At 64.0% G+C, this 56174-nt stretch carries 51 protein-coding genes, 4 tRNA genes, 1 pseudogene and 1 riboswitch (1 of these 57 only partly in view); of the genes and pseudogenes, 35 read left to right on the forward strand and 21 right to left on the reverse strand.

The window, feature by feature from the left end; translation table 11 throughout:
• Window positions 1-540: a DUF2058 domain-containing protein gene (locus APH27_RS00250; protein ID WP_027918082.1), complete on the forward strand. Its 540-nt coding sequence runs from the start codon at window positions 1-3 to the stop codon at window positions 538-540.
• A 58-nt stretch (window positions 541-598) separates the two neighbouring features.
• On the opposite strand, the gene APH27_RS00255 is transcribed toward APH27_RS00250, so the two are convergent.
• The 4 genes from APH27_RS00255 to purM all read right to left on the reverse strand — a co-directional run bounded on the left by APH27_RS00255 (window position 599) and on the right by purM (window position 3416).
• Window positions 599-781 carry a hypothetical protein gene (locus tag APH27_RS00255; protein WP_060483692.1) on the reverse strand — a complete coding sequence of 61 codons (183 nt, stop codon included), beginning with the start codon at window positions 779-781 and terminating at the stop codon, window positions 599-601.
• Between the two features lie 204 nt (window positions 782-985).
• Window positions 986-1696: a DUF3108 domain-containing protein gene (locus APH27_RS00260; protein ID WP_027918084.1), complete on the reverse strand. Its 711-nt coding sequence runs from the start codon at window positions 1694-1696 to the stop codon at window positions 986-988.
• A gap of 8 nt (window positions 1697-1704) precedes the next feature.
• A complete protein-coding gene (gene purN / locus APH27_RS00265) occupies window positions 1705-2358 on the reverse strand; it encodes a phosphoribosylglycinamide formyltransferase (RefSeq protein WP_060483693.1) in 654 nt (217 codons plus the stop codon).
• On the reverse strand, window positions 2358-3416 hold the full coding sequence (gene purM, locus APH27_RS00270) for a phosphoribosylformylglycinamidine cyclo-ligase (RefSeq protein ID WP_027918086.1): 1059 nt from the start codon (window positions 3414-3416) through the stop codon (window positions 2358-2360). The genes purN and purM overlap by 1 nt, the downstream gene beginning before the upstream one ends.
• Before the next feature lie 253 nt (window positions 3417-3669).
• Here purM and APH27_RS00275 point away from each other — a divergent pair, with 253 nt between their 5' ends.
• From APH27_RS00275 to APH27_RS00295, 5 genes are all read left to right on the forward strand, one after another.
• A complete protein-coding gene (locus APH27_RS00275; protein WP_060483694.1) occupies window positions 3670-4737 on the forward strand; it encodes a DUF2066 domain-containing protein in 1068 nt (355 codons plus the stop codon).
• Between the two features lie 12 nt (window positions 4738-4749).
• A complete protein-coding gene (locus APH27_RS00280; RefSeq protein WP_027918088.1) occupies window positions 4750-5823 on the forward strand; it encodes an AI-2E family transporter in 1074 nt (357 codons plus the stop codon).
• Between the two features lie 152 nt (window positions 5824-5975).
• Window positions 5976-6683 carry a DnaA regulatory inactivator Hda gene (gene hda, locus APH27_RS00285; protein WP_008092169.1) on the forward strand — a complete coding sequence of 236 codons (708 nt, stop codon included), beginning with the start codon at window positions 5976-5978 and terminating at the stop codon, window positions 6681-6683.
• A gap of 127 nt (window positions 6684-6810) precedes the next feature.
• On the forward strand, window positions 6811-7449 hold the full coding sequence (locus APH27_RS00290) for a C40 family peptidase (RefSeq protein WP_060483695.1): 639 nt from the start codon (window positions 6811-6813) through the stop codon (window positions 7447-7449).
• A gap of 138 nt (window positions 7450-7587) precedes the next feature.
• Complete coding sequence (locus tag APH27_RS00295; protein ID WP_027918090.1) at window positions 7588-8121, forward strand: C40 family peptidase; 534 nt, start codon at window positions 7588-7590, stop codon at window positions 8119-8121.
• Between the two features lie 3 nt (window positions 8122-8124).
• On the opposite strand, the gene APH27_RS00300 is transcribed toward APH27_RS00295, so the two are convergent.
• Complete coding sequence (locus APH27_RS00300; RefSeq protein ID WP_060483696.1) at window positions 8125-9441, reverse strand: sorbosone dehydrogenase family protein; 1317 nt, start codon at window positions 9439-9441, stop codon at window positions 8125-8127.
• 87 nt (window positions 9442-9528) lie between these two features.
• Entirely contained in the window at window positions 9529-10446 is a 918-nt protein-coding gene (locus tag APH27_RS00305; RefSeq protein ID WP_060483783.1) for a LysR family transcriptional regulator, read from the reverse strand.
• A 124-nt stretch (window positions 10447-10570) separates the two neighbouring features.
• Between APH27_RS00305 and APH27_RS00310 the strand changes: the two genes are divergently transcribed.
• Complete coding sequence (locus APH27_RS00310) at window positions 10571-11629, forward strand: tartrate dehydrogenase (RefSeq protein WP_060483697.1); 1059 nt, start codon at window positions 10571-10573, stop codon at window positions 11627-11629.
• 2 nt (window positions 11630-11631) lie between these two features.
• Here the strand turns inward: APH27_RS00310 and APH27_RS00315 are convergent, their stop codons facing one another.
• Window positions 11632-12210 carry a hypothetical protein gene (locus APH27_RS00315; protein WP_027918094.1) on the reverse strand — a complete coding sequence of 193 codons (579 nt, stop codon included), beginning with the start codon at window positions 12208-12210 and terminating at the stop codon, window positions 11632-11634.
• 166 nt (window positions 12211-12376) lie between these two features.
• A riboswitch (cobalamin riboswitch) is annotated at window positions 12377-12599 on the forward strand.
• Between the two features lie 118 nt (window positions 12600-12717).
• Here APH27_RS00315 and cobO point away from each other — a divergent pair.
• The 14 genes from cobO to APH27_RS00380 all read left to right on the forward strand — a co-directional run bounded on the left by cobO (window position 12718) and on the right by APH27_RS00380 (window position 23923).
• Complete coding sequence (gene cobO / locus APH27_RS00320) at window positions 12718-13329, forward strand: cob(I)yrinic acid a,c-diamide adenosyltransferase (RefSeq protein WP_060483698.1); 612 nt, start codon at window positions 12718-12720, stop codon at window positions 13327-13329.
• Entirely contained in the window at window positions 13326-14621 is a 1296-nt protein-coding gene (locus APH27_RS00325; protein ID WP_060483699.1) for a cobyrinate a,c-diamide synthase, read from the forward strand. The genes cobO and APH27_RS00325 overlap by 4 nt, the downstream gene beginning before the upstream one ends.
• Window positions 14618-15268, forward strand: coding sequence for a 5,6-dimethylbenzimidazole synthase (bluB, locus tag APH27_RS00330; RefSeq protein ID WP_027918097.1), 651 nt, complete (start codon window positions 14618-14620; stop codon window positions 15266-15268). The genes APH27_RS00325 and bluB overlap by 4 nt, the downstream gene beginning before the upstream one ends.
• The gene (gene cbiB / locus APH27_RS00335; protein WP_027918098.1) at window positions 15265-16173 is read left to right on the forward strand and encodes an adenosylcobinamide-phosphate synthase CbiB; all 909 of its coding nucleotides are present in this window, start codon (window positions 15265-15267) and stop codon (window positions 16171-16173) included. Before bluB ends, cbiB begins: the two co-directional genes overlap by 4 nt.
• A complete protein-coding gene (gene cobD, locus APH27_RS00340) occupies window positions 16166-17158 on the forward strand; it encodes a threonine-phosphate decarboxylase CobD (RefSeq protein ID WP_060483700.1) in 993 nt (330 codons plus the stop codon). Before cbiB ends, cobD begins: the two co-directional genes overlap by 8 nt.
• On the forward strand, window positions 17155-18609 hold the full coding sequence (locus tag APH27_RS00345; protein WP_060483701.1) for a cobyric acid synthase: 1455 nt from the start codon (window positions 17155-17157) through the stop codon (window positions 18607-18609). Before cobD ends, APH27_RS00345 begins: the two co-directional genes overlap by 4 nt.
• Window position 18610: 1 nt before the next feature.
• Window positions 18611-19132, forward strand: coding sequence for a bifunctional adenosylcobinamide kinase/adenosylcobinamide-phosphate guanylyltransferase (gene cobU / locus APH27_RS00350; protein ID WP_027918101.1), 522 nt, complete (start codon window positions 18611-18613; stop codon window positions 19130-19132).
• Window positions 19129-20184, forward strand: a complete 1056-nt coding sequence (gene cobT, locus APH27_RS00355; protein ID WP_027918102.1) for a nicotinate-nucleotide--dimethylbenzimidazole phosphoribosyltransferase — start codon at window positions 19129-19131, stop codon at window positions 20182-20184. Before cobU ends, cobT begins: the two co-directional genes overlap by 4 nt.
• Window positions 20181-20738, forward strand: a complete 558-nt coding sequence (gene cobC / locus APH27_RS00360; RefSeq protein ID WP_027918103.1) for an alpha-ribazole phosphatase family protein — start codon at window positions 20181-20183, stop codon at window positions 20736-20738. The genes cobT and cobC overlap by 4 nt, the downstream gene beginning before the upstream one ends.
• A 1-nt stretch (window position 20739) precedes the next feature.
• Complete coding sequence (locus APH27_RS00365) at window positions 20740-21474, forward strand: adenosylcobinamide-GDP ribazoletransferase (protein ID WP_027918104.1); 735 nt, start codon at window positions 20740-20742, stop codon at window positions 21472-21474.
• Window positions 21475-21535: 61 nt separating this feature from the next.
• Window positions 21536-21940 (forward strand): MarR family winged helix-turn-helix transcriptional regulator, encoded by a 405-nt coding sequence (locus APH27_RS00370; RefSeq protein WP_060483702.1) that lies wholly within the window; start codon window positions 21536-21538, stop codon window positions 21938-21940.
• 63 nt (window positions 21941-22003) lie between these two features.
• The gene (locus tag APH27_RS00375) at window positions 22004-23206 is read left to right on the forward strand and encodes an MFS transporter (protein ID WP_060483703.1); all 1203 of its coding nucleotides are present in this window, start codon (window positions 22004-22006) and stop codon (window positions 23204-23206) included.
• Window positions 23203-23325: a hypothetical protein gene (locus tag APH27_RS26725; RefSeq protein ID WP_256208044.1), complete on the forward strand. Its 123-nt coding sequence runs from the start codon at window positions 23203-23205 to the stop codon at window positions 23323-23325. Before APH27_RS00375 ends, APH27_RS26725 begins: the two co-directional genes overlap by 4 nt.
• 46 nt (window positions 23326-23371) lie before the next feature.
• A complete protein-coding gene (locus tag APH27_RS00380; RefSeq protein ID WP_027918107.1) occupies window positions 23372-23923 on the forward strand; it encodes a glutathione peroxidase in 552 nt (183 codons plus the stop codon).
• Between the two features lie 323 nt (window positions 23924-24246).
• Here APH27_RS00380 and APH27_RS00385 read toward each other — a convergent pair whose 3' ends face one another.
• Window positions 24247-24507, reverse strand: a complete 261-nt coding sequence (locus APH27_RS00385; RefSeq protein ID WP_060483704.1) for a DUF2798 domain-containing protein — start codon at window positions 24505-24507, stop codon at window positions 24247-24249.
• A 114-nt stretch (window positions 24508-24621) separates the two neighbouring features.
• Here APH27_RS00385 and APH27_RS00390 point away from each other — a divergent pair, with 114 nt between their 5' ends.
• Complete coding sequence (locus tag APH27_RS00390; RefSeq protein ID WP_027918109.1) at window positions 24622-25551, forward strand: LysR family transcriptional regulator; 930 nt, start codon at window positions 24622-24624, stop codon at window positions 25549-25551.
• Window positions 25552-25593: 42 nt separating this feature from the next.
• On the opposite strand, the gene APH27_RS00395 is transcribed toward APH27_RS00390, so the two are convergent.
• From APH27_RS00395 to APH27_RS00405, 3 genes are all read right to left on the reverse strand, one after another.
• On the reverse strand, window positions 25594-26859 hold the full coding sequence (locus tag APH27_RS00395) for an OmpP1/FadL family transporter (protein ID WP_027918110.1): 1266 nt from the start codon (window positions 26857-26859) through the stop codon (window positions 25594-25596).
• 146 nt (window positions 26860-27005) lie between these two features.
• Window positions 27006-27488, reverse strand: coding sequence for a hypothetical protein (locus tag APH27_RS00400; RefSeq protein ID WP_027918111.1), 483 nt, complete (start codon window positions 27486-27488; stop codon window positions 27006-27008).
• A 248-nt stretch (window positions 27489-27736) separates the two neighbouring features.
• Window positions 27737-27961: a hypothetical protein gene (locus APH27_RS00405; protein ID WP_027918112.1), complete on the reverse strand. Its 225-nt coding sequence runs from the start codon at window positions 27959-27961 to the stop codon at window positions 27737-27739.
• Window positions 27962-28913: 952 nt separating this feature from the next.
• Between APH27_RS00405 and APH27_RS00410 the strand changes: the two genes are divergently transcribed.
• The gene (locus APH27_RS00410; RefSeq protein WP_060483784.1) at window positions 28914-29273 is read left to right on the forward strand and encodes a sel1 repeat family protein; all 360 of its coding nucleotides are present in this window, start codon (window positions 28914-28916) and stop codon (window positions 29271-29273) included.
• A 154-nt stretch (window positions 29274-29427) separates the two neighbouring features.
• Window positions 29428-30801 carry a DNA recombination protein RmuC gene (rmuC, locus tag APH27_RS00415; RefSeq protein ID WP_177326692.1) on the forward strand — a complete coding sequence of 458 codons (1374 nt, stop codon included), beginning with the start codon at window positions 29428-29430 and terminating at the stop codon, window positions 30799-30801.
• Here rmuC and APH27_RS00420 read toward each other — a convergent pair.
• Both APH27_RS00420 and APH27_RS00425 read right to left on the reverse strand, forming a co-directional pair.
• Window positions 30773-34249, reverse strand: a complete 3477-nt coding sequence (locus APH27_RS00420; protein ID WP_060483705.1) for a hybrid sensor histidine kinase/response regulator — start codon at window positions 34247-34249, stop codon at window positions 30773-30775. The two genes, rmuC and APH27_RS00420, sit on opposite strands and share 29 nt — an antisense overlap.
• A 126-nt stretch (window positions 34250-34375) precedes the next feature.
• Window positions 34376-35554 (reverse strand): MFS transporter, encoded by a 1179-nt coding sequence (locus tag APH27_RS00425; protein ID WP_060483706.1) that lies wholly within the window; start codon window positions 35552-35554, stop codon window positions 34376-34378.
• 150 nt (window positions 35555-35704) lie between these two features.
• On the opposite strand from APH27_RS00425, the gene APH27_RS00430 reads away from it, so the two are divergent.
• The 3 genes from APH27_RS00430 (at window position 35705) to APH27_RS00440 (ending at window position 38705) form a co-directional block, all read left to right on the forward strand.
• Window positions 35705-36436, forward strand: a complete 732-nt coding sequence (locus APH27_RS00430; RefSeq protein WP_027918116.1) for a GntR family transcriptional regulator — start codon at window positions 35705-35707, stop codon at window positions 36434-36436.
• 139 nt (window positions 36437-36575) lie between these two features.
• Window positions 36576-37850 (forward strand): MFS transporter, encoded by a 1275-nt coding sequence (locus APH27_RS00435; RefSeq protein WP_060483707.1) that lies wholly within the window; start codon window positions 36576-36578, stop codon window positions 37848-37850.
• Window positions 37851-37871: 21 nt separating this feature from the next.
• Window positions 37872-38705: an amidohydrolase gene (locus tag APH27_RS00440; protein ID WP_060483708.1), complete on the forward strand. Its 834-nt coding sequence runs from the start codon at window positions 37872-37874 to the stop codon at window positions 38703-38705.
• 174 nt (window positions 38706-38879) lie between these two features.
• Here the strand turns inward: APH27_RS00440 and APH27_RS27025 are convergent, their stop codons facing one another.
• Window positions 38880-39743: a methyl-accepting chemotaxis protein gene (locus APH27_RS27025; protein WP_371260240.1), complete on the reverse strand. Its 864-nt coding sequence runs from the start codon at window positions 39741-39743 to the stop codon at window positions 38880-38882.
• A pseudogene (locus APH27_RS27030) lies at window positions 39735-40799 on the reverse strand (methyl-accepting chemotaxis protein); the annotation flags it as partial. The pseudogene APH27_RS27030 and the gene APH27_RS27025, both read right to left, overlap by 9 nt.
• A gap of 267 nt (window positions 40800-41066) precedes the next feature.
• On the opposite strand from APH27_RS27030, the gene APH27_RS00450 reads away from it, so the two are divergent.
• Window positions 41067-42944 (forward strand): MFS transporter, encoded by a 1878-nt coding sequence (locus APH27_RS00450; RefSeq protein ID WP_027918120.1) that lies wholly within the window; start codon window positions 41067-41069, stop codon window positions 42942-42944.
• 10 nt (window positions 42945-42954) lie between these two features.
• On the opposite strand, the gene sugE is transcribed toward APH27_RS00450, so the two are convergent.
• The 3 genes from sugE to rdgC form a co-directional block, all read right to left on the reverse strand.
• Window positions 42955-43272: a quaternary ammonium compound efflux SMR transporter SugE gene (sugE, locus tag APH27_RS00455; protein WP_027918121.1), complete on the reverse strand. Its 318-nt coding sequence runs from the start codon at window positions 43270-43272 to the stop codon at window positions 42955-42957.
• Window positions 43273-43367: 95 nt separating this feature from the next.
• Window positions 43368-44333 (reverse strand): bile acid:sodium symporter family protein, encoded by a 966-nt coding sequence (locus APH27_RS00460; protein ID WP_060483710.1) that lies wholly within the window; start codon window positions 44331-44333, stop codon window positions 43368-43370.
• 186 nt (window positions 44334-44519) lie between these two features.
• Window positions 44520-45440 (reverse strand): recombination-associated protein RdgC, encoded by a 921-nt coding sequence (rdgC, locus tag APH27_RS00465; protein ID WP_027918123.1) that lies wholly within the window; start codon window positions 45438-45440, stop codon window positions 44520-44522.
• Between the two features lie 216 nt (window positions 45441-45656).
• Between rdgC and APH27_RS00470 the strand changes: the two genes are divergently transcribed.
• The 4 genes from APH27_RS00470 (at window position 45657) to APH27_RS00485 (ending at window position 46158) form a co-directional block, all read left to right on the forward strand.
• Window positions 45657-45732, forward strand: a tRNA-Val gene (locus APH27_RS00470).
• 13 nt (window positions 45733-45745) lie between these two features.
• Window positions 45746-45822, forward strand: a tRNA-Asp gene (locus APH27_RS00475).
• 170 nt (window positions 45823-45992) lie between these two features.
• Window positions 45993-46068: transfer RNA gene (locus APH27_RS00480), tRNA-Val, on the forward strand.
• A 13-nt stretch (window positions 46069-46081) separates the two neighbouring features.
• Window positions 46082-46158: transfer RNA gene (locus tag APH27_RS00485), tRNA-Asp, on the forward strand.
• Between the two features lie 156 nt (window positions 46159-46314).
• Here the strand turns inward: APH27_RS00485 and map are convergent.
• On the reverse strand, window positions 46315-47091 hold the full coding sequence (map, locus tag APH27_RS00490; RefSeq protein WP_027918124.1) for a type I methionyl aminopeptidase: 777 nt from the start codon (window positions 47089-47091) through the stop codon (window positions 46315-46317).
• A 339-nt stretch (window positions 47092-47430) separates the two neighbouring features.
• Here map and APH27_RS00495 point away from each other — a divergent pair, with 339 nt between their 5' ends.
• The 3 genes from APH27_RS00495 (at window position 47431) to nirD (ending at window position 54645) form a co-directional block, all read left to right on the forward strand.
• Entirely contained in the window at window positions 47431-51441 is a 4011-nt protein-coding gene (locus APH27_RS00495; protein WP_060483711.1) for a bifunctional nitrate reductase/sulfite reductase flavoprotein subunit alpha, read from the forward strand.
• 292 nt (window positions 51442-51733) lie between these two features.
• Window positions 51734-54283, forward strand: coding sequence for a nitrite reductase large subunit NirB (nirB, locus tag APH27_RS00500; protein ID WP_060483712.1), 2550 nt, complete (start codon window positions 51734-51736; stop codon window positions 54281-54283).
• Complete coding sequence (gene nirD / locus APH27_RS00505; RefSeq protein ID WP_027918127.1) at window positions 54283-54645, forward strand: nitrite reductase small subunit NirD; 363 nt, start codon at window positions 54283-54285, stop codon at window positions 54643-54645. The genes nirB and nirD overlap by 1 nt, the downstream gene beginning before the upstream one ends.
• A gap of 159 nt (window positions 54646-54804) precedes the next feature.
• Here the strand turns inward: nirD and APH27_RS00510 are convergent, their stop codons facing one another.
• Window positions 54805-55755 (reverse strand): 2-hydroxyacid dehydrogenase, encoded by a 951-nt coding sequence (locus tag APH27_RS00510; protein WP_060483713.1) that lies wholly within the window; start codon window positions 55753-55755, stop codon window positions 54805-54807.
• 24 nt (window positions 55756-55779) lie between these two features.
• On the reverse strand, window positions 55780-56174 hold the 3' portion of the coding sequence (locus tag APH27_RS00515) for an SDR family oxidoreductase (protein WP_027918129.1). Its footprint extends 364 nt past the window's final position; 395 of the gene's 759 nt are visible here — the last part of the coding sequence; its start codon lies off the right edge, out of view; it ends in the stop codon at window positions 55780-55782.

Below are 56174 nucleotides of genomic sequence, written 5' to 3' on the forward strand. Positions count from 1 at the left end.
ATGAGCCTTTCCCTTCGCGACCAATTGCTCAAAGCCGGTCTGGTCAACCAGAAACAGGTCTCGCAGACCAACAAAGCCGAGAAGAAACAAAAACGCCTGGAGCACAAGGGCCAGGTCGAAGTCGACGACAGCCAGCAGCGCATCGCCAAGGAAGCCATGGCCGAGAAGGCCAAGCGTGACCAGGAGCTGAATCGCCAGCAGCAGGAAAAGGCCGAGCAGAAGGCCCGTGTGGCGCAGATCAAGCAGTTGATCGAAGCCACCCGCCTGCCCAAGCTGACCACCGAGGACTACTACAACTTCGTCGACGACAAGAAGGTCAAGCGCATTGCCGTCAACGCCTTGATGCGCACCCGCCTGAGCAATGGCGCGCTGGCCATCGTGTCGCATGCCGGTGGCTACGAAGTGATCCCGCGCGAGGCGGCGGTGAAGATTCAGGAACGTGACCCGAACCGCATCCTGCTGCTCAATACCCATGTCGAGGAGGCGGACGAGGACGATCCGTACGCGGCCTACAAGATCCCGGACGATCTGATGTGGTAAACACGAAAAACCCCGCCTTGGCGGGGTTTTTTATTGGAAGACTGTGTGAGTGCAGGGATCATTGCGTGGTGCGCTGGTTTTCCAGGTTTTCGAGCTCCACCCGGTACTGGTGAGCTTCATGTTCATTGTGGAACATACCTACCAGCTGGCCTTGTTGGTGCACATCCCAGATCCGCACGCCAGCGGCCAGGCCTTCGTGGGACATTTTCGATTCGTCGCGTTCGGTTACTTGGACTGTCATCGTTAAACTCCACTGCTTGAGTTGGCTGCGACACTGTGTCGCACAACCCCTTTATAGAGTTTGTTAGCAGGCTAAGTAAATAAAACGGGCATGAAACAAGTTTCATGAAGGCCCGGAAGTGGTCAGCTTTGTAGGAGCGCCCACCATCCGGGCACAAAAAAGCCCCGCACTGGCGGGGCTCCGGAGATTGAGGGCTGTAGCGGATCAGTTACCCTTCACCGACTTGCCATCGACTGTGCCATCCTGCAGCACGATGACGTATTCCTTGCCATCGGTTTCGACCTGGCGCAATTGCACCAGCAAGTAGTCCCAATCCTTGGCGAACCACAGTTCGGTGATGCGCTTGCTCTGGCTCGGATCGCGTACGCGTTCAACCTTCACCGCTTCGACCTGCCCGGTCTTGGTGGTGACTTTCTCGGTGCCCAATACACGGAAGTCGTAGGCGTCGATCTCGTCACCGTCGACCACCTGGTAGGTCATGCTCTTCTTGCCGGCGGCCACATCGTGTTGCAGGGCCAGCTGGTAGGACGATTTGTCCAGCACACCGCGGTTGAGCGGCAGGCTGATCGCATCGCCGCGATCGCTACCGGTGATTTTCTTGCCACTCCAGTCGAAGGTCAGGTCGACTTTCTTGGCCTTGCCCAGGCCGCCACGTTCGAAGTGGTACTTCTGCGGCAGCAGGGTATCGTTGTCCAGGCGCAGGGTGCTTTGCTCGGTCAGGCTGGCGATCATCATGGAAGCCTTGAAATTAAGGTCCCAGGTACCGTTGGCATTCTTGACCAGGCTGCGTTCGGCAGTGCCGCTCATGGGCAGCTGCTTCCAGTCAGCGGTGTAGCTGGCCGAGAACGGCTTCAGGTCAGCTGCCTGGAGAGGCAGGGCGAGCACAGCGAGAGCCAATAGCAGGGCGCGACGCATAAATTCTCCTAGGGTCGGATCAAGTGACCACTGGCCGGCAGCGGTTGGTCATCCAGTAAGGCACCCTGTTCACCCAGGCGCAAACGCCCTTGGGCAAACCAGTGCACCGCCAGCGGGTAGATCTGGTGTTCCTGATGGTGGACCCTTTGGGCCAGGCTTTCCACCGTGTCGTCAGACAGCACCGGTACCACAGCCTGTACGACCAGAGGCCCGCCATCGAGTTCCTCGGTGACGAAGTGGACGCTGCAGCCATGCTCGGCGTCGCCTGCCTCCAGTGCCCGGCGATGGGTATGCAGGCCCTTGTAGCGGGGCAGCAACGACGGGTGGATGTTGAGCAGGCGGCCCTGGTAGTGGCGCACGAAGTCGCCACTGAGGATGCGCATGAAACCGGCCAGCACCACCAGGTCCGGGGCAAAGCCGTCGATGCGCGCCATAAGCGCGGCATCGAAGGCTTCACGACCGTCGAACTGGGTGTGGTCGAGCACCACGGTGTCGATACCGACCGCCTGGGCCCGTTGCAGGCCATAGGCATCGGCGCGGTTGGAAACCACCGCGGCGATGCGCACCTGGCTGTCCTGCGTGCGGCAACGGTCGATCAAGGCTTGCAGGTTGCTGCCGGAACCCGACAGCAGTACCACAACATTGCAGGGCTTGCTCGGCATCAGTGTGCCTTGAGGTTCTGCAGTTCGACCTGGGCGGCGCCTTCGGCGGCTTCGGCGATGTGGCCGATGACCCAAGGCTGCTCGCCGGCGGCGCGCAGTTCGTTCAGGGCAGCTTCAACCTGGTCCTGGGCAACGCAGATGACCATGCCGACGCCGCAGTTCAGGACGCGGTGCATTTCGTGCTCGTCGACGTTGCCTTTTTCCTGCAGGAAGTCGAATACCGCCGGGCGCTGCCAGCTGGCCACGTCAACCACGGCCTGTGCGTTCTTCGGCAGTACGCGCGGGATGTTGTCCAGCAGGCCGCCGCCGGTGATGTGGGCCATGGCCTTGACTGCGCCGGTGTTCTTGATCAGCTGCAGCAGCGGCTTGACGTAGATGCGGGTCGGCGCCATCAGCAGGTCGGTCAGCGGCTTGCCGTCGAGCTGGGTGTTTTCGATGTCGGTGCCGGACACTTCGAGGATCTTGCGGATCAGCGAGTAGCCATTGGAGTGCGGGCCGGAGGAAGGCAGGGCGATCAGCGCGTCACCGGTGGCAACCTTGGAGCCGTCGATGATCTCGGCCTTTTCCACCACGCCGACGCAGAAGCCGGCCAGGTCGTAGTCTTCGCCTTCGTACATGCCCGGCATTTCGGCGGTTTCGCCGCCAACCAGGGAGCAGCCAGCCAGTTCACAGCCGGCGCCGATGCCGGTTACCACGGTGGCGGCGACGTCGACGTTCAGCTTGCCGGTAGCGTAGTAGTCGAGGAAGAACAGCGGCTCGGCGCCGCAGACCACCAGGTCGTTGACGCACATGGCGACCAGGTCCTGGCCGATGCTGTCGTGCTTGTTCAGGTTCAGCGCCAGGCGCAGCTTGGTGCCGACGCCGTCGGTGCCGGAGACCAGCACCGGCTGCTTGTAGCCGGCCGGGATCTCGCAGAGGGCGCCGAAGCCACCCAGGCCACCCATGACTTCAGGGCGTGCGGTGCGTTTTGCCACGCCCTTGATGCGTTCGACCAGTGCTTCGCCGGCGTCGATGTCTACACCGGCGTCCTTGTAGCTCAGGGAGGGTTGCTTGCTCATTGATCCAGGCCTTTAAGAGGGAGGGATTCGTAAAAACGACCATGACGGCCAAGGCCGGCTGGGAAGCGGCGGCTGCCTGAAACGTCAGTGGTCTGTGAAGGCGCGCGATTTTATCAGGGTTGCCGTGCAGCGGCCATCCTCAGGCCGACGGGCAGGGCGGTTAATTGCTGAAAAAGGTGTGCGGGTGGTTGATACGCCGCCTTCTGTATAAGCTGCAGGCACATGCTTCATGCGCAACCGGACAGGAATCCCCATGCGACTTCTCAATTTTCTGGCGGCAGGCTGTCTCGCGCTGGCCAGTGTCACCGCGCAGGCCGAAACCGTCTCCGGGCTCTATCAAGTGCGCGAGCCGGTCGAGGGGCAGGGCGCCGAAGCCCGTTCTGCGGCCACTGCCAAAGCCCTCGATACCTTGGTGCTGCGCCTGACCGGCGACCCCAAGGCGGTGCAGAACCCGGCGCTGGCCGGGCTGCGCAAGGACCCGCAACAGATCATCAACCAGGTTGGGACTGAAGCCGGGCCGCCGGAATCGGTGCTGGTCGAATTCGACCCCGGCAGTACCGAACGCGCCTTGCGCAAGGCAGGCCTGGCGCTGTGGGGCAGCAACCGGCCATCCATCCTCGGCTGGTGGCTCAACGACAGCGCCGAAGGCAGCAACCTGGTCGGTGACGGCCAGGCCAGCGCCCAGCCGCTGCGCCGTGCTGCCCAGCACCGAGGCTTGCCGCTGCGCCTGCCGCTGGCTGACCTGCAGGAGCAACTGGTGGCCAACGCCAAGCAGCTCGAAGGCAATGACCCGGCGCCACTGCGCAATGCCGCGGAGCGCTACGGCGCCGATGCCCTGCTGGCGGTACACGCCCAGGAAGCCGATGGCAAATGGCAAGGTAAATGGCAGCTGTGGCTAGGCGACCAGCGTGAGCAGGGTAACGCCGAAGGCGCTGACCAGGCTGCCTTGGCGGACGCTGTCATGCTGGCGGTCAGCAGCCGCCTGGCGCCGCGCTACGTGATCAAGGCCGGTGCCAGCAGCCAATTGCAGCTGCAGGTGCAAGGCATGAACCTGCAGCGCTATGCCGAGCTGAGCCGTGTGCTGGAACCCTATGGCCCCCGCCTGCAGATGGCCGAGGGTGGCACCTTGACTTACGCGGTCACTGGCAATCGCGAGCAACTGCGTGCCCAACTGGGCTTGGCCAAGCTGCAGGAGGTGCCAGCCGAGCAGGTGCCGTCTGCCCCGGCCACACCCGCGCCCGGCGCAGGGGCTGCGCCGGGCCAGCCAGCGCCTGCACCTGCCGCAACCAAGCCGTTCGACGGCCTGCGATTCCGTTGGTAAAGGGGCCTATAGATGACTGACATGCGTCGCTGGATCGGCTGGGGTGCTGCACTGCTGATCGCCGTGCTTCTCTATAGCCTGCACAACATTCTCACGCCTTTCCTGGTAGGCATCCTGCTGGCCTACCTGGCCGACCCGCTGGTCGACCGCCTGGAGCGCCTGGGCCTGTCGCGCACCTGGGGTGTGGTGGTGGTGTTCGGCCTTTTCACCTTGCTGCTGATGGCCTTGCTGCTGGTGCTGGTGCCGTTGCTGGCCAAGCAGTTGCTGCGCTTGTACGAACTGGCGCCGCAGATGCTCGACTGGCTCGAGCATGTGGCGCTGCCCTGGGTGCAGGGGCGTCTGGGCCTGGCCGACGGGTTCTGGAAATTCGACAAGATCAAGGCCGCCATTGGCGCGCACATGAGCCAGACCACCGACATCGTCGGCATGTTGCTGTCCCATGCCACCGCCTCGAGCCTGGCGCTGATGGCCTGGCTTGCCAACATGGTGCTGATCCCGGTAGTGGGCTTCTACCTGCTGCGTGACTGGGACCTGATGATGGCCAAGCTGCGTGGCCTGCTGCCGCGGCAGCGTGAGCCTCAGGTCGTGGGGCTGGCTGGCGAATGCCATGAGGTACTGGGGGCGTTCGTTCGGGGCCAGCTGATGGTTATGGTCGCCCTTGGCATCATCTATTCCGCCGGCCTGATGCTGGTCGGCCTTGAGCTGGGCCTGCTGATCGGCATGCTCGCAGGGCTGGCAGCCATTGTGCCGTACATGGGCTTCATCATCGGTATTGGTGCAGCGCTGGTGGCCGGGTTGTTCCAGTTCGGCGGTGACCTGTACCCGATGCTCGGCATCGTCGCGGTATTCATGGTGGGGCAGGCGCTGGAAGGCATGGTGCTGACCCCATTGCTGGTGGGTGACCGCATCGGCTTGCATCCGGTAGCGGTGATCTTCGCCATTCTCGCCGGGGGCGAGCTGTTCGGTTTCACGGGGGTGTTGCTGGCGTTGCCGGTGGCGGCGGTGATCATGGTGCTGCTGCGACATGTGCACGACCTGTACAAAGAATCGGACATGTATGCCGGGGATGTCGACCCGGACCTGTGAATGAGGGGCTGCCATGCAGCCCCAGCAACAGCGCAACTTGTTGATTTTGCTTATGCTATCCGCCTGCATGATTGTGCGCCCTGCTTTGCGGGTATAGACTTTGCACATTGTTCACCAAAGGCCCCCTGCGGTCCTGCTGACCGCCCGCAAGCATGAAACCACCGATCCAGTTGCCCCTGGGTGTGCGCCTGCGCGATGACGCCACCTTCATCAACTACTATCCGGGCGCCAATGCCGCGGCGTTGGGCTATGTCGAGCGGCTGTGCGAAGCCGATGCCGGCTGGACCGAGAGCCTCATCTATCTGTGGGGCAAGCAGGGCGTTGGTCGCAGCCACCTGCTGCAGGCGGCCACCCATCGCTTCCAGCAGCGCGGCGAACCCGCCGTGTACCTGCCGCTGGCGCAGTTGCTTGATCGTGGCGTGGAGCTGCTCGATTACCTGGCTCAGTACGAACTGGTTTGCATCGACGACCTGCATGTGATCGCCGGCAAGGCAGACTGGGAAGAGGCAATGTTCCACCTGTTCAACCGCCTGCGTGACAGCGGCCGCCGTCTGCTGCTGGCTGCCTCGGCTTCGCCCCGTGAACTGCCGATCAAGTTGCCCGACCTCAAGTCACGCCTGACCCTGGCCCTGGTGTTCCAGATGCGCGGCCTGTCCGACGAAGACAAGCTGCGTGCCCTGCAATTGCGGGCCTCGCGCCGCGGCTTGCACCTGACCGACGAGGTCGGCCATTTCATCCTGACCCGCGGCACGCGCAGCATGAGCGCGCTGTTCGACCTGCTCGAACGCCTCGACCAGGCCTCCCTGCAGGCCCAGCGCAAGCTCACGATCCCTTTCCTGAAGGAAACCCTCGGCTGGTAAGCCCCGTAAACACAGGGCTTTGAGCTGCAAAACGAAAAAGTCACATCTTTTTCGATAAAATTTGCAAATGGCCATGATAGAGGGCATAGTTTCACCCTTCTAAAGGATTACAGACACGGTCGTGCCCATGCTGAAGCGCTTCGCACCCCTCGTGCCACTCGCACTCGTGACCCTGCTTTTTGGCTGCGCGGCTCAAGGCCCGGTTTCCCAGCCCCAGGATCACACCCCGGTTGCCTCGCAATCGGTCAACAAGGCCAAAGCTTCGCCTTCGTCGGTTTTCGGCGAAGAAGAGCAGGCCACTGAAGATGACCTGGAGGCCTTCTCCAGCAGCAAGCCTTATCAGCTTCCGGTGCTGGCTGACAGCATCCTCGAGCGTGGCATGTCGCTGATCGGTACCCGCTACCGCTTTGGCGGTACCTCGGAAGCCTCAGGTTTCGACTGCAGCGGTTTCATCGGCTACCTGTTCCGCGAAGAGGCTGGCATGAACCTGCCACGCTCGACCCGCGAAATGATCAACGTCGATGCGCCGAAGGTGGCGCGCAACAAGCTCAAGCCAGGCGATCTGCTGTTCTTCAGCACCAATGGCCGTGGCCGTGTCAGCCATGCCGGCATCTACCTGGGTGACAATCAGTTCATCCACTCCAGCAGCCGCCGCAGCGGCGGTGTGCGCATCGACAGCCTCGGTGACCGCTACTGGAGCAAGACCTTCATCGAAGCCAAGCGTGCCTTGGCCATGGCGCCGACCACCAATATCGCGCGCAACTGATATCAAAATGATATATCCTGCCACGGCGGCGTAGCTTGAAAAAAGCTCGCCGCCGTGCGCATTTACAGAAAGCGTCTAATCTAAATTCTCAACTCTTTTCGGCTGCTGCCGTTCGGTCTCAGACAGGAAGTTCTGGCCATGGTGATGATGGCGCGCTTCGCATTCCTTTCCCTGGTGGCATTGCTTGCCGCCTGCTCCAGCCGTGCTCCAGCACCGGCCCCTGTGGTGCAACCACCAATCACCTACAGCCAGCCCGAGGGCTCGCCACTGGCTGACGACGTGCTGATCCGTGCGATCGGCCTGGTCGGCACGCCTTACCGCTGGGGGGGTAACACGCCGGACTCCGGGTTCGATTGCAGCGGCCTGATCGGCTATGTATACCGCGACGCTGCTGGCATTAGCCTGCCGCGCTCGACCCGCGAGATGATCGTCATGCGTGCGCCGACCGTGGACATCAACGCGCTGCAGTCGGGAGACCTGGTGTTTTTCGCCACCGGTGGCGGCTCGCAGGTCAGTCACGCGGGTATCTACGTGGGCGAAGGGCGTTTCGTGCATGCACCCTCTACCGGCGGCACCGTGCGCCTGGACTACCTGTCCAACAGCTACTGGTCCAAGGCCTACCTGCAGGCCAAACGCGTGATTCCCCAAGGGAATCTCGCGCAGAACCGTTGAGCGCTAGCGTGCCTTGGTCACTCGCCACACCACGTTGCCCACGTCATCGGCGACCAGCACGCCACCGCGCTGGTCGTTGATGACGCCCACCGGTCTCCCTTTGGTCTTGCCATCTTCGTCGAGAAAGCCGGTCAGCAGGTCTATAGGCTTGCCTGCGGGGTTTCCGGCGCTGTCGAACGGTATGAAAATTACCTTGTAGCCACTGTGCGGCTTACGGTTCCACGAGCCATGCTGGCCCACGAACGCTCCGCGATCGAATGGCGAGGGCAGTACGCCGGGCTCGGCGAAGGCCAGCCCCAGTGATGCCGTATGTGGGCCTACGGCATAGTCCGGCACGAGCGCCGTGGCGGCTTTCTGCGGGTTCTGGGGCGAAACCCGTGCATCCACATGCTGCCCGTAATAGCTGTACGGCCAGCCATAGAAGCCGCCGTCCTTGACCGAGGTGATGTAGTCCGGCACCAGGTCGCTGCCGATCTCGTCACGCTCATTGACCGCTGTCCACAGTGCTCCGCTGGCTGGCTGCCAGGCCAAGCCGTTCGGGTTGCGCAGGCCTGATGCGAACAGGCGATGCTGGCCGCTGGCCGGGTCCACCTCCCAGATCGCTGCGCGCCCCTGCTCCTTGTCCAGGCCGTTCTCGCCGACATTGCTGTTGGAGCCTACGGTCACGTAGAGCTTGCTGCCGTCGGGGCTGGCGATCACGTTCTTGGTCCAGTGATGGTTGAGCGGGCCGCCTGGCAGGTCGGTGACCTTGTGGCCTTCCCCGGTAATCTGCATCGCTCCCGGTTCATAGTGGAAGCGCAGCAGCTGGTCAGTATCGGCGACGTAGAAGTCCTTGCCCACCAACACCATGCCGAAGGGGGAATTGAGGCCTTCGATGAACGGTGTGCGAATTTCTGCGACGCCGTCGTGGTCGGCGTCGCGCAGCAAGGTGATGCGGTTGGCGCTGGCTACGCCGGCACCGGCCCGTTTCATCGCCTTGCCCATGAACCAGCCTCGCAGCCCCTTGCCGTCGTCAGGCTTGGGCGGGGCGTTGGTCTCGGCAACCAGTACGTCACCATTGGGGAGCACGTAGAGCCAGCGCGGGTGTTCGAGGTTGTCGGCAAATGCCTGTACCTGGGTGCCCGGGGCTGCCTTGGGTTTAGCCCCGTGCGGCCAACCTGTGGCAGGGGCGATGTTGACGGTCGGGATCAGGCTCTGGCGGGGTGGCGGAAGTTGCGGCAAGGGGCCGCTGCCATCGCTCACCTTCAGGTGGGCAGTGTCGCCGCAGCCTCCAAGGCAGGCGAGCAATGTCCACGGCAACAGCATGATGGTGCGTTTCATGTTCGCAGCCCTTTGTGCCGGTGTATGAACATGTGAGCACGCGCTGTTGCTCAAGGTTCACCGAGCACCGCTCCCGATTGACGAGGCTTAACCGGCCTCTTCCAGGTCCAGGTGATCGATGCGTTCGAAACGCTCGGTGAGAAAATCGATCAGGCGTCGTACCCGTGCCGACAAATGCAATTGCTGCGGATATACCGCGTAGACATCGGCCCGTGTCGGGGTCTGGTCCTCCAGCAACAGCCGCAGGCGCCCGCTGCGCACATAGCGGGCGATGTCCCATTCTGCGCGTAGCAAGATACCGTGCCCCTGCAAGGCCCAGTTCAGTGCCACTTCCCCGTCATTGCAACTGAGCGCGCCCTGTACCTTGATGTTCTGCGTGCGGCCGCCACTGGTGAAGCGCCATACGCCATACGGCGATTCGTTCTGGCGCAGGAAAATGCAGTTGTGCTGGGCCAGTTCCGAAAGCTTCTGTGGGGTGCCGTGCTTTTCCAGGTACAGGGGCGAGGCGCACAGCAGGCGGCGGTTGGAGGCGATCTTGCGGGCGTGGAAGGAGGCGTCCGGCAGGGTGCCGAAACGTATGCCCAGGTCAAAGCCGTGCGACGCCAGGTCCAGTGGGTGGTCACTGATCTCCAGTTGCACTTCGATATCTGGATGGCGCGCATAGAAGTCCGCCAGGGCCGGGCCGATATAGCGCCGGCCAAAACCCAGTGAAGCATTCACCCGGATCAGCCCTTTGGGCTCGGCGCGGTGCTGGCCGAGCAACTGCTCCACTTCGTCGACCTGGGCGAGAATTCGCGCGGCATGGGCGAAGTACAGCTCGCCCTCTGCAGTCAGGCTCATGGAACGGGTGGTGCGGTTGACCAGGCGAATGCCCAGGCGTGCTTCCAGCGCGGCCAGGCGTTTGCTCACTGCCGGTGGTGTCACGCCCAGTTCGCGAGCTGTGGCGGCCAGGCTGCCTTGCTTGGCCAGCAGGTGGAAGAAGCCCAGGTCCTGTGTCGGATTCATCATTAACCCATGGTTACTTAAGATGTGATCCAGGGTTAACTGCTGCCCTGACTTCACTACATATACTCGCCCCATCCCCGCTGGCACAAGCCTGGTGGGCCACAACAAGCATGGGAGTCGAGACATGAACCACTACAAGATCGCCGCCATCCCGGGTGACGGCATCGGCGTCGAAGTGATTGCGGCAGGCGTGGAGGTGCTGCAGGCCCTGGCTGCCAGGCGTGGTACCTTCACCATGGATTTCGAACACTTCGACTGGGGCTCGGAACGCTACCTGCGTGAGGGCCAGTACATTCCCGAGGGTGGCCTGGAATCGCTCAAGGCCTTCGACGCCATCTTCTTTGGTGCCGTGGGCAGCCAGGAGGTGCCCGACCATGTGTCTCTGTGGGGGCTGCGCCTGCCGATCTGCCAGGGCTTCGACCAGTACGCCAACGTGCGCCCGGCGCGTGTGCTGCCCGGGGTTAGCAGCCCGCTGGCCAAGGGCAAGGCGATCGACTGGGTGATCGTGCGCGAGAACTCCGAAGGCGAATACTCCGGCAGCGGTGGCCGGGTACACCAAGGCCTGCCCATCGAGGTGGCTACCGAGGTCTCGACGTTTACCCGCGTGGGCGTGGAGCGCATCCACCGCTTCGCCTTCGAACTGGCCCGCACCCGCCCGGCGAAGCACCTGACGCTGGTGACCAAGTCCAACGCCCAGCGCCACGGCATGGTGCTGTGGGATGAGGTGTTCGCCGAGGTGGCCAAGGATTACCCGGATGTGCGCACCACCCGTGAACTGGTGGACGCCGTGACCACCACCATGGTGCTCAAGCCCGAGCAGCTGGATGTGGTGGTGGCGACCAACCTGCATGCCGACATCCTTTCGGACCTTGCCGCCGCGTTGTCCGGCAGCCTGGGCATCGCGCCCACCGCCAACCTCAACCCGAGCCGCGAATGCCCGTCGATGTTCGAACCGATCCACGGCTCGGCCTTCGACATCACCGGCAAGGGCGTGGCCAACCCGATCGCCACCTTCTGGACCGCAGTAATGATGCTTGAACACCTGGGTGAAGCCGCTGCTGCGCGTGAGCTGATGGCGGCCATCGAAGCGGTGACCGAGAGTGGCCTGCACACGCCGGACCTGGGCGGCAACGCCACTACCCGAGCAGTGACCGATGCCGTGCTGGCGCTGCTGCACCGCTGAATTCAGGCCTGCTTCAGCAGCAGCGCCACCCCCGGGAAATACTGCCCCAGCTCGTTGTGCAGCTTGCGATAGGCATAAGGGAAGTACCAGGCGATGGCGCAGGCTGTGTGTTTCTGCAGGTCATCGACCAGGTCTTGCAGTTCTTCCGGGCTGGCATGCTGGCCTGCCTTCCAGGGGGTGATGAACAGCGCCCCCGCTTTCAGCTGGCTGGGGTAGGCCACGTGGCGGGCGAGGGATGTGGTTTCCTGCAGGGCTGCAGCCATGTCCAGCCGGGCGATTTTTGGCCAGCGCTGGCTCACGCTCAGGTAGAGCGCCTCGTCGGCGCTGCAGATCGAAAGGTCGCAGCGCCCCTCCTGTTCGCCCTCGTCACGCTGCTTCTTGCTGGCAAACTGCGGCAGGGCTGAGCGTTCGGCTTGCCAGGCAGCTGCGGCGAGCATGCCGATGTTGGCGGCGCTGCCATGCCAGTACGGGGCTTCGGCATCGCCATTGAACTGGTTGAAGCGGTCGATGCAGTCGACCCAGCGCTCCAGTACCGGCTGCAGAAACTCCAGGCGAGGGTTATTGATGATCTGGCCTTGCATGCTGAGCTCTCCTGTTATCGTTATGATCGCGTCCAGCGAAAAATGATGGCCATGTGACATCATTTTATTCAGTGTGGCACAAGCCGGCGGATCGGCCACTGACCCGGGCCAGTCCGGCCGAAGTAAAAGGCCCCGTTCGATTGACGCTCCCGGTGCAACCCTCTAACCTTCGCGGCGTGTTTCAGGTGCCCTGCCAGCCCCGACTGGGCAGGGTGAAACTGGGAAGCCGGTGGTCGCCAGCATGGCGCGATTCCGGCGCTGCCCCCGCAACGGTAGGTGAGTAGCGGCCGCGCAGGGCCACTGGGTACAGCTACCCGGGAAGGCGCGCAGGCCTGGGCCGAATGGCCCGCTCACAAGCCCGGAGACCGGCCTGAAACTGCCAACGGCATCACGGAGGGTGATGCGCGGTGCACCGTGGCTCCGGCCATGGCTCCTGCGCGTTCTCCGTCTGCCCGCCTATTACCTGTCGCCGCAGTTCACGTGGCGTCAGCCTGCGGAGAACCCTTCATGAGCGAATCCACCGACCGCGACGAACGCCACCTGGCGCGCATGCAGCGCAAGAAGGCGGTCATCGACGAGCGCATCGCCAATTCCCCCAATGAATGCGGCCTGCTGCTGGTGCTCACCGGCAACGGCAAGGGCAAGAGCAGCTCGGCCTTCGGCATGCTCGCTCGTGCCCTGGGTCATGGTATGCAGTGCGGCGTGGTGCAGTTCATCAAGGGCCGCAACAGCACCGGCGAGGAGCTGTTCTTCCGCCGTTTCCCCGAGCAGGTGCGCTACCACGTGATGGGCGAGGGCTTCACCTGGGAGACCCAGGACCGTCAGCGTGACATCGCTGCCGCCGAAGCTGCCTGGGCGGTATCGCGCCAGCTGCTGCAAGACCCGAGCGTGCAGTTCGTGGTGCTCGACGAGCTGAACATCGCCCTCAAGCACGGCTACCTCGATCTGGACAAAGTGCTGAGTGACATTCAGGCCCGGCCACCGATGCAGCACGTGATCGTCACCGGTCGCGCAGCCAAGCCTGAAATGATCGAACTGGCCGACACCGTCACCGAGATGGGGATGCTCAAGCACGCCTTCCAGGCCGGTATCCGCGCGCAGAAGGGCGTCGAACTGTGAGTGAAACGCGCAGCTGCCCGGCGGTGCTGATCGCAGCACCCGCCTCTGGCCAGGGCAAGACGACTGTGACTGCAGCCCTGGCCCGCCTGCACCGCAACTTGGGGCGTAAAGTCCGGGTGTTCAAATGCGGCCCTGACTTCCTCGACCCGATGATCCTTGAGCGGGCCAGTGGCGCACCGGTGTACCAGCTCGATCTGTGGATGATTGGTGCCGAAGAAAGCCGTCGGCTGCTGTGGCAAGCTGCACAAGAGGCCGACCTGATTCTGATCGAGGGTGTGATGGGCCTGTTCGACGGCACCCCGTCCAGCGCTGATCTGGCCCGCCACTTCGGTGTGCCGGTGCTGGCGGTGATCGATGGCACCGCCATGGCCCAGACCTTCGGCGCCCTGGCCTTGGGCCTGGCGCGTTATCAGGCCGACCTGCCGTTCGCTGGCGTGCTGGCCAACCGGGTCGGCAGCCTGCGCCATGCGCAACTGCTCGAAGGCAGCCTGACCGAGGGCCTGCGCTGGTATGGGGGCTTGTCACGCGAGCGCGGCATCGAGCTGCCCAGCCGCCATCTGGGATTGGTCCAGGCCAGCGAGCTGAACGACCTGGATGCCCGCCTTGACGCTGCCGCCGAAGCCCTCGGCGCCAGCTGCGACGCTACCTTGCCGCCGCCGGTGGCCTTCGTCGCGCCCGCGCTACAACCGTGCGCCGCGTCGCTCAGCGGTGTGCGTATCGGCGTGGCACGTGACGAAGCGTTCGCCTTTACCTATCGCGCCAATCTCGACCTGCTGCGTGATCTGGGCGCACAGCTGGCATTCTTTTCGCCATTGCATGATCGTGAGTTGCCAGCAGTGGACAGCCTGTACCTGCCAGGCGGGTATCCGGAACTGCATCATCACGCACTGGCTGCCAATGCACCGATGTGCGAAGCGATCCGTGCCCATCACGCCGAAGGCAAGCCGTTGCTGGCCGAGTGCGGCGGCATGCTGTATCTGCTCGAGGCGCTGACGGATGTTGCTGGCGAGCGAGCCGAACTGCTGGGCCTGCTGCCAGGCGAGGCGACCATGCAGAAGCGCCTGGCGGCCCTGGCGCTGCAGGCCGTGGAGCTGCCCGAAGGCACCCTGCGCGGGCACACCTATCATCACTCGCTGACCAGCACCGAGCTGGAACCGATCGCCCGGGGCCTGAGCCCCAACGGCGGGCGCGGCAACGAAGCGGTGTATCGGCTGGGCAGGCTGACGGCGTCCTACGTGCACTTCTACTTCCCGTCCAACCCTGACGCGGCGGCGGCGCTGTTGCGGCCATGAGCGATCACGCCTACAGCGCCGCCGAGCGCGCCGCGATCTACCGCGCCATCGGTGAGCGCCGGGACATGCGCCACTTTGCCGGTGGCACGGTCGCTCCCGAGCTGCTCGCTCGCCTGCTGGCCGCCGCGCACCAGGCGCCGAGTGTCGGCCTGATGCAGCCTTGGCGCTTCATCCGCATCAGCGAGCCTGAACTGCGCGGGCAGATTCAGGCCTTGGTCGAAGAAGAGCGGGTGCGTACCGCCGAAGCGCTGGGCGAACGCTCTGACGCGTTCATGAAGCTCAAGGTGGAGGGCATCAGCGACTGCGCTGAAGTGCTGGTGGCAGCGTTGATGGACAACCGCGAGTCGCACATCTTCGGCCGCCGCACCTTGCCGGAGATGGACCTGGCTTCGCTGGCCTGCGCGATCCAGAACCTGTGGCTGGCCGCCCGTGCCGAGGGCCTGGGGCTGGGGTGGGTCTCGCTGTTCGAGCCGCAGGCCCTGGCCGCCTTGCTGGGCATGCCCGCCGGGGCCAAACCGGTGGCGGTGCTGTGCCTGGGGCCGGTCACCGCGTTCTACGCGCAGCCCATGCTGGTACAGGAAAACTGGGCCGAGGAACGCCCCTTGAGTGACATGCTGTTCGAGAACCAATGGGGAGAACGCCCATGAGCGTCGCTTTGCTGACCGTGGCCGGTGTGGCCCTGGATGCGCTGCTGGGCGAGCCGCAGCGCCGGCATCCGCTGGTGGGCTTCGGTAACCTGGCGTCGAGCCTGGAGCGTCGCCTGAATGCCAGCGGGCGCGGCTGGCGCAGCCATGGCGTGAGCGCCTGGTTCCTGGCCGTGGTACCACTGACCCTGGTGGCGTTGATAGTGTCCTGGTTGCCCTATGTCGGCTGGTTGGTGGACGTGCTGGCGCTGTATTGCGCCCTCGGATTGCGCAGCCTCGGCGAGCATGTGCTGCCGGTGGCCAACGCCTTGCGCCAAGGGGATCTGGAAGAGGCGCGGCGCCGCGTCGGCTACCTGGTCAGCCGGGAAACCCGCGAACTGGACGAACCAGCAGTCGCTCGCGCAGCCACCGAATCGGTACTGGAGAACGGCAGCGATGCGGTGTTCGCCGCGCTGTTCTGGTTCGTCGTGGCCGGGGCGCCGGGGGTGGTGCTGTACCGCCTTAGCAACACCCTGGACGCCATGTGGGGTTACCGCAACGAACGCTTCGAGCGCTTCGGTTGGTGCGCGGCACGCATCGACGATGTGCTGAACTATATTCCCGCCAGGCTGGTGGCGTTGACTTACGCGCTACTTGGCAAGACGCGCCTGGCCCTGGCCTGCTGGCGTAAACAGGCTCCACTGTGGGACAGCCCCAATGCCGGGCCAGTGATGGCCTCGGGGGCCGGGGCGCTGGGTGTCGAACTGGGCGGCCCGGCGGTGTACCACGGTGAACTGCACGAGCGCCCACGCCTGGGTGACGGGCCGATGGCCGACGCCGATGCCATCGAGCGCGGCTGGAGCCTGGTGCAGCGTGGTGTGTGGTTGTGGGTACTGCTGATCTGCGTGGGAGCCTATCTGAATGCTTGAACACGGTGGCCGCCTGTTGCGGGCGGTGCGGCAATACGCGATCGCGCGGGAAGACTGGCTCGACCTGTCCAGCGGCATCGCGCCGTGGTCTTATCCGATTCCGCCGATTCCACTGGACGCGTGGGCCCGGCTGCCAGAGACCGACGACGGCCTCGAAGACGCGGCGCGGCGCTACTACCGCGCCACCCAGCTACTGCCGGTGGCCGGTTCGCAGGCGGCGATCCAGGCGCTGCCGACATTGCGCCCGGCCGGGCGAGTCGGTGTGCTGTCACCCTGTTATGCCGAACACCCTCAGGCCTGGCGTCGCGCCGGGCATGAGGTGGTCGAACTGGATGAAACCCAGGCCGAAGCTGAGCTCGACAGCCTTGATGTGCTGGTGCTGGTCAACCCGAACAACCCCACCGGTCGCCGGGTATCGCGCGAGCGTCTGCTGGCCTGGCACGCGCGGTTGGCCGAGCGCGGCGGCTGGCTGCTGGTCGACGAAGCGTTCATGGACAACACCCCCGAGTACAGCGTGACCGACTGCGCCGAACGCCCAGGCCTGATCGTGCTGCGTTCGTTTGGCAAGTTCTTTGGCCTGGCCGGCGTACGGTTGGGCTGCGTAGTGGCCGAACCTTCGTTGCTGCAGCGCCTTGCCGAGTTGCTCGGGCCTTGGACTGTCAGTGGTCCGACCCGGGTGCTGGCGCAAGCCTGCTTTGCCGACCACGCGGCGCATCAAGCGCAGATCGAACGCTGTGCGCTGGCCAGTGAACGCCTGGCAGCACTGTTGCAGGGCTGTGGTCTGGCGCCCAGCGGCGGCTGCGACCTGTTCCAGTACGTGCGCAGCCCGCAGGCAGCCCACCTGCATGACTTTCTCGCCCGCCGCGGCATTCTTGTGCGCCTGTTCGAGCAGCCTGCCGCCGTGCGCCTTGGCTTGCCGGCGAATGCCGCAGACGAGCAGCGCCTGGCCCGGGCCCTGGCCGATTATCAGAAGGAAACGGCATGACCACCCTCATGGTGCAAGGCACCACCTCCGATGCCGGCAAGAGCACACTGGTTACCGCCCTGTGCCGCTGGCTGTTGCGTCAGGGCGTCGGCGTGGTGCCGTTCAAGCCCCAGAACATGGCGCTCAACAGCGCCGTGACCGCCGACGGCGGTGAAATTGGCCGCGCCCAGGCGGTGCAGGCCCAGGCTTGTCGGCTGGCCCCCCACACCGACATGAACCCGGTGCTGCTCAAGCCCAACAGCGACACCGGTGCCCAGGTGATCATCCATGGTCGTGCGGTCACCAGCATGAATGCGGTGGCCTATCACGACTACAAGGCGATTGCCATGCAGGCAGTGCTGGCCTCGCACCAGCGCCTCACAGCGGCCTACCCGGTGGTGATGGTCGAGGGCGCTGGCTCGCCGGCCGAGATCAATCTGCGTGCCGGTGACATCGCCAACATGGGCTTTGCCGAGGCGGTCGACTGCCCGGTGATCCTGGTCGCCGACATCAACCGCGGCGGGGTGTTTGCCCACCTGGTCGGTACTCTCGAACTGCTCTCGCCGAGCGAGCAGGCGCGGGTCAAGGGCTTTGTCATCAATCGTTTTCGCGGCGACATCGCGCTGTTGCAGCCGGGCCTGGACTGGCTGGAGCAACGCACTGGCAAACCCGTGCTGGGCGTGCTGCCCTACGTCACAGACCTGCACCTGGAAGCCGAGGATGGCATCGACATCCGCCAGGGCGCCAAGCATGAGCGCGTGCTCAAGGTGATCGTCCCGGTGCTGCCGCGCATCAGCAACCACACCGATTTCGACCCGCTGCGCCTGCACCCGCAGGTCGACCTGCAGTTCATCGGCCCGGGCCAGCCGATTCCGCCCGCCGACCTGATCATCCTGCCCGGCTCGAAGAGCGTGCGCGGTGACCTGGCGCAACTGCGCGAGCGTGGCTGGGACAAGGCCATCGAGCGGCACCTGCGCTATGGCGGCAAATTGATCGGCATCTGCGGTGGCCTGCAGATGCTTGGACGCGAAGTGCACGACCCGCTCGGCCTGGAAGGCGCCGCCGGTTCCAGCCCCGGGCTGGGCCTGTTCGATTACGTGACGGTGCTTGAAGCCGAAAAGCAACTGCGCAACGTTGTCGGCGTTCTGAGCCTGGAAGGCGTGCCGGTCTCCGGTTATGAAATTCATGCTGGCGTTACCGCAGGCCCTGCCCTGGAACAGCCCGCCGTGCAGCTCGCCGATGGCCGTTGTGACGGCGCGATCAGTGCCGACGGCCAGGTCCTCGCCACCTACCTTCATGGCCTGTTCGAGGGCAGCCAGTCCTGTGCCGCGCTGCTGCGCTGGGCGGGGCTGGAGAATGCGCAGACCATCGATTACGAGGCCCTGCGCGAACGTGACATCGAGCGCCTGGCCGACCTGGTGGAAACCCACCTGGATACCGCGCACCTGCGAACGCTTTGTGGAGTCGCCTGACATGCGCAACCTGATCCTCGGCGGCGCCCGCTCGGGCAAGAGCCGCCTGGCCGAGCAACTGGCCAGCGACAGCGGCCTGGCGGTCACCTACATCGCCACCAGCGAGCAGCTCGATGGCGAAATGAACGAGCGCGTGCGCCTGCACCGCGAGCGCCGGCCAGCCGATTGGGGGCTGATCGAAGAACCCTTGGCGCTGGCTGCTGTGTTGCGTGCAGAAGCCGCTGAAGGCCGCTGTCTGCTGGTGGACTGCCTGACCTTGTGGTTGACCAACCTGCTGATGCTCGACGATCAGCAGCGGCTGGCCGCAGAGCGCGATGCGCTGCTCGACTGCCTGGAGCAATTGCCCGGCACAATCATTCTGGTCAGCAACGAAACCGGCCTGGGCGTGGTGCCCATGGGCGAGCTGACCCGCCGTTACGTCGACCTGGCCGGCTGGCTGCACCAAGCCGTTGCCGAACGCTGCCAGCGTGTGGTGCTGACCGTGGCCGGCCTCCCTCTCATGCTCAAAGGACCCACTCTATGAACCACGCCTGGTGGCGCGCTGCCTGCCAACCTCTCGACAACGCCGCCATGGACCAGGCCCGCGCCCGTCAGCAGCAGCTGACCAAACCTGCCGGCTCGCTCGGCCAACTCGAAGGCCTGGCAGTGCAACTGGCCGGCTTGCAAGGGCGTGAGCGGCCAACCCTGGATCAGGTCGCCATCACGATTTTCGCGGGCGACCATGGTGTGGTCGAGGAGGGCATTTCGGCCTATCCGCAGGCGGTCACCGGGCAGATGCTGCGCAACTTCGTGGGCGGTGGTGCGGCGATCAGCGTGCTGGCGCGGCAACTGCAGGCCAGCCTTGAAGTGGTCGACCTGGGGACCATTGACCCTGAACTGGAACTGCCTGGGGTTTGTCATCTGCGCCTTGGCGCCGGCACCGCCAACTTCGCACGCCAGCCAGCCATGACCGACGCGCAGCTGCAAGGTGCATTGCAGGCCGGTCGCGACAGTGCCTTGCGCGCGGCGGCCAATGGCGCGCAGCTGTTCATCGGTGGCGAGATGGGCATTGGTAACACCTCTGCCGCCGCCGCCCTGGCCAGCACCTTGCTGGCCTGCCCGGCGGGTGAGCTGAGTGGGCCGGGTACTGGGCTGGATAGCGCAGGTGTTCGCCACAAGGCAGAAGTGATCGAGCGCGCCCTGGTGCTGCACGGCCTGCGCGCCGATGAGCCGCTGCAGGCACTGGCATGCGTTGGCGGCTTCGAGATCGCTGCACTGACCGGTGCCTACCTCGCCTGTGCCCAGCAGGGTATCGCGGTGCTGGTGGATGGCTTCATCTGCAGCGTCGCCGCACTGCTGGCGGTACGCCTGAATCCGCAGAGCCGTGACTGGCTGCTGTTCGCTCATCAGGGCGCGGAGCCTGGGCACAAGACCCTGCTTGCAGCGCTGCAGGCCGAGCCGCTGCTGGCCTTGGGGTTGCGCCTGGGCGAGGGCAGTGGAGCCGCCTTGGCAGTGCCGCTGATGCGCCTGGCCTGCGCCCTGCACGGGCAGATGGCGACCTTCGCCGAGGCGGCGGTAGCGGACCGCCCGGCATGATTCTCGACCTGCTGCGCCACGGTGAAACCGAGCTGGGCGGCGGCCTGCGCGGCAGCCTGGATGATGCCTTGACCGACAAGGGCTGGGGCCAGATGCGTGACGCGCTGGCAGGCGCAGGCCCCTGGGATGTGCTGGTCAGCTCGCCGTTGCAGCGCTGTGCGCGTTTTGCCGAACAACTGGGCATGCCGGTTCAGCTGGAAGCCGGTCTGCAAGAGCTGCATTTCGGTGAGTGGGAAGGGCGCAGCGCCATGCAGATCATGCAAACGCAGGCTGACGCGCTTGGGCGCTTCTGGGCCGACCCTTACAGTTACACACCGCCCGCAGGCGAGCCTGTCGCGGCCTTCGCCCAGCGCGTGCTGTCCGCTATCGGCCGCCTGCACCAGCAATATGCCGGCAAGCGCGTGCTGCTGGTCACCCATGGCGGTGTCATGCGCCTGCTGCTGGCGCGTGCCCGTGGCCTGCCCCGGGAGCAGTTGCTGCAGGTCGAGGTCGGCCATGGCGCCTTGGTGCGCCTGGCGGTGGACGACGATGGCGCGCTGCTCGAGGTGCTTTGACATGCTGCCGTTCTGGATTGCCTTGCAGTTTCTCAGCAGTTTGCCGGTGCGTTTGCCGGGGATGCCAGAGCCACGTGAAATGGGCCGTTCGTTGCTCTGCTACCCGTTGGTAGGGCTGCTGTTCGGCGTGTTGCTGTGGCTTGCCAGCCATCTGCTGCAAGGTGTTGCGGCACCTTTGCACGCAGCCTTGCTGCTGGCGCTGTGGGTACTGCTTAGCGGCGCGCTGCACCTGGATGGCCTTGCCGACAGTGCCGATGCCTGGCTGGGCGGCTTCGGTGACCGCGAGCGCACGCTGCAGATCATGAAGGATCCGCGCAGCGGGCCGATAGCCGTGGTCACCCTCGTGCTGGTGTTGCTGCTGAAGTTCTGTGCCTTGTGGGTGCTGGTGGAGCGGGGCGCGGGTGCCTTGCTGATCCTGGCGCCGGTGGTGGGGAGGGCGGCGATGCTTGGCTTGTTCCTTGGTACGCCCTATGTACGCAAGGGCGGCTTGGGGCAGGCGCTGGCTGAGCACTTGCCACGGGGCACGGCGAGTTGGGTGTTGCTGGGCAGTGTGTCGCTGTGCCTGTTGATGGGTGGTTGGCTGGCGCTATGGCCGCTCTTGGCGTCGCTTGCAGTGTTCTGCTGGCTGCGGCGGCTGATGTGCCAGCGGTTGGGTGGCACCACCGGGGACACCGCGGGGGCGATGCTGGAATTGTTGGAACTGACGGTAGTATTGGGGCTGGCGTTGAGCCTGTGAGCTTGAGCCCGCACCTTGAAACTTGTTGCAACCACTCTGAAGCGGGTATATACACGTATCCATGTTGACCAGTGAATGCATCTGCACCCATCTGCGTCGCGCCGCCCGAGGGGTGAGCCGGCACTACGACGAGGCCCTTGCCGGCTTCGGCATCAATGTCGCCCAGTTTTCCCTGTTACGCCACCTGCAGCGGCTTGATCGCCCCAGTATCACCACACTGGCCGAGGCCATGGGCCTGGAGCGCAGTACGCTGGGCCGTAACCTGCGCGTGCTGGAAGCAGAAGGGCTGGTGGCGTTGGCCGACGGCGATGACCAGCGCAACCGCGTGGTGTTGCTGACCGGGGCGGGCGAGGCGCGCTTGCATGCGGCCCACCCAGCCTGGGAGCAGGCACAGTTGTCGCTGGTCGAGCAGTTGGGCGAAGGGCAGCGTGACGAGCTGGTGCGGTTGCTGGAGCGGCTTGCCTGAATCATTACCACTAGAAGCGGGTATATACCCGTACAACCTTGCGATGTGCTGGAGATAACGACAATGACTTCGGTGTGGCGAACCAGCGGGTGGGTACTTGCGGGGGCGGCGTTGATCCTGGCGCTGTCGCTGGGTGTGCGTCACGGTTTTGGCCTGTTCCTGGCGCCGATGAGCGCCGATTTTGGCTGGGGCCGTGAAGTGTTCGCCTTTGCCATCGCCCTGCAAAACCTTGTCTGGGGATTGGCGCAGCCGTTTGCCGGTGCGCTGGCCGACCGCCTTGGTGCGGCGCGGGTGGTGATTATCGGCGGCATACTCTATGCCGCTGGCCTGTTGCTGATGAGTACCGCCGATTCGGCCTGGTCGCTGTCGCTCAGCGCCGGCCTGTTGATCGGTATCGGTCTGTCTGGCACCTCATTCTCGGTCATCCTCGGTGTGGTCGGCCGTGCGGTTCCGGCGGAAAAACGCAGCATGGCCATGGGTATCGCCAGCGCCGCCGGCTCCTTCGGCCAGTTCGCCATGCTCCCCGGAACCCTCGGCCTGATCGAATGGCTGGGCTGGTCGTCGGCGCTGTTGGTGCTTGGCTTGCTGGTTGCGCTGATCGTGCCCTTTGTCGGCCTGCTGCGTGACCGGCCGCTGCCCAGTCATGGCGCGGAGCAGACGTTGGGCCAGGCCCTGCGCGAGGCGTGCTCGCACTCCGGCTTCTGGCTGCTGGCCCTGGGTTTCTTTGTTTGTGGCTTCCAGGTGGTCTTTATTGGCGTGCATCTGCCTGCTTACCTGGTCGACCAGCATCTGCCAGCAACCACCGGCACCACGGTGCTGGCGCTGGTAGGGTTGTTCAACATTGTTGGTACCTATACCGCTGGCTGGCTGGGTGGCCGCATGTCCAAGCCGCGTTTGCTGACCGCGCTGTACCTGCTGCGTGCGGTGGTGATCGCGCTGTTCCTGTGGGCGCCGGTAACGCAAGTAAGTGCCTACTTGTTCGGTATTGCCATGGGCCTGCTGTGGCTTTCCACCGTGCCGTTGACCAATGGCACCGTGGCCACGGTTTTTGGCGTGCGCAACCTGTCGATGCTCGGTGGCATCGTCTTCCTGTTCCACCAGCTGGGCGCATTCCTTGGCGGCTGGTTGGGGGGAGTGGTGTACGACCAGACCGGTAACTATGACCTGGTCTGGCAGATTTCCATTCTGCTCAGTCTGCTGGCTGCCGCGCTCAACTGGCCGGTACGAGAACGTCCGGTCGCCCGTTTGCAGGCGCAAGCGGCATGAACCGCCACCTGGCCCGTGGGCTGCTGCTTGCGGCCTTGGCGTTGCTGCTGGCGCTGGTGTGGTGGGGCTGGCAGCGAGGCGGGTTGGCGTTGATGCAGCTGGGCATGAACGTTTGTTAAGCGCTACCCTGCAAGTTCAAGGATTATCTTGCAGGAGAAACGAACGATGCGTGCTCATTGGTTGACGATGCCGTTGCTCGCGCTGCTGGCCGCAAGCTCCAGCTGGGCCGCTGATTGTCCGGCGCTGTTGCAGGGCAGCTTGCCTGAGTTACGAGGCAAGGGGCAGGTCGACCTGTGCCAGCGCTTCGCCGGCAAGCCGCTGGTGGTGGTCAATACGGCCAGCTATTGCGGTTTCGCGCCTCAGTTCGAGGGGCTGGAGGCGACTTACAAAGAGTTTCACGAGCAGGGCCTGGAAATGCTCGGTGTGCCGTCCAACGACTTCAAGCAGGAAGACGCCGACAGCGAGAAGACGGCCAAGGTCTGCTACGCCAACTATGGTGTGACCTTCACCATGACCAAGACCCAGGCGGTGCGCGGCAAGGATGCGATACCGCTGTTTGCCGAGTTGGCGCACCAGAGCAGCGCGCCGAAGTGGAACTTCTACAAGTACGTGGTGGATCGCAAGGGTAAGGTGATTGGCAACTTCTCGAGCTTGACCAAGCCTGATGATCCAGCGTTCAGAGCCGCGATCGAGAAGGCGATAGCGTCGCATCCGTGAGTGCCTGTCTTGAGTGCTTCAGCGCTTATGAGATCGAGCGCCGCCCACGCGGCGCATCGCGGATAAATCCGCTCCTACATCTGTTTCGGGCCAGTCACTCCTGTTAAGCCAACAGGGACCGCCTTGTTGGTATGGCGATGCATCTCTGCGGGCATTGATGCAGCCCCATCTGTCTCGCGTCATGCACCAAGGCGGACAGCGATAACCTCACAGGAATAATTGGCCCGAAAAAAATGTAGGAGCGGATTTATCCGCGATGCGCCGCGCGGGCGGCGCTCGATCTCAAAGGCGCTGAAATACTCAAGGCTGGCCCTTGCCGCCCCTCAGTGCGTATGCACCGTGATAGCCACCAGCTTCAGCACCACCGGCCTCACCATCAGTACGCACACGAACGCCACTGGCATCGCAAGCTGGTAAGCCTTCAGCACATTGCCCAGATACTCCGGGTTCACCCCGGCATTTGCGGCTGTGATCACGAAGCACATCAGCAGCGCCATGATCGATGACATGTAGAACGCGAACACATATGGCGTAGCGCCTGGGCGTAGTTTGCGCCGGCTGCGGGTGTTGGAAAGACTGCTCATGCGACCTCCTGAATGTTGGCTGAGGGCGCAGGTTAGCAATGCCTCCGGCAGCGGCTGTAGACCAGCTCGATTGAGTTCTTTATAAAGAGATTCTTACGAATCGAAGAACTTGCCATGGATCTGCTCAACGCCATCCGCAGTTTCATCAAGGTGGTCGAAGCCGGCAGTATCGCCGCCGGCGCCCGCAACCTTGGCCTCAGCCCAGCAGCGGTCAGCCAGAACCTGGCGCGCCTGGAAGGGCACTTGCAGGTGCGCCTGCTCAGCCGTACCACGCGCAGCATGGCGCTGACACCCGCCGGAAGCCAATACTACGAGCGGGTAAGGCACATCGAGCGCGACCTGGCTCTTGCCGAACAAGCAGTCACCGCCCCCGATAGCGAGCCGCAGGGTCGGCTGTGCATCGCCTCGACCTCGGCATTTGGTCGTCACGTCCTGGCACCGCTGATCCCGGCGTTCAGTGCCCGCTATCCATTGCTTTCGATAGAGTTGGTAACGACTGATCGCAAGGTTAATCACGCCCGCGAAGACGTGGACGTCAGCCTGCGCATCACCCCGCAACTGGAAGACCAGCTGCTGGCGCGGCATATCGCTCGGATCCCGTTCATCTGCTGCGCGTCACCGGGTTACCTCGCCAGCGCAGGGTTGCCGACCACCCCCGAGACGTTGCGTGATCACTGCTGCCTGGTGTTCCGTTATCCGGTGGACGGCCGTTTCCTGCGTTGGGGCTTCGTGCGTGACGGCATGCGCTTCGAGGCGGAATTTGGCCGCGTATTGATCAGTGACGACATCGATGCCCTGACGCAGATGGCCCTCAACGATGGCGGCATCACCCGCCTGGCCGAGTTCATCGTCAGGCCGCATCTGGCCTCGGGGGCGTTGGTGCCGTTGTTCGAATACAGCGACAGCGGCCAGGCATATGCCCAGACCGAGCCGATGGACATCTACCTGTGCGTGGCTGATCGCTTTGCCCTGACGCCAAAGGTTCGCGCCTTCATGGGCTTCCTGCGCGACGCGCTGGGCGACAGCTGGCAAATCCAGGCATGAAAAAACCGCCACGAGGGCGGTTTCTTATGGAACAGGTACGAATCAGAAACGGTAGGTGAGGGAAGCACCGATACCGTGAGCGCTGTTCTCGTACTTGGCCTGGTAACGGCCCTTGGTCGGGCTGGCCAGGTTGACCTTGGTATCCTCTTCCCACAGGTAGGAGTAGGCCACGTCGATGGTCATGTCGTCGGTTGGGCTATAACCGGCACCGATGCTGATTGCCTTGCGATCACCCGTAGGGATGCGCGGCGAACGGTCGGTGTTGTTGGTTGGCGACTGGTCAACGGAGAAGCCGGTGCGCAGTACCCACTCCTTGTTGACCTTGTAGGACGCGCCAATGGCGTGAGCCCAGGTATCGTGCCAATTCTGCTCTTCAGTGATGGTGCCGAACTGGGCGGCCAGTGGTGCCGGCACTTCGTTGTTTACGGTGATGTCCTTCAGGCGGCTCCAGCGGGTCCAGGTGCTGCCTGCATACAGGGTCCACTGGTCGTCCAGTTCGTGAGTGACCGAGAAGTCCACAGACTCAGGCGTCTTGATCTTCAAGGTGGCGTCGAACTTGCTACCGCTGAAAGGCCCGATCAGGGCGTTGTTGATCTTGGTATTGCCTTCGAGCTTGTAGTCGACCATCGAGTGGTAGGTCAGGCCGACACGGGTACGGTCGGTGGCCTGCACGAGAATGCCGATGTTATAGCCGACGGCGGTGTCATCGCCCTTGATCTTCACTTCGCCGTCGTTGGTTCCAGGCGTGAAGCGGTTGATGGTGTTCGAGCCCAGTTCGCCCTTGATCTTGTTGATGGTCGGGCCGAAACCGATCGACACCTTGTCGTTGAAGGCGTAGCTGACGGTTGGCTGGAAGGTGATGACCTCGACGTGGCTCTTTTTACCCCAGTAGCGAGCGGCGTCGCCGCTGCCGTAATCGGTCACCAGGCCGAACGGGACGTAAACACCAAAGCCGACGCTCCAGTGCTCATCGATCGGCTTGACGTAGTAGCCCATCGGTACCCCTACCGTTGGCACCATGTCACCGTCGGTTTCACCTGGCAGTGGACTGCTGCCTCGGCCTGAAATGTCCGTCTTGGCGATTACAGCCGCGCCGCCCACGGTCACTTCCTGGCGCTTGAGGCGCGACATGCCGGCCGGGTTGCCATACACGGTGCTGGCATCATCGGCAGAAGAAGAACGACCTGCGAAGCCTGTCCCCATGCCGCTGATGCTTTGTTCGTTAAGTGCGAAGCCGGCAGCGAACAATTGGCTGGATGCCAGGGCAACGGCTACGCCGAGGGAGGTTTTGAGCATTGCTTTTTTCATTATTAGAAACTCCTTGTGATCTCCGGGGCGAAAAGCTACCAACAAATCACGCGCCGCGCTATAGCCTGAATCGCAGGAGATAGAGCGCTTTTGTAGGACAATCCGACCAAAATTCCCTTTTTTCCGTTAGTGGTGTAGGACGCCTCTTAAGATGCCTGTGGCAATTTCTGGGCAATGCACAACTGCCAAGCCTGGGTGAAGTCGCGCAGGCGACCTTGAGGGTGGAAAATCTGCCGCCAGATACGCGCCAGGCCGAGCAGGTCATCGGCTGCAGGCAGCAACGTGGACTGCTCTTCGATGAGCATCCAGGCGATGGCGGTGGAGTAACGCAGGTTCACCGTGAGTTCCAGGTGGGGCCCGCCGAGGAAGGCGTGCTGGCTGGCCAGGCCGCGTACCAGGCTGGCCAGCTCTGGATCACGGGCGAGAAAGTCGTCCCAGACAGCCTGGTGACGGCTTTCGCCTATGCGGTAAAGGCCATGGCCTCGGCGGTCGTGCAAGGCTGAACCGAGTGCCGACTGGCTGGCCGCGATACCGAGCAGGAGGGCCTCGGCGCTGGCGCAATGACGATTCAGATAGACCAGGGTTGGTCGGATCACATACTGACACAATTCGTTCGCCGCGATACCCATGATGCCCTCGAGCAGTAAGGGACCGACGGGCGCTGGAGCTTGGCAGCTGGAAATTGGTCAGGCCCGCCGGAAGCGGTAAGGACCGCTCGAGTTGAAGTGTAGTGTGATAATCGTGGTGTAAAGGGCTGTTTTTAAATCGATTGCTGCCTGCTTCCCAGCGCTATATGCCTTGCGGCAATTAGGCCAAGAACGATCAGGCAGCATTCGGCAGGTGCCATTCAGGCCCTGAATACCCCGATATTCGCCGCTCACGCGGTGAGCGATTGGCGTGTGCGGGCGATTACTGCCTGCAAGGGTTCCGAGCGGCTGTACTGCTCTGGGTACAGGCGTTCGGTGTGGCAGGCGATGCCGTGCTCGTCCACCAGGGTGAAGCTGAAGTTGCCCTTGCGTGGGGCAGTGATCAAGCACTTCAACGGCGAGAAGGCTTGGGAGAGGGTGCCAATGGCAGCCTGAATTTGATGATGAGTTTGCATGTTGTTGGATGTTCCTGCTTTAAACACGGAGGGTATGATCCGTGCATGATAGAAACGTTCCAGTGACGCCATTATTAAGGGACGAAGAACCTGACTGGAACAGGGCAGCCAGAGAGAGCGCAATCAAAGTGTGGGCGCTTGGGCTGACTGGTAGGTACTTCAGAAGGCAGGCAGCACACCGGGGCCAAGGTTCTAGGCCGTCGGGTGGAATCCTGATCAATCTTCCGGTTGATTCGTGCTTGAACAGCGCTGGGCTGGCGAGGGAATCATCGAGTGGGCCGGTCCTGGTTTCAGCAGCGGTCGTTCGGGAGAGCGATGGGCTGCAAGGACGCTTAAGGCCAATTGACTTTCAGCTTGGGTACTAACGAAGCGCACCTTACCGGAAGTATGAGGCCTTTGCAAGCTTTGCACGTTTCGTCAGGCGAGCCGCGCAGTATGGCGCGTCTTTCGCCTGATGGGAAGAGGGGGCAACTGGCCTCCAACCGGGCCGATGTGCCAATTTCGTGCATCCAAACGCAGGCTTTCGGTGCACTTGTTCACATACGAGGCGTGACTTGTAACAGCCCGGCAACAGCCCCGTTCACGCTCGCCAATGACTTGACTGGCACCTTAAGTCAATGAAAAAAAACACTAATTTTTGCTGGTGAAAAAATCGTCAGTTTGACTGTAGGCCCCATTTCACGGGGGTTTGCGGGCTCATTGAAGGGGTTGTCCACCGAGTTATCCACAGGAACTGTGGATTGTCCCGAGCGCTTGCTCTAGGACGGGCGTGCCAGCAAATCAGAGAACTGTCCGACAATCGTCAGGCATCAGCCGACCCACCAGTCATCCACTCGGAAACGTCAAGAAACGATCATTGAAAAAAAATTTCAATCCTCCGGAAATCGACAGGTCATGCACGAAAAAAAGGAGTAGAGTGGCGCGCCTTTCGAGTTGCTACCCTGCCACCGTCATGAAGTTTCGCGGTAAACCCCTCGCCAGCCCCGCTGTTGCCTCCTCAGCCGCTTCGCCCAAGCGCTTTTCCCTGAAAGTGGCCCTCTGGCTGCTCGACAGCCCGCGCCTGGGTGACAAGCATCAGGTCAAGCACATCGCCGGGCGCCTGCTCAAGCAGCCCGCGCGCGAAGGCGTGGTGGTAGCGCAGAGCCGGTTGGGGCAGATGCTCTGCCGCGATTGCGGCAACGCCCGGGACCGCCGTATTGGTCATGAATTACTGCGCCAGGCGGCGCGGGCCGGAGATCGGCACGCGCAGCTGGAGTATGCGCGGCTATTCCAGGGTGATGCGCCGGAGCAGGCGCCCGATCAGTCAGACTGATAAGCTGCACGCAACTCGCAACAGTGTGATCGGGGTAAGCATGGCAGTGGATCTGACCAGCATTCTGCTGGGCTTGGTGGCAGGGGCCTTGCCTTGCTTGGCTTGGGTCATGCAGGTGCAGCGCCGTCAGGGTGCGCGTCAAGGCGAGCAGGCCCTGCTCGAGGAGCGCCTGAGCAGTGCGCAACTGGCCCAGGCCGGCCTGCAGGCGCAACTGGACGCCAGCCGCGACGAGGTCAGCGACCTCAGCGAAGCGAACACCGTCAAGCAGACTCAACTGGCCGCCCTGGGCCGTGAACTGGAGCTGCTGCAGATCGATCGCGATAACGCTCGTGATGCCGCCCACGCCTGGCACCTGGAACGCGCCACTCGTGAAGCTGAACTGCGTCGCCTGGAAGCGCAGACCGCACGCCTGGAAGCTGAACTTCGCGAGCAGCAGGACAGTCACCAGCAGCGCCTGGAAGACCTTCAGGAGGCCCGTGACACCCTGCGTGCCCAGTTCGCCGACCTGGCCACGAAAATTTTCGACGAGCGCGAACAACGCTTCGCCCAGACCAGCCAGCAGCATCTGGGCCAGTTGCTCGACCCGCTCAAGGAGCGCATCCAGGCGTTTGAAAAGCGCGTCGAGGAAAGCTACCAGCAGGAAGCCCGCGAACGCTTCTCGCTGGGCAAGGAGCTGGAGCGCCTGCAACAGCTCAACCTGCGCCTGTCTGACGAAGCCACCAACCTCACCCAGGCACTCAAGGGCCAGAAGACCCAGGGCAACTGGGGCGAGCTGATCCTTGAGCGGGTGCTGGAGCATGCGGGCCTGGAAAAGGGCCGCGAATACCAGACCCAGGTCAGCCTCAAGAGCGCCGACGGCGAGCGCTTCCAGCCCGATGTGCTGATCATGTTGCCCGGCGACAAGCAGGTAGTGGTCGATGCCAAGGTCAGCCTCACCGCCTACCAGCAGTTCGTCAGCAACAACGATGAAAACGCCCTGAAGCAGCACGTGCAGTCGCTGCGCAGCCACGTCAAAGGCTTGTCGAGCAAAGACTACAACCGCCTCGAAGGCCTGCACAGCCTGGACTTCGTGCTGCTGTTCGTGCCCATCGAAGCGGCGTTTTCGGCGGCCCTGCAAGCTGAGCCAAACCTGTTCCAGGAGGCCTTCGACCGGCAGATCGTGATCGTCAGCCCCACCACCTTGCTCGCCACCCTGCGGGTCATCGACAGCCTGTGGAAGCAGGAACGCCAGGGCCAGAACGCCCGAGAAATCGCCGAGCGCGCCGGTTGGCTGTACGACAAGTTCGTGCTGTTCATCCAGGACCTGGACGAACTGGGCAACCGCCTGCAGCAAGTCGACAAGGCCTACGCCGCAGCACGCAACAAGCTGTGCGAAGGGCGCGGCAACCTGGTCAGCCGCAGCGAGCAGCTCAAGCTGCTCGGGGCCCGTGCCAGCAAGAGCCTGCCGGCCGAGCTGCTGGAGCGGGCACTCGCGGACGAAGCACTGGCTGACGCGGCGGTTACTGAACCAGGCTCAGATGGCGATTGAGCAGGGCACGCAAGGCCGCCGGCTTTACCGGTTTGGCCAGGTAATCCAGGCCAGCGGCATGCACGGTGGCCAAGGTTTCCTTGCTGCCGTCGGCGCTGATCACCACACCGGGCACCGGCTCGCCCAGGCGCGCGCGTAACCAGCCCATCAGCTCGGTACCGGTTTCGCCGTCATCCAGGTGGAAGTCCACCAGCGCCAGGTGCGGGCGCATGCCCTTGGCCAGCAGTGCCTCGCATTCGGCGCGGTTGCGTGCGGTCCAGACCTGGCAACCCCAGCGGCTGAGCAGGCTGTTCATGCCGATCAGGATGCTGTCTTCGTTGTCCACGCACAGCACCTGCAAACCGGCCAGCGGCTGGCTCGCAATTTCCACCGGGGCGCTCGGTGCCGCCGCGGTGTGCTGGGCAATCGGCACATGGACGCGAAATACCGTGCCCTTGCCGGGCCAGGAACGCACTTCCAGCTTGTGGCCAAGCACCCGGCACAAGCCATCGGCGATCGCCAGGCCCAGGCCCAGGCCTTTTTCAGCGCGAGTCTGGTGGCTGTCCAGGCGCTTGAATTCCTGGAAAATCACCTGCAGCTTGTCATCGGCAATGCCCGGGCCACGGTCCCAGACTTCCAGCCACAGGTGCTCGCCTTGGCGGCGCACCCCCAGCAGTATCGGGCTCTTGCCGTAGCGCAGGGCATTGGTGAGGAAGTTCTGCAGCACCCGGCGCAGCAGCTTCATGTCGCTGTCGACCCGCAGACGGCTACCGCGCAAGCGGAATTCCAGGCCCTTTTCGGCCGCCAGTACCTTGAACTCGGCGCCGAGGGTGTCGAACAGTTCGTTGAGGGCGAAAGGTTTGGCGTCGGGGGTGATCTTGCCGTTTTCCAGGCGCGAAATGTCCAGCAAGTCGCTGATCAGTTCCTCGGCCGAACGCAGCGAGCTGTCCATGTGCTGCACCAGCTGCTGGGCCTCTTCGTTCATGCCTTCGGCCTGCTGCGACAGGGCGGCGGAGAACAGCCGGGCAGCGTTCAGCGGCTGCATCAGGTCATGGCTGACGGCAGCGAGGAAGCGGGTCTTGGACTTGCTCACCGCTTCGGCCTGGCTCTTGGCTTCCGACAGTGCCTGGTTCAGCTGCGACAACTCATGGGTGCGCTCTGCCACACGCTGCTCCAGCCCTTCGTTGGCGTCGCGCAGCGCCTGCTCGGCCTCGCGGAACGGGGTGATGTCGGTGAAACTCATCACGAAGCCGCCACCGGGCATCGGGTTGCCGATCAGCTCGATCACCCGGCCGTTGGGGAACAAGCGTTCGGAAGAGTGGGCACGGCCCTGGCGCATCCAGTGCAGGCGCCGCGCCACATGCACTTGCGCCTCGCCCGGGCCACACAGGCCTCGCTCAGCGTTGTAGCGGATGATGTCGGCGATCGGCCGGCCGACGCTGATCAGCCCGTCGGGGTAGTTGAACAGCTCCAGGTAACGGCGGTTCCAGGCCACCAGGTGCAGGTTCTGGTCGACCACACTGATGCCCTGGTTGATGTTCTCGATGGCGCCCTGCAGCAGGGCACGGTTGAACTGCAGCACCTCGCTGGCTTCGTCGGCGATGCGCACCACGTCCTCGAGCTGCATGTCGCGGCCCTCGATGGCGGCCTTGACCACGGCGCGGGTCGAGGAGCTGCCGAGCACACCGGCGAGCAGGCGTTCGGTGTGTTCGATCCAGTCGCCGTCGGCGTTCTGGTTGGGGTTGAAGCCTTTGCCCTGACGGTAGGCGAAGCGGATGAAACTCTGCCGCGCGCGTTCCTCGCCGACGAAGCGCGAGGCCAGGTTGAGCAGGTCATCGATCTGTACCGCCAGCAACGGTTTGCTGCTGGGGCGGGCGCTGGTCTGCTGGCCGATGAAACGGCCCGCCTGCCAGTGCTCCGACACGCGGGTGCGCGACAGCATCGACACCCACACGAACAGGGTGAAGTTGCCTGCCAGCGACAGCACCACGCCCTGGGTCAAGGGGCTGATCGGCAAGCCGAGCGGGTTGCCATGCAGCCAGGCCAGGCCCGGGAACAGCCCGAGCGACAGGCCCAGGCTATGGGCGATGATCGGCAGCACCAGGGTGTAGAACCACAGGAAGATGCCCGCCGCCAGGCCGGCGAACACGCCGCGCCGGTTGGCCTGCTTCCAGTACAGGGCGCCGAGCATGGCTGGGGTCAGCTGGGTGACGGCGGCGAAGGCGATCTGGCCGATGGTCGCCAGGCTCGCGGTGGAGCCGAGCAGGCGGTAGCTGACGTAGGCCAGCAGCAGGATCACCACGATGGTCACCCGGCGCACCGACAGCATCCAGTGGCGGAATGCCTCGAACGGCCTTTCGGCGTTGTTGCGGCGCAGCAGCCAGGGCAGCAGCATGTCGTTGGAGACCATGGTCGACAGCGCCACGGCCTCGACGATGACCATGCCAGTGGCGGCCGAAGCACCGCCGATGAAGGCCAGCAGGGCCAGGCTCGGGTGCGCTTCGGCCAGCGGCAGGCTGATGACGAAGGAGTCGGAAATCACCGTGCCCGGCAGCAACATCTGCCCGGCCAGGGCGATTGGCACCACGAATAGCGCAGCCAGGGCCAGGTACAGCGGGAACACCCAGCGCGCCAGGCGCATGTCCTGGGGTTCGATGTTCTCCACCACGGTGACGTGGAACTGCCGCGGCAGGCAGATGATCGCCATCATCGCCACCGCGGTCTGCACCACCATCGACGGCCAGTTGATGGTTTCCTGCCAATAGCTGTCCAGCTGCACCGATTGGCGCGCCTGGGTAAACAAGTCGTCGAAGCCGTCGTACAGGTTGAACACCACGAACACGCCCACGGCGAGGAACGCCAGCAGCTTGATCATCGACTCGAAGGCGATGGCCAGGACCATGCCGCGGTGGTGCTCGGTGACGTCCAGACTGCGTGTGCCGAAGACGATGGCGAACAGCGCCAGCACCAGCGATACCACCAGCGCAGTGTCCTGCACGCGGGTGCCGGTGGCGTCGGCGTTGGCGCCGATCAGTAGGTTGACGCCGAGCACGATGCCCTTGAGCTGCAGGGCAATGTAAGGCAGCACGCCAACCAGGCAGATCAGCGCCACCACCACCGCCAGGGACTGTGACTTGCCATAGCGGGCGGCGATGAAGTCGGCGATCGAGGTGATGTTCTGCTGCTTGCTGATCAGCACCATCTTCTGCAGTACCCAGGGCGCGAAGATCAGCAGCAAGATCGGCCCGAGGTAGATCGGCAGGAACGCCCAGAGCTGTTCGGCAGCCTGGCCGACCGCGCCGAAGAAGGTCCAGCTGGTGCAGTACACCGCCAGCGAAAGGCTGTACACCCACGCACGCAGACGCGGCGGCAACGGCGTGCTGCGGCGGTCACCGTAGAAGGCGATGGCGAACATGATGGCCATATAGGCCAGGGCGACCACGGCGATCAGCCCGCTGGACAACGACATGAAAACTCCGGAGCAAAAAAGATAACGCGGTCCCGATCAATCAGTCTGGCACGCAGGCGGCGGTTCGTCAGCGCCGACGATGGTTGTAGGAGCGGCTTTAGCCGCGATTGGCCGGTACGGACGACATCAACCCCGACGGGTACCCAGCCAGTAGAACACGCCGGCGAGTATCACTGACATCACCAGCAGGTAGAAGATCACCCCCGGCCACCACCGCCCCAGGGCGAATCCCACCATCACCGGCCCCAGCGCTGCGCCGAGGTTGGACAGGTTCTGCGCCCCGTAATACACCCCGCGCAGGTGCTCCGGGGCAATCAGGTCGATGAACATGTACTCGGCGGGTATGACGATGATCTCACCCAGGGTGAACACCAGCATTGCCAGGCACCAGCCCATGACAGACCCGGCCATGGCAAAACCCAGCAAGCCGACAATGAACAGCGCCATGCCCGCCAGCAGCCAGGGCATCAGCTGCTGGCGGCCGATGCGCCGGCCAATCAGGTACTGCAGGGCGATCACCGTGACCGCGTTGGTGGTTACCAGGTAGCCGACCAGCCGTGCTGCCTCGCTGGCGCTGCTGGTCACCACCAGGTACTGCGACAGGTACGCGGTGAACTGGCCGAATACCACCGCGCTCAGCACGCCACCCAGGGTGAAGCACACCAGTCGACGGTCACGTGCCAGGCCCAGTGCCACTTGGGCGAAGCCTGCAGCTGGCTGCTCTGGCGTACTGGCCTGCAGCCCTCGGTCGCCCAGGCGCCAGTAGGCCAGGCACATGCCAAGGCCGGTCAGCGCCGAGGCGATGAAGGGCAGATGATCGTCGAGCGCCAGCATGGCCACGCCGAGCATCGGGCCGACGGCGTAACCGACGTTGCTCAAGGTGTACTTGATGGCGAACACCTCGGCCCGTTGCGCCACTGGCAGCAGTGCGCAGAAGCCCGCCTTGGCGGCGATGTCGACCACGGCCAGGGCCAGGTTGATCAGCACCAGGCAGAAGAAGAACAGCAACGCCGATCGACTGGCAATGGCGGCCACGAAGGCCAAAGCGAACACCAGTGTACTGGCGCTGACCAGAGTGTGATTGCGCACCGTGTCGACCAGGTGCCCGCCGTACAGGCTCAGCAGTGACGCGACGATCAGCGCGCCTCCGATCAACAGGCCGATGTGGCCCACCGCAAGCTGGAAATTGTCGGCCAGGTAGACCACCAGGTAGGGCAGGGTGAGGGCCCGGGCCACGGTGAGGGTGAAGGTAGTGGCCAGCAGCAGGCGGACGCTGGCGGGGTAGCCTTTCAGGGCGGCGAGCATTGCCACGTCCTTGTTGTGGAAATTTCCGATGCCTGAGGATAAGTGAGGCCGGCGGCGGCGACCAGCGGAGGATTGACAGCCTGTCACCCACGGGGAATACTCTCGAAAAAATTCATATATATGTTTACATAACAAGACGAGAGCCGACCCATGCACCCACTGTCAGGTGATGCTCGACTACCACGCTATCAACAACTGCGCGATCACCTGATCGAGCAGATCGCCAACAACCGCTGGCGCCCGGGCGAGGCCATTCCCACCGAAGCGGCCCTGGCCACGGAGTTCGACATGTCCGTCGGCACCGTGCGCAAGGCCGTCGACGTGCTGGTCGCCGAGGGCGTGCTGGAGCGTCAGCAGGGCCGCGGCACCTTCATCCGCCGCCCGCAGTTCCAGTCTTCGCTGTTCCGCTTCTTCCGCTTCGAGACCGCCACCGGCGAGCGGGTGATGCCGGAAAGCCGCATCCTCTCCATCGAGCCGGTACCGGCACCGTCGGCCGTTGCCGAAGCCTTGGGCCTTGCCGCCGAGGCCCAGGTCATTCGCATTGTCCGTACCCGACTGCTCGGCGCCCAACCGGTGCTCGCCGAAGAGATCTGGCTGCCGCGTCAGACCTTCCAGCCGCTGCTCGATGTCGAGCTGCAAAGCAAAGGCCCGCTGCTCTATCCGATCTACGAGGAACTGTGTGGCCAGGTGGTCGCCTATGCCGAAGAAACCCTGACCGCCGAAGCGGTCGATGCGGCCCACGGCCGCTTGTTGCAACTGCCGGTCGACAGCCCGGTGGTGGTGATCGAGCGCCTGGCCCGCGATTACGCCGGCAAACCTCTGGAATGGCGCCGCTCGCGCGGCCATGCGCAGCACTTCCGCTACCGCGTCGACATTCGCTGAGCCGTTAAGCCGGCCGCTTCGCCTTTTACCCGTCTGCGCCGTTCTGCCACGGCGCAGTGGCTTCGCCTGCCCGGTCGTCAGCGTGCCAAGCGCTTCGGCACGCCCGGCCGTCACACACACGACTAGAAGGATAACAATCATGTTCAGCTGGTACCGCCAGATCACTACACGGGAACGCAAGACGTTCTGGGCCTGTTTCGGTGGCTGGTCGCTCGATGCGCTGGAAGTGCAGATGTTCGGCCTGGCCATCCCCGCGTTGATCGCTGCATTCTCCCTGACCAAGGGCGATGCCGGCCTGATCAGCGGCCTGACCCTGGTCACCTCGGCGATCGGTGGCTGGCTCGGCGGCACCCTGTCGGACCGTTATGGCCGCGTGCGGACCTTGCAGTGGATGATCCTCTGGTTCTCTTTCTTCACCTTCCTGTCGGCGTTCGTCACCGGCTTTTATCCACTGTTGTTCGTCAAGGCCATGCAGGGCTTCGGTATCGGTGGCGAGTGGGCGGCCGGCGCGGTGCTGATGGCCGAGACCATCAACCCGAAATACCGCGGCAAAGTCATGGGCACCGTGCAGAGTGCCTGGGCTGTGGGCTGGGGCCTGGCAGTGGGCTTGTTCACCCTGATCTACTCGTTGGTGCCGGCCGAATACGCCTGGCGGGTGATGTTCTTCGTCGGCCTGCTGCCATCGCTGCTGATCATCTGGGTGCGCCGCAACGTGCCAGAGCCGGACAGCTTCCAGCGCCTGCAGAAAGACAAGGCCATCCCTGGCAGTTTCTTCAAGTCCATGGCCGGCATCTTCCGCCCGGAGCTGCTGCGCGTGACCCTGCTCGGCGGCCTGCTGGGCCTGGGTGCCCACGGTGGCTACCACGCGGTGATGACCTGGCTGCCGACCTTCCTGAAGACCGAACGCAACCTGTCGGTACTCAACTCCGGCGGCTACCTGGCGGTGATCATCTTCGCCTTCTGGTGTGGTTGCGTGGTCAGTGGCCTGTTGATCGACCGCATCGGCCGACGCAAGAACATCCTGCTGTTCGCCCTGTGCTGTGTGCTGACCGTGCAGGCCTACGTGTTCTTCCCGCTGAGCAACACTCAGATGCTGTTCCTCGGCTTCCCGCTCGGTTTCTTCGCTGCCGGCATCCCGGCCAGCCTGGGGGCGTTCTTCAACGAGCTGTACCCGGCTGACGTGCGCGGTGCCGGGGTCGGCTTCTGCTACAACTTCGGCCGTGTGCTGTCGGCGGTGTTCCCGTTCCTGGTCGGCCACATGAGCGAATCCATGTCGCTGGGTAGCGCGATCGGTATCGATGCCGGCATCGCCTACGGCGTGGCCATGCTCGCCGCGCTGTGCCTGCCGGAAACCCGTGGCCGCAACCTTGAGGCCACTCCAGCGCCGGCCATGGCTGGCGCTGTCGCCAAGTAACCTGACTACCCTGTGAAAACCATGCCCGATGTTCCTGCTCCACACCTGACCGCCATCGACAGCCATGCCCATGTCTTCAGCCGTGGGCTGAACCTGGCCAACGAGCGGCGTTACGCGCCCAGCTATGATGCGCCGCTGGGCGATTACCTGGGCCAGTTGCTGGCCCACGGTTTCAGCCATGGCGTGTTGGTGCAGCCCAGTTTCCTGGGCACCGACAACCGCTACCTGCTCAGTGCCCTGCAGACCGTGCCGGGGCAGATGCGCGGCGTCGTGATGCTTGAGCGTGACGTCGAGCGTGAGACCTTGCAGGAAATGGCCCGGCTGGGTGTCAGGGGCGTGCGCCTGAACCTCATGGGTCACAGCCTGCCAGACCTGACGGGTAGCGAATGGCGGCCCATGCTTGAGCGCATCGGTGAACAAGGCTGGCACCTGGAGCTGCATCGCCATGTGGTGGACATTCCTGCGCTGGTGCGGGCGCTGGAGCCTTATGGCCTGGATATCGTGGTCGACCACTTTGGCCGGCCCGATGCCCGCCTGGGCCTGGGGCAGCCGGGCTTTGCCGAGCTGCTGACGCTGGGCGGCAAGGGCAAGGTGTGGGTCAAGGTATCGGGTATCTACCGGCTGGAAGGTACGCCGGAGCAGAACCTGGCATTTGCGCGGCAGGCCCTGTGCGCACTTGAAGCCCACTATGGGGCAGAGCGGCTGATGTGGGGCAGCGATTGGCCGCATACCCAGCATGAGTCGTCGGTGAGCTTCAGCTCGGCGGTAGAGCAGTTCGAGGCCCTGGGTTGCTCGGCGCAATTGCGCCGAGCGCTGCTGGTGGAGACTGCGCGGGCGCTGTTCGGCTTCGAGTAATCCGCCATCTTGAAGGCGCCGCAGTATCTGTAGGAGCGGCCTGGTGTCGCGAAAGGGCCGCGGCGCGGCCCCGGCAAATTCAGCTGCGAAGCTGAAATCCTGGGGCCGCTTCGCAGCCCTTTCGCGACACCAGGCCGCACCAACACAAGTCAGTACAGCTTTCAGATCAATGGCTCAAAAGCGGAACCGGCTGATCATCTGCTGCAACTGCCCACCCAACCGCGCCAGTTCCACACTGGACGCTGAGGTCTGCTGACTGGCTTCAGCGGTCTGTTCGGAAATGTCCCGCACCGTCACTACGCTGCGGCTGATCTCTTCAGCCACCGCACTCTGCTGCTCGGACGCTGCGGCAATCTGCTGGTTCATCAGCTGGATCCCCGATACGCGCTGGGTAATCCCTTCCAGTGCCACCCCGGCCTCACGGACTAGCGCCACGCTGCTTTCGGTCAGGCTCTGGCTCTGTTCCATCAACTCGCTCACCGAGCGGGTGCCTTCTTCAAGGCTGCCGATCGCCGACTCGATCTCCAGTGTCGATGCCTGGGTACGCTGCGCCAGGCTGCGCACTTCATCGGCCACCACGGCAAAGCCACGGCCAGCCTCACCGGCCCGGGCCGCTTCGATAGCGGCGTTGAGCGCCAGCAGGTTGGTCTGCTCGGCCACGGCCTTGATCACATCCATGACCTTGCCGATACGCTGGCTTTCGGTGCGCAGGGCGTCCATGGCTGCGCCAGTGGCATCCACCTGGCTGGCCAGGCGGCCGATCTGGGTAACGGCGCGATTGACCACGCTGTCACCTTCACGGGCTTCGTCGTCGGTGGCGCTGGCGGCCTCGGAGGCTTCGCCAGCATTGCGCGCCACCTCTTGCACGGTGGCAGCCATTTCCTGCATGGCCGTGGCCACCTGGTCGGTTTCCACCTTCTGGTGGTTGGCACCGGCGCTGGTCTGCTCGGTGATCGCCGAAAGCTCCTCGGTGGCGCTGGCGATCTGCGAAATGCCATCGCGTACCTGGGCGATCAGCTCGCGCAGGTTGCGGGTCATGCCCTGCAGGGCGTTCTGCAATTGCCCGACCTCGTCGCGGCGGCGGCTGGTCGGTTGCTCGCTGAGGTCACCGCCGGCCACCTGCTCCATGGCGTTCAGTGCCTGGCGCAGCGGCTGGCTGATCTGCCGGGCGATCACCACGGCTGCCAGTGCCCCGATCAGCAGGGCGAGCAGGGTGGTGGCGATCTGCAGGGTGCGAGCGAAATGGCTGTCCGTGGCGACCAGCACTGCCTGGTCATCGAGCAGTTGGCCAATGACGCCGTTGAGGATTTCGATGTCCTTGGCCATGGCCGCGCGGTAGCCGACCAGGTGGCTGACCTCGCCGCGGAACGCTTCGACAGCGGCGGCATAGGCCTGTACCTGCTGCTGCAATTGCTGGAACTGCTGCGGGAAGTTGCCATTGAAGCGAGCGACCAGCCCAGGCAGATCGTTCACCGTGGTGGCGATCTGGGTGTTCATCAGTTGCTCGGTCTCGGCGTTGGTGTTACCCGTGTAACCGCGAACGTGGTAGCGCAGCAGGATCAGGTTCTCGCGGATCTGGTTGATCGCCTCGATGCGCACGAAACGCTGTTCGGCATCAGGCAAGGCACGCACCTGATTGCGAATCTGCTCGATGCTGGCGAACGACTGGGTGGCCAGCACGCCCATTTCCTTCTGTGCAGCGCGCATCTTTTCATAGGAACGCAAGCTGGCGGCCTGGTTGGCGCTGTAGCCCTGCAGAGCCTGGTCGGCAGTATTGATCAGCGCCTGGCTCTGCGCCCGGATCATCACTTCACGCAGCGTTGCCAGGGTTGGCTTGAACGCCTCCAGCGCGGCCTGCAACTGCTTGCTCTCGGTTGGCGCGCCATTGGCCATGGCGTGGCGCAGGCGCGCTTCGCGCAGGTCGCCCAGGGCGTCGTTGAGGCGCGACACATCGCTGACCACCTCGCTGCGCCGTACCAGGCTGCCCATACCGTCCCAGCTGATGAGCGACTGCACCAGCGTCAGGCACAGCACCAGGCCGAAACCGAGGAAGAGTTTGTGGGCGATCCTGAGGTCGCCGAACCAGGTAAACATATACTGCCGAGCTCCTGTTCTTATGGATTGGAGGAGACCTGAGGTCCATCCCTTCTGTCAGATATAGTCATCTATATGAATTATCGGCATGTGTAACAAAATCTGAACAGTGCTTTTCATGAAATTGGTGTCACGGTGATATCAAACTGTGCGCGGGTTCCTGATTCATGCCGTGTTGCTTGCCAGCCCAAGGCTTTCCCGTGCAGATTTGTGGCTTGTCGCGCTCCGCGTGCCTCCAATGACAAAAGACACTCAGGAACAAGGACGATGAGTCACCCCTCGCAATTCACCTTGCTCGGCAAGCGGCGTTTCCTGCCGTTCTTCGTCACCCAATTGCTGGGTGCCTTCAACGACAACCTGTTCAAGCAGTCGCTGATCCTGGCGATCCTGTTCAAGCTCAGCCTGGGCGACGGCGACCGTTCGATCTGGGTCAACCTCTGTGCACTGTTGTTCATCCTGCCGTTCTTCCTGTTCTCGGCACTGGGCGGGCAGTTCGGCGAGAAGTTCGCCAAGGACGCCCTGATCCGTGCGATCAAGCTGGCCGAGATCGGCATCATGGCGGTCGGTGCCATTGGCTTCGTCACCAACCACCTCACGCTGATGCTGGTGGCCTTGTTCGGCATGGGTACCCACTCGGCATTGTTCGGCCCGGTGAAGTACTCGATCCTGCCCCAGGCCCTGCGCGAAGAAGAGCTGGTTGGCGGCAACGGCCTGGTGGAGATGGGCACCTTCCTCGCCATCCTGGTCGGCACCATCGGCGCCGGGGTGATGATGGCCACCGACAGCTACGCCACGGTGGTGGCCGGTGGCGTGGTCGGCACTGCCGTGCTGGGCTACCTGGCCAGCCGCTGGATCCCGCGGGCGGCGGCTGCGTCGCCGCAAATGGCGCTGGACTGGAACATCTTCAAGCAGTCGTGGGTGATCCTTCGCATGGGCCTGGGGCAGACCCCGGCAGTGTCGCGCTCGATCGTTGGCAACTCGTGGTTCTGGTTCGTCGGTGCCATCTACCTGACCCAGATCCCGACTTACGCCCAAGAGTGGCTGCACGGTGACGAGACCGCAGTGACCCTGGTGCTGACCCTGTTCTCGGTGGGCATTGCCCTCGGTTCGCTGCTGTGCGAACGGCTCAGCGGGCGCAAGGTGGAAATCGGCCTGGTGCCGTTCGGCTCGTTCGGCCTGACCCTGTTCGGCCTGCTCTGGTGGTGGCATTCCGGTGACGTACCGGCGGGCGCGCAGCCGCACGACTGGCTGGCACTGCTAGGCATGCAGGCGTCTTGGTGGATCCTGCTGTCGATCGTCGGCCTTGGCGTGTTCGGCGGCTTCTACATCGTGCCGCTGTACGCACTGATCCAGGCCCGCACCGCCGAGGACCAACGGGCCCGGGTGATCGCTTCCAACAACATCCTCAATGCCCTGTTCATGGTGGTCTCGGCGATCTTCACCATTGTCCTGCTGAGCGTGGCGAAGCTGAGCATCCCGCAGCTGTTCCTGGTGGTGTCGCTGCTGAACGTGCTGGTCAACGCCTACATCTTCAAGATCGTGCCCGAATTCACCATGCGCTTCCTGATCTGGCTGCTCAGCCACTCGATGTACCGCGTGCAACACCGTGACCTCGAGCGTATCCCTGATGAAGGCGCGGCACTGCTGGTGTGCAACCACGTGTCGTTCGTCGATGCGCTGCTGCTGGGCGGGGCGATTCGCCGGCCCATCCGCTTTGTCATGTACTACAAGATCTACAACCTGCCGGTGCTCAACTTCGTGTTCCGCACGGCGGGCGCCATTCCGATTGCCGGGCGCAACGAAGACCAGGCGACCTACGAGCGAGCCTTCGCCCGCATCGCCGAATACCTGGCGGACGGTGAGCTGGTGTGCATCTTTCCGGAAGGCAAACTGACCGGCGACGGCGAGATCGATGCGTTCAAGGGCGGCGTCAGCCGTATTCTCGAAGAAACCCCGGTGCCGGTGATTCCGCTGGCGCTGCAGGGGTTGTGGGGGAGCTTCTTCAGCCGCGATCCGGCCAAGGGCTTCTTCAAGCGCCTGTGGTCGCGGGTAACCATCGTGGCAGGCGCCGCCATCCCGGTGGAGGCGGCGCAGCCAGAAGCCCTGCGTGAGCAGGTCAGCCGCTTGCGCGGTGGCCTGCGCTAAGGACGGGGTATCAGCTGGCGCTGACTTTCAGGCCGATCAGGCCGGTAACGATCAGCGCCACGCTGACCAGCCGTACCAGGGCCATCGACTCGCCGAACAGGATGATCCCGGCGATCACCGTGCCGACGGCGCCGACGCCGGTCCAGATGGCATAGGCGGTACCCAGTGGCAGTTCCTTCATGGCCAGGCCCAGCAGGCCCAGGCTGACGGCCATGGCGGCGACGGTGAGCGCGGTGGGGAGGGGTTTGCTGAAGCCGTCGGTGTACTTCAAGCCGACGGCCCAGCCGACCTCGAACAGGCCGGCGAAGAACAGGATGATCCAGGACATGATGCGTCTCCATCGTTGCGAATGATGGGGCCGTCCCCGGGATGGTCACGCGGTGCGTCGTGAGGTCGTCCTCACAGTGGCCATCAGGGTACACATCAATGCCTGGCTGGCTCAACCTCTTCTATGGGGGCCGATGAATCTTCCATCCTGCGGAACCAGGTCGACAGCAGCGCCCCGGAAATGTTGTGCCAGACGCTGAACAGCGCACTCGGCACTGCCGCCAGCGGTGAGAAGTGTGCCGCCGCCAATGCCGCCCCCAACCCCGAGTTCTGCATCCCCACCTCAAGCGCCAGCGACTTGCGCTGGGCCAACGGCAGCTTGCAGAGGCGGCCTGTGAGGTAACCCAGCAGATAGCCGAAGGTGTTGTGCAGCACCACCACGGCCATGATCAGCAGGCCCGACTCGGCGATCTTGGCCTGGCTGGCCGCCACCACCGCGCAGACGATCATCACGATGCTCACCACCGACACCAGCGGCAGCACCTGCACCGCCGTCTGCACCCGTGCACCCAGCAGGCGCTGGGCCAGCACGCCGAGCACGATCGGCAACATCACCAGCTGCAGGATTGACCAGAACATGTCCATGAAGGACACCGGCAGCCAGGCAGAAGCCAGAAACCAGATCAGCGCCGGGGTCAGCAAAGGGGCGAGCAGGGTGGTCACGGCGGCAATTGCCACTGCCAGCGCCAGGTCGCCCTTGGACAGCCAGACCATCACGTTCGACGCCGTGCCGCTCGGGCAACAGCCGACCAGGATCACGCCCACGGCGATTTCCGCCGGTAGGTGAAACAGCTGGCACAGCAGCCAGGCCATGCCCGGCATGATCACGAAGTGCGCCACCACGCCAAGGGCCACTCGCCAGGGTTGGCGGGCGAGGGCGGCGAAGTCGTCGAGCTTGAGGGTCAGGCCCATGCCAAACATCACCAGGCCCAGCAGCGGCACGATGGCGACCTTGAGGGCGATGAACCACTGGGGCTGCAGGAAGGCCAGCACGGCGAACACCAGCACCCACAGGGCGAAGGTATTGCCGACGAAGCGGCTTAAGGCGGCGAGGGCACGCATGGGGCAATTCCTTTTCTATTTATAGCGTTATCAATTTCACAGGCCCTTTCGCGGGAAAGCCCGCTCCCACAGGGATCGCCACAGTATTCGAGTCTGTGGTGATCCCTGTGGGAGCGGGCTTGCCCGCGAAGAGGCCGGTACTGGTTACTGCTGAGAATCAGCCCAGCACCGGTCTTTCAAACTACCTCAGACCCCTTGCGGAATCTCCTCCCCACCCAGCGCTTCGAACAGCACCGGCAGGAATTCGGCAAAGGTCATCATCATCAGCTGGAAGCTGGCATCGAACTGCTGCGCGGCTTCATCACCCCCGTCCTGTTCAGCCTGTTCCTGCAGCAGCTCTTCGAACTTCAGGCGTTTGATCACCATCTTGTCGTCGAGCACGAACGACAGCTTGTCCTGCCAGGCCAGGGCCAGCTGGGTGACCACCTTGCCGGTGCTCAGGTGCAGCTGGATTTCCTCGCCGGTCAGGTCCTGGCGTTTGCAGCGCACGATGCCGCCGTCTTCGGCGGTGTCACGCAGCTCGCACTCGTCCAGCACATAGAAGCCTTCGGCAGCCTGTTGCGACTTGACCCAGTCGGTCATGGTCGCGGTCGGTGCAATCTTCACCGTGGCCGGGCGCACCGGCAGCGAGCCCATCACTTCACGCAGGGTCGACAGCAGGTCTTCGGCGCGCTTGGCGCTGGCCGAGTTGACCAGGATCATCCCCAGGCGCGGGGCGATGGCGGCGAAGATCATCGAGCGGCGGATGAACGCGCGCGGCAGGAACGCCTGGATGATCTCGTCCTTGATCTGGTCGCGCTCTTTTTTATAGACCTTGCGCATCTGCTCGGTCTCGATCTCTTCGACCTTTTCCTTCACGGCATCGTTGACCACGCTGCTCGGCAGGATGCGTTCTTCCTTGCGCGCGGCAACCAGCAGGAACTCGCCGCTGACGTGCACCAGGGGAGCGTCTTCGCCCTTGCCGAACGGCGCGACGAAACCGTAGGTGGTCAGCTCCTGGCTGGCGCAGGGGCGGGCCGGCTTGGAGGCCAGGGCGGCTTCCAGCGCTTCAGCCTCGAACGGTACTTCCTGGGTCAGGCGGTAGGACAGCAGGTTCTTGAACCACATGAGGGGCAATCTCTCCTTAATGCATAAGGCGGGCATTATTCTCCGAGCAGTGCTCCGAGGCCAGCCCTGTCATAGGGCCAGCAGGGTCATATAAGGAAAGAAAAGCCCCGGCTGCGCTAGGTCTTTGAAAGGGCTGGGATTTTTTTTGAAAAAAGTTAAAAAAGTGCTTGCCAGGGTAGAAGGCCGTCCGTAGAATGCGCGCCACACCGAGACGAAGGGTGATTAGCTCAGCCGGGAGAGCATCTGCCTTACAAGCAGAGGGTCGGCGGTTCGATCCCGTCATCACCCACCACTCGATGTATAGCGCAGCGGTAGTTCAGTCGGTTAGAATACCGGCCTGTCACGCCGGGGGTCGCGGGTTCGAGTCCCGTCCGCTGCGCCATATTCCACTTCCAGGGCCCACTGAACACCCGGAAGTAACAGAGAAAGCGACCTTAGGGTCGCTTTTTTTGTGCCTGAAATGTGTTGCTGATAATTTTTGCGAAAAAGTTGCATCAATGGCTTGCCAGGCTTCTGGTTCGTCCGTAGAATGCGCGCCTCACCGAGACGAATGGGTGATTAGCTCAGCCGGGAGAGCATCTGCCTTACAAGCAGAGGGTCGGCGGTTCGATCCCGTCATCACCCACCACTCGTTGAATAGCGCAGCGGTAGTTCAGTCGGTTAGAATACCGGCCTGTCACGCCGGGGGTCGCGGGTTCGAGTCCCGTCCGCTGCGCCATATTCCGCTTCCAGGGCCCACTGAACACCCGGAAGCCACAAAGAAAGCGACCTTAGGGTCGCTTTTTTTGTTTCTGTATTCTGAACAATTGCGCTGCCTGGTCGATCTTGGGGCTGCTTTGCAGCCTTTTGCGACCGGGCCGGCGCCCCGGCAATCTCAGCGATTACGCTCCTCTTCGCGCAACGTCAGCACTTCGACCCCGTCCTCCGTAACCGCCACCGTGTGCTCCCACTGCGCCGACAGGCAGTGGTCCCGGGTAATCACCGTCCAGCCATCCTTCAGCGTTCGCGTCCCGCGCCCACCCTGGTTGATCATCGGCTCGATGGTAAACACCATCCCCGGCTGCAACTTCATGCCCATGCCACGCAGGCCGAAATGCAGTACTTCGGGGCCTTCGTGCATCTGCTGGCCGATACCATGCCCGCAGTATTCGCGTACCACACTGTAGCCAGCCGCTTCGGCATGGGCCTGGATGGCATGGCCGATATCACCCAGCGTCGCCCCTGGGCGTACCTGCTCGATGCCTTTCCACAGCGCGTCGTAGGTGGTGTCGACCAGCCTTTGCGCGTCTTCACTGATCGGCCCGATGCTGTACATCTTCGACGAGTCGGCAATGTAGCCACCCTGTTCCAGGGTGACGTCGACGTTGATGATCGAGCCTTCCTTCAGCACTTCATCGGCCTTGGGGATGCCGTGGCAGACCACGTGGTCCACCGACGTGTTGAGCGAATAGGGGAAACCGTACTGGCCCTTGCTGGCGGGGCGGGCCTTGAGCGTATCGACGATGAATGCTTCGGCGTGGTCGTTGATCTGCATCGTGGTCACGCCGGGGCGGATGAAACCGTCGAGTTCGGCAAACACCTGGGCCAACAGCTGGCCGGCGTTGCGCATCAGTTCGAGTTGGGCGGGGGTCTTGAGGATCACCTTGGACATGGAGTGCGGGCTGTAGCTCTTGCTGGAAATTGCCCCAGCATAGCGCCATGGATCATGTGCTTGCCACCGCGTGGTGCGCCTTCTGTGCCGGTCTCTTCGCGGGTAAACCCGCTCCCACAGGATTGCCACAGGTTTGAAGACTGCGCAGTACCTGTGGGAGCGGGTTTACCCGCGAAGGGGCCGGCACAGCTGGCCCGCTAATTGCTGAATGACCGCTATCCAGGGCTATCAACGTCGACAGCCCGAAAACCTCACGACAAAGGCGCCGTGTTGCCCCGCTTGCCCAGCAAGCAGGAGCAGCCGGCGCCTTTTTGCGTTCCTGAAAGGGGGAGAGAGCCCATGACCACCCGCGAAGTACGCAGCGTCTGCCCTTACTGCGGCGTAGGTTGCGGCATCGTCATGAGTGTCGTCGACGGCAAGGTCGGCAAGATCAGCGGCGACAAGCAGCACCCGAGCAACTTCGGCCGGCTATGTACCAAAGGTCTCACCGCCCACCTGCCACTGACCGCTGCCGGGCGCCTGGAAGACGCCTACGTTCGCCAGCAACGCGGTCAGCAACCGGCACGCAGCAGCATGGACCAGGCCATTGCCCAGGCCGGCGAGCGCTTGCGCGGTATCATCGACCAGCACGGCCCGGACTCTGTGGCGCTCTATGTGTCCGGTCAGATGTCACTGGAGGCCCAGTACCTGGCCAACAAGCTGGCCAAGGGCTTTATCCGCACCCGTCACATCGAATCCAATTCGCGGCTGTGCATGGCCAGCGCAGGCAGTGGTTACAAGCTGTCGCTCGGTGCCGACGGCCCGCCCGGCAGCTACCAGGATTTCGAACGCGCTGATGTGTTTCTGGTGATCGGCGCAAACATGGCCGACTGCCACCCAATCCTGTTCCTGCGCCTGCTCGACCGGGTCAAGGCCGGCGCCAGGCTGATCGTCGTCGACCCGCGGCGCACCGCTACCGCCGACAAGGCCGACCTGTTCCTGCAGGTGCGCCCCGGCAGTGACCTGGCCCTGCTCAACGGCCTGCTGCACCTGCTGTACTACAACGGCCATACCGATCCTGACTTCATCGCCCGTCACACCGAAGGCTGGGACGAGCTGCCGGCGTTCCTTGACGATTACACCCCTGAACGTGTGGCCGCCATGACCGGCCTGAGTGAAGCCGACATCCGCCAGGCCGCAGAATGGATCGGCACCGCCGGGGAGTGGATGAGCTGCTGGACCATGGGCCTCAACCAGAGCGTCCACGGCACCTGGCACAGCAACGCCATCTGCAACCTGCACCTGGCCACCGGCGCCATCTGCCGCCCGGGCAGCGGGCCGTTTTCGCTGACCGGCCAGCCCAATGCCATGGGCGGCCGCGAGATGGGCTACATGGGCCCTGGCCTGCCGGGGCAGCGCTCGGCGTTGGTGGCCGCGGACCGCGCCTTTGTCGAGCAGCAGTGGGGCTTGCAACCGGGCAGCCTGCGCAGCGAAAGCGGCGAGGGCACGATTGCACTGTTCGAGCAGATGAAAGCAGGCGAGGTGAAAGCCTGCTGGGTCATCTGCAGCAACCCGGTGGCCAGCGTCGCCAACCGCCAACAGGTGATCGACGGCCTGCGCCAGGCCGAGCTGGTGATCACCCAGGATGCCTTCCTCGACACCGAGACCAACCGCTACGCCGATATTCTGCTGCCCGCTGCGCTATGGGCCGAAGGCGAGGGCGTGATGATCAACAGTGAGCGCAACCTGACGCTGATGCCACGGGCGGTCCAGGCACCGGGCCAGAGCCTGGCGGATTGGCAGATCATCGCCCAGGTCGCCTGCGCCATGGGCTACGCCGATGCCTTCGACTACCCCGACGCCGAGGCGGTGTACGACGAGATCCGGCGCTTCTGGAACCCGGCCACCGGCTACGACCTGCGCGGGATCGGCTATGAGCAATTGCGCGACAGCCCACGGCAGTGGCCCTGCGCACCCGGCCGCGCAGATGACCGCAGCCCGTTGCGTTACCAGAACGACGGCAGCAGTCAGCAGCTGTTGCGCGATGCCGAGGGCAACCTGCCTGAACTGGCGTTCCCCACCGCCAGCGGCAAGGCGCGCTTCTTCGCTCGGCCCTGGCTGCCTGCACCCGAACTGCCGGACGCCGACTACCCGTGGGTGCTCAATACCGGCCGTGTGCAGCACCAGTGGCATACCCTGACCAAGACCGGCAAGGTCCCGGCACTGAACAAGCTGGAGCCCGGCCCCTTTGTTGAAGTCCACCCCGAAGATGCCGCCCGCCTGGGCATCGCCGACAAGGACCAGGTCGCCATTCGCTCGCGGCGCGGCCAGGCTGTGTTGCCAGCGCGCATCAGCGACCGGGTCATGCCCGGCAACTGCTTTGCCCCGTTCCACTGGAACGACCTGATCGGCGAGCAGTTGGCGGTCAATGCCGTGACCTGTGATGCAGTCGACCCGCTGTCGCTGCAGCCGGCGTTCAAACATTGCGCCGTGGCCCTGGAGCGGGTCGCTGGCGAGCGTATCGATGCCCTTGAGCTCAATACCACTATTCCGGAGCCTGCCCGCATGCCGACCGCGACCCTGTCCCGCCTGCTTGGCCTGGACACCCTGCCAGCCCCGGTGCTGGCCGATGACGAGCGTCATTACCTGCAAGGCTTCCTGCTCGGCCTCGATCAGGCGCGTGCCGAGGGTGTCCCCAGCCTGCCGGCCAGTGCGCCGCTGGCCGCATCCCGGCGGCTGTTCGTAGACGGCTTGTTGGCTGGTCTGTTCGCGCAGCCAGCAGCCACGCCGGTTATTACGATGCCGCGCCACCAGGTGCTGTGGGCGTCGCAGACGGGCAATGGCGAGGGGCTTGCCCAGCGGTGTGCCGAGCGCCTGCGTGGCGCTGGCCTCCAGGTGCAGCTCAGCTGCATGGAGGCGGTAAGCCCCAGCCAACTGCAAGGCGCGGCCAGTGTGGTGCTGATCACCAGCACCTTCGGTGATGGTGATGCGCCCGACAGCGCCAAGGCGTTCTGGCAGGCGCTGCAAGGCGAGCAGGGTGCCTGCTGCGCGCAGCTGCCTTATGCCGTGCTGGCCTTGGGCGACTCCAGCTACGACCAGTTCTGCGGCTTTGGCCGCAAGCTCGACCAGCGCCTGGCCGAACTGGGCGGGCGCCGCTTGCTGCAACGGGTCGATTGCGAACCGGATTTCGATGAAGCCTTCGCCGGCTGGCTCGAAGCCCTGTTGCCAGAACTCGGCGGCACGGACTCTTTGGCAGCGGTCAGTGAACCAGCACCCGTGGTGAGCTACAGCAAGCAGCAACCCTGGTCGGCCCCACTGCTTGCAAACCAGCTGCTCAACGGCCCGGGGGCGAGCAAGGAAACCCGCCAGCTGATATTCGACCTGTCCGGCAGCGGTTTCACCTATGCAGCCGGTGATGCCTTGGGCGTATGGCCGCGCAACTGCCCGGCGCTGGTCGAGGAGCTGCTGGCGCTGACGCAGCTCGATGGCAAGGCGTTGGTGGAAGTGAAGGGGCAGCCGGCGATGCCACTGGCCGAGGCCCTGGAAGCGCATCTGGATATCGCCAAGGTCACCCCTCAGCAACTGCAGGCATTCAGCACGCATGCCGCCGACCTGCAGCGCCTGTTGCAGCCCGAGTGCAAGGCCGAGCTGCAGGACTGGCTGTGGGGGCGGCAGTTGGTCGATGTGCTGCGTGCGTTCCCTCAGCGATTGCCGCTGGATGCCTGGCTCGGCTTGCTCAAGCCGTTGCAGCCGCGCCTGTATTCGATCAGCTCCAGCCCGTTGGCTCATCCGGATCAGGTGCACCTGACCGTTTCCACCGTGCGCTACGGCGAGCGCAAAGGGGTCTGCTCAACGTTCCTCGCTGACCGGGCGCAGGCGCTGAAGGTGGCGATCTTCCCGCAGGTATCGAAGCATTTTCGTCTGCCCGAGGACAACGACGTGCCGGTGATCATGGTCGGGCCCGGTACCGGCGTCGCGCCGTTCCGTGCCTTCCTTGAAGAACGCGAGGCGCGGGGTGCCAAAGGGGCTAACTGGCTGTTTTTCGGCGAGCAGTATGCGGCCACGGATTTCTACTATCAGGAACAGCTTCAGGCCTGGCAGGCGGCCGGGCATCTGCGCCTGGACACGGCGTTCTCACGGGACCAGGCCGAGAAGATCTACGTGCAGCAACGCATGCTGGAGCAAGGCGCGCAATTGTGGCAGTGGCTGGAGGCGGGGGCGTACTTCTATGTCTGTGGCGATGCCCAGCGCATGGCCAAGGATGTGGATGCGGCGTTGCGTGAGGTGATCGCCGTGCATGGCAAGGTGGATGCGGATGCCTATGTCGAAGCATTGAGCAAGGCCAGGCGGTATCGGCGTGATGTGTATTGAAGTGCCCCAGGATGGTGAGCGCTGCACTTGAAATGTGCATGGGTAGCACTGGCCCTTTCGCGGGCAAACCCGTACCCACAAGTGCTTGAGACCAGTGGAGGCCTTGTGGGAGCGGGTTTACCCGCGAAGAGGCCGGCACAGGTAACGGGCTTGGCACAGTCCCTGCTAGATCTCTGTTACAACAAAGCCCACTGATCAACGGCGATCAACCCGGGCCCCACCGTGATGAATACAGGCAAAGGCGCCTGGAGCTTCGGCTCCAGGCGCTTTTTTTTTGATCGAGGATCGGCTTATGAAGGCAACAGTGAGCGGGCAACGAGAGCGACTGGTCATCGTCGGCAACGGCATGGTCGGCCACCATTGCGTCGAGCAACTGGTCGAACGCGGCGCGCTCGGGCGCTTCGAGCTGCACGTGTTCGGCGAAGAACGCCAACGTGCCTACGACCGCGTGCACCTGTCGGAATATTTCGCCGGCAGCTGTGCCGAGACCTTGGCCCTCTGCGGGCAGGACTACTACGGCAGCAGCGGGGTGCACCTGCACCTGGGCGAAGCAGTGCTGGAAATCGATCGCGAACGCTGCGAAGTGGTGACTGCCGAGGGCCGCTACGGCTACGACCAGTTGGTCCTGGCCACCGGTTCCTACCCGTTCGTGCCCCCGATCGAAGGCTCAAGCGGCAATGCTCGCCTGGTCTATCGCACCCTCGACGACCTCGATGCCATTCGCGCCGCCGCCGGCGAAGCGCGCCGTGGCGTGGTGGTCGGAGGCGGCCTGCTCGGCCTGGAAGCTGCCAACGCGCTGAAGTCCCTCGGCCTGGAGGCGCATGTGGTGGAGTTTGCCCCGCGGCTGATGCCGGTGCAGCTGGACGGTGAGGGTGGCGCCGCGCTCAAGGCGCAGATCGAAGCGCTGGGTGTGGGCGTGCACCTGTCGTGCGCCACCCAGTCGATCAGCGCCGGTGAGGCCTACCGCTACCGCATGAACTTCGACGGCGGCCAACACCTGGAAACCGACCTGATCGTGTTCTCCGCCGGTATCCGACCGCAAGACGCCCTGGGCCGTGCCAGCGGCCTGGAAATCGCCCCGCGCGGTGGCGTGGTGATCGACAACCACTGCCGCAGCAGCGACCCACGCATTTTCGCCATTGGTGAATGCGCCTCGTGGAACGGCAGCGTGTTCGGCCTGGTTGCCCCGGGCTACAGCATGGCGCGCAACCTGGCAGCGTTGCTGATGGGCGAAGCCGCCAGCGCATTCACCGGTGCCGACATGTCGACCAAGCTCAAGCTGCTGGGCGTGGATGTCGGCTCTATTGGCGATGCCCACGGCGCCACGCCGGGGTCGCGCAGCTACCGTTTCATCGACGAGGCCAACAGCGCCTATCGCCGCCTGGTGGTGGATGCCAGCGGCAAGCACGTGCTCGGTGCAGTGCTGGTGGGCGACAACAGCTACTACGACACCTTGCTGCAGTACGCCCAGAACGGCATCGCCTTGCCGGCCGACGCTGCAGCGCTGATCCTGCCGCAAGGCGGCGGCGCACCGGCCCTGGGTGCCGACGCCCTGCCCGACAGCGCGACCATCTGCTCGTGCCACAACGTCAGCAAGGGCGCGGTGTGCGCGGCCATCGACAGTGGCTGCGGCGACCTCGCAGCGGTCAAGGGCTGCACCAAGGCGGCCAGCGGCTGCGGCGGCTGTGCGGCGTTGCTCAAGCAGGTGTTCGAACACGAACTCACTGCCCGCGGCGTGGTTGTCGACAAGAGCCTCTGCGAACACTTCGCCTTCACCCGCCAGGAGCTCTACGGGCTGGTGCGGGTCGAGGGCATCCGCAGCTTCAACGCGCTGCTCGAACGCCACGGCAAGGGCCATGTCGGCTGCGACATCTGCAAACCGGCGGTGGGTTCGATCCTCGCCTCGTGCTGGAACCAGCCGATCATGGACCCGGCGCTGGTACCGCTGCAGGACACCAACGATACCTTCATGGCCAACATGCAGAAGAACGGCACCTACTCGGTGGTGCCGCGCATCCCTGGCGGCGAGATCACCCCTGAGAAGCTGATCGTGATCGGCCAGGTGGCGAAAAAGTACGACCTCTACACCAAGATCACCGGCGGCCAGCGCATCGACCTGTTCGGCGCCCAGCTGCACGAGTTGCCGCTGATCTGGGGTGAGCTGATCGCGGCCGGCTTCGAGACCGGCCATGCCTACGGCAAGTCGACCCGTACTGTGAAATCCTGCGTGGGCAGCACCTGGTGCCGCTACGGCGTGCAAGACAGCGTTGGCATGGCGCTGCGCCTGGAGGACCGCTACAAGGGCCTGCGTAGCCCGCACAAACTCAAGTTCGCCGTCTCCGGCTGCACCCGCGAGTGCGCCGAGGCACAGAGCAAGGACATCGGCGTCATCGCCACAGACAAGGGCTGGAACCTGTACATCTGCGGCAACGGCGGCATGCGTCCGCGCCACGCCGAGCTGTTCGCCACCGACCTGGATGACGAAACCCTGGTGCGCCTGATCGACCGCGTGCTGATGTTCTACATCCGCACAGCCGACAAGCTGCAACGCACTTCGGTCTGGCGCGAGAGCCTGGAAGGCGGCCTGGATTACCTCAAGCAGGTGATTCTCGACGACAGCCTGGGCCTGGCGGCCGAGCTGGAGGCGCAGATGCAGCATGTGGTCGACCAGTATGAATGCGAATGGGCCAACGCCCTCAACGACCCCGAGAAGCTCAAGCGCTTCCGTACTTTCGTCAACGACCAACGCGCCGACCCGGACGTGCACTTCGTGCGCGAACGCGAACAGCGCCGGCCGGTTGCACCCCTGCACCTGATTCCAACCGTCGAGGAGGCTGTCTGATGAACCTGTCCAATGTTGCTGCGAAAACCCAAGAGAACTGGCAGGCGGTGTGCCAGGCCGATGACCTGGTGGCCGACTCGGGCGTGGTGGTATGGCTTGACGGTGCCCAGGTAGCACTGTTCTACCTGCCCGCACTGGAGCAGAGCCTGTATGCGGTGGACAACCGCGATCCGCGGTCGGGGGCCAATATCATCGGGCGCGGGCTCGTCGGTAGCCTGCAGGGGGAGCTAGTGGTGGCAGCGCCGCTGTACAAGCAGCACTTCAGCCTGCAAAGCGGGGCGTGCCTGGAAGATGCCGGGCAGCGGTTGCGGGTGTGGCCGGTGCGGATGAATGGTGGGGCGGTGGAGCTTGCGGTGGCCTGATAATTTGCTGGGGGGCGCTTTGCGCCCCTTTGCGACCGGTCCGGCGCCCCGGCAAGGCCGCTCCCACAGGTACTGCACAAGGCTCAAGCCCTGTGGTGTCCCTGTGGGAGCGGCGGTTCGGCGCCCCGACTTGCCCGCGAAGAGGCCGGTACAGGCGAGTTAAATGACCAACCCCTGCGGCTTGCGCCCGGCAAACACATCCACCAGGCTGGCCACCACCATCTCGCCCATGCGCGTGCGGGTCTGCACCGTGGCACTGGCACGATGCGGCTGCAGCACCACATCCTCACGGCCGAACAAGGCCTCGGGCGCCCGGGGTTCATCGGCAAACACGTCCAGCGCCGCACCGGCGATCTCGCCGGCCTCCAGCGCCGCAATCAACGCCGGCTCATCCACCAGCTTGCCGCGCGCGATATTGATCAGATACCCCTCGGCCCCCAACGCTTTCAGGACTTCGCGATTGATCAGTGCTTCGCCCTTGTCGGCGGCCGCCGCCAGAATCAGCGCATCGCTGCCTTTGGCCAACTGCACGAGATCCGCCTCGAAGCCATAAGGCACCTCCAGCGCCTGCAGGTCGGTGTAGCGGATCGGGCAACCGAATGCCGCTGCCCGTTGAGCCACTGCACGGCCGACCCGGCCCATGCCGACGATGCCCACGCGCATGCCCGACACCTGGCGGGCCAGCGGCAGCGGTGCCAACGGTGTGGCGCTGGTGGCCCATAGGCCTGCGCGCACGAAACGGTCACCCGTGCAGATACCCCGGCACAAGCCGATCAGCAGGCCGATGGCGAGGTCGGCGACATCCTCGGTGAGGGCGCCGATGGTGGCGGTGACCTGGATGCCACGGTCACGGGCGTAGGCGAGATCCACCGCATCGGTGCCGACGCCATTGACCGCGATCACTTCAAGGTTGGGCAGGCGCGCCATCAGCGCCTGGCTGATACCGGTGTGGCCACCGGTGATCACGCCGCGAATGTGGCTGGCATGCTGGCTGACAAAGGCGTCCTTGTCGGCCTGTTCGTAGTAACGGTGCACGGTGAACAGCTGTTCCAGCCGCTCACGGATTTGCGGGATGAGGATCGGGCTCAGTTGCAGGACTTCGGGTTTCATCGGTCACTCCATCAGAATCAGCGGTCAGCCACGGCCAACGAAGGGCATGCTGCTGGCCATCACGGTCATGTTCAGTACGTTGGCGTCCAGCGGCAGCGCGGCGATGTAGCGCACCGCGTCGGCCACATGGCGCACGTCGAGCATGGGCTCGGCGGCGATCTCGCCATTGGCCTGGCGCACACCACGGGTCATGCGCTCGGACAACTCGGTCAAGGCGTTGCCGATGTCTACCTGGCTGCAGACGATGTTGTACGGCCGGCCATCCAGCGCCAGTGCCTTGGTCAGGCCCAGCACCGCATGTTTGCTCGCGGTATAGGGGGCGGTGAAAGGGCGTGGGGTGTGCGCCGAGATCGAGCCGTTGTTGATGATCCGCCCGCCTTGCGGCTGCTGGCGGCGCATCAGGCCGAAGGCGGCGCGGG

It is taken from the genome of Pseudomonas sp. NBRC 111123 (assembly GCF_001320205.1).
Taxonomy (GTDB): Bacteria; Pseudomonadota; Gammaproteobacteria; order Pseudomonadales; family Pseudomonadaceae; genus Aquipseudomonas; species Aquipseudomonas putida_J.

Coding starts and splice junctions, on each gene's coding strand:
- APH27_RS00250 (WP_027918082.1), top strand. CDS start 1: ATGAGCCTTTCCCTTCGCGACCAATTGCTCAAAGCCGGTCTGGTCAAC.
- APH27_RS00255 (WP_060483692.1), bottom strand. CDS start 781: ATGACAGTCCAAGTAACCGAACGCGACGAATCGAAAATGTCCCACGAA.
- APH27_RS00260 (WP_027918084.1), bottom strand. CDS start 1,696: ATGCGTCGCGCCCTGCTATTGGCTCTCGCTGTGCTCGCCCTGCCTCTC.
- purN (WP_060483693.1), bottom strand. CDS start 2,358: ATGCCGAGCAAGCCCTGCAATGTTGTGGTACTGCTGTCGGGTTCCGGC.
- purM (WP_027918086.1), bottom strand. CDS start 3,416: ATGAGCAAGCAACCCTCCCTGAGCTACAAGGACGCCGGTGTAGACATC.
- APH27_RS00275 (WP_060483694.1), top strand. CDS start 3,670: ATGCGACTTCTCAATTTTCTGGCGGCAGGCTGTCTCGCGCTGGCCAGT.
- APH27_RS00280 (WP_027918088.1), top strand. CDS start 4,750: ATGACTGACATGCGTCGCTGGATCGGCTGGGGTGCTGCACTGCTGATC.
- hda (WP_008092169.1), top strand. CDS start 5,976: ATGAAACCACCGATCCAGTTGCCCCTGGGTGTGCGCCTGCGCGATGAC.
- APH27_RS00290 (WP_060483695.1), top strand. CDS start 6,811: ATGCTGAAGCGCTTCGCACCCCTCGTGCCACTCGCACTCGTGACCCTG.
- APH27_RS00295 (WP_027918090.1), top strand. CDS start 7,588: ATGGTGATGATGGCGCGCTTCGCATTCCTTTCCCTGGTGGCATTGCTT.
- APH27_RS00300 (WP_060483696.1), bottom strand. CDS start 9,441: ATGAAACGCACCATCATGCTGTTGCCGTGGACATTGCTCGCCTGCCTT.
- APH27_RS00305 (WP_060483783.1), bottom strand. CDS start 10,446: ATGAATCCGACACAGGACCTGGGCTTCTTCCACCTGCTGGCCAAGCAA.
- APH27_RS00310 (WP_060483697.1), top strand. CDS start 10,571: ATGAACCACTACAAGATCGCCGCCATCCCGGGTGACGGCATCGGCGTC.
- APH27_RS00315 (WP_027918094.1), bottom strand. CDS start 12,210: ATGCAAGGCCAGATCATCAATAACCCTCGCCTGGAGTTTCTGCAGCCG.
- cobO (WP_060483698.1), top strand. CDS start 12,718: ATGAGCGAATCCACCGACCGCGACGAACGCCACCTGGCGCGCATGCAG.
- bluB (WP_027918097.1), top strand. CDS start 14,618: ATGAGCGATCACGCCTACAGCGCCGCCGAGCGCGCCGCGATCTACCGC.
- cbiB (WP_027918098.1), top strand. CDS start 15,265: ATGAGCGTCGCTTTGCTGACCGTGGCCGGTGTGGCCCTGGATGCGCTG.
- cobD (WP_060483700.1), top strand. CDS start 16,166: ATGCTTGAACACGGTGGCCGCCTGTTGCGGGCGGTGCGGCAATACGCG.
- APH27_RS00345 (WP_060483701.1), top strand. CDS start 17,155: ATGACCACCCTCATGGTGCAAGGCACCACCTCCGATGCCGGCAAGAGC.
- cobU (WP_027918101.1), top strand. CDS start 18,611: ATGCGCAACCTGATCCTCGGCGGCGCCCGCTCGGGCAAGAGCCGCCTG.
- cobT (WP_027918102.1), top strand. CDS start 19,129: ATGAACCACGCCTGGTGGCGCGCTGCCTGCCAACCTCTCGACAACGCC.
- cobC (WP_027918103.1), top strand. CDS start 20,181: ATGATTCTCGACCTGCTGCGCCACGGTGAAACCGAGCTGGGCGGCGGC.
- APH27_RS00365 (WP_027918104.1), top strand. CDS start 20,740: ATGCTGCCGTTCTGGATTGCCTTGCAGTTTCTCAGCAGTTTGCCGGTG.
- APH27_RS00370 (WP_060483702.1), top strand. CDS start 21,536: ATGTTGACCAGTGAATGCATCTGCACCCATCTGCGTCGCGCCGCCCGA.
- APH27_RS00375 (WP_060483703.1), top strand. CDS start 22,004: ATGACTTCGGTGTGGCGAACCAGCGGGTGGGTACTTGCGGGGGCGGCG.
- APH27_RS26725 (WP_256208044.1), top strand. CDS start 23,203: ATGAACCGCCACCTGGCCCGTGGGCTGCTGCTTGCGGCCTTGGCGTTG.
- APH27_RS00380 (WP_027918107.1), top strand. CDS start 23,372: ATGCGTGCTCATTGGTTGACGATGCCGTTGCTCGCGCTGCTGGCCGCA.
- APH27_RS00385 (WP_060483704.1), bottom strand. CDS start 24,507: ATGAGCAGTCTTTCCAACACCCGCAGCCGGCGCAAACTACGCCCAGGC.
- APH27_RS00390 (WP_027918109.1), top strand. CDS start 24,622: ATGGATCTGCTCAACGCCATCCGCAGTTTCATCAAGGTGGTCGAAGCC.
- APH27_RS00395 (WP_027918110.1), bottom strand. CDS start 26,859: ATGAAAAAAGCAATGCTCAAAACCTCCCTCGGCGTAGCCGTTGCCCTG.
- APH27_RS00400 (WP_027918111.1), bottom strand. CDS start 27,488: ATGGGTATCGCGGCGAACGAATTGTGTCAGTATGTGATCCGACCAACC.
- APH27_RS00405 (WP_027918112.1), bottom strand. CDS start 27,961: ATGCAAACTCATCATCAAATTCAGGCTGCCATTGGCACCCTCTCCCAA.
- APH27_RS00410 (WP_060483784.1), top strand. CDS start 28,914: ATGAAGTTTCGCGGTAAACCCCTCGCCAGCCCCGCTGTTGCCTCCTCA.
- APH27_RS00420 (WP_060483705.1), bottom strand. CDS start 34,249: ATGTCGTTGTCCAGCGGGCTGATCGCCGTGGTCGCCCTGGCCTATATG.
- APH27_RS00425 (WP_060483706.1), bottom strand. CDS start 35,554: ATGCTCGCCGCCCTGAAAGGCTACCCCGCCAGCGTCCGCCTGCTGCTG.
- APH27_RS00430 (WP_027918116.1), top strand. CDS start 35,705: ATGCACCCACTGTCAGGTGATGCTCGACTACCACGCTATCAACAACTG.
- APH27_RS00435 (WP_060483707.1), top strand. CDS start 36,576: ATGTTCAGCTGGTACCGCCAGATCACTACACGGGAACGCAAGACGTTC.
- APH27_RS00440 (WP_060483708.1), top strand. CDS start 37,872: ATGCCCGATGTTCCTGCTCCACACCTGACCGCCATCGACAGCCATGCC.
- APH27_RS27025 (WP_371260240.1), bottom strand. CDS start 39,743: ATGACCCGCAACCTGCGCGAGCTGATCGCCCAGGTACGCGATGGCATT.
- APH27_RS00450 (WP_027918120.1), top strand. CDS start 41,067: ATGAGTCACCCCTCGCAATTCACCTTGCTCGGCAAGCGGCGTTTCCTG.
- sugE (WP_027918121.1), bottom strand. CDS start 43,272: ATGTCCTGGATCATCCTGTTCTTCGCCGGCCTGTTCGAGGTCGGCTGG.
- APH27_RS00460 (WP_060483710.1), bottom strand. CDS start 44,333: ATGCGTGCCCTCGCCGCCTTAAGCCGCTTCGTCGGCAATACCTTCGCC.
- rdgC (WP_027918123.1), bottom strand. CDS start 45,440: ATGTGGTTCAAGAACCTGCTGTCCTACCGCCTGACCCAGGAAGTACCG.
- map (WP_027918124.1), bottom strand. CDS start 47,091: ATGTCCAAGGTGATCCTCAAGACCCCCGCCCAACTCGAACTGATGCGC.
- APH27_RS00495 (WP_060483711.1), top strand. CDS start 47,431: ATGACCACCCGCGAAGTACGCAGCGTCTGCCCTTACTGCGGCGTAGGT.
- nirB (WP_060483712.1), top strand. CDS start 51,734: ATGAAGGCAACAGTGAGCGGGCAACGAGAGCGACTGGTCATCGTCGGC.
- nirD (WP_027918127.1), top strand. CDS start 54,283: ATGAACCTGTCCAATGTTGCTGCGAAAACCCAAGAGAACTGGCAGGCG.
- APH27_RS00510 (WP_060483713.1), bottom strand. CDS start 55,755: ATGAAACCCGAAGTCCTGCAACTGAGCCCGATCCTCATCCCGCAAATC.